Raw genomic sequence first — 57,671 nt, forward strand, 5'->3', positions numbered from 1 at the left:
CCCACCATGATCCCCAGTAGATCTTGCTACCAGAGCCGACTTCAGCGCCGATACTGGCTCCAGTAGCAAGATCCTCCTACCGCGAGACCTGGAAGAACCCTTCCGAGATGAGGGTCCGCAGCGCGTCGGGCGTACGCTCGCGGATCGTCGCGGAGTCCTCACCCATGAGTTCGGCGATCGCGTCCAGCAGCGGTCCCACGGGCATCGTCCCGTCGCACACGCTCGCCAGCGCGGCCTCGACGGTGCCCACCCGTGCGACGCGGTGCAGACCGTCGCGCTGGCGCAGCACGATCTTCTCGGGGTCGGGGGCTCCCGGACGGCTCACCCGTTCCTCGACCACACCCGGCGCCAGTGACACGTGCGCCGACAACAGCGCGGCGTCGGTGAGCCGGTGCGCGGTCATCGCACCGTTGACGACCTCGGGCAGGTAGGGGCCGACCGGCTGCTCGATCTCGTGCCGCAGTTCCTCCACGCGCACGGTCGCGTCCTGGGCGGCGTCGTTGCGCAGGCTGATCCAGCCGAAACCGATGCCCTTGATGCCCTCGCGCTCGAAGTAGTCCAGCCAGGCGTCGTAGCGGCGGGTGTACTCGGCGGTGCCGTGCTCGCAGGAGTCGCGCAACCACAGTTCCACGTACTCGGCGGGGTCCTGCACGTCGCGCTGGACCACCCAGCCCGAGCAGCCCGTCCCGGCGACCCAGCCGCCGACGCGGTCCTCCCAGTCGTCGCCGTCGGCGTGCACCCAGTTCGCGAGGATCTGGCACCAGCCGCCGTCGGTGAGGTGGGCCGGGGCGCCGCGCACCAGCTCCGCGCAGACCGCGTCACCCGGGAGATCGGACTCGCGGTAGGTGTACCGGGAGGCCTCCGGGGTGATCACGAACGGCGGGTTGGACACGATGAGGTCGAAGCGCTCGTCGGTCACCGGTTCGTAGAGGGAACCCTCCAGCAGGCGCGCGTCGGACATCCCCGACAGCGCCAGGCTGATCCCGGCCAGGCGCACGGCCCGCGGGTTGAGGTCGGTCGCGGTCACCTCGCGGGCGCGTGATCCCAGGTGCAGGGCCTGCACGCCGCAGCCTGTGCCCAGGTCGAGGGCGCGGTCGAAAGGGCCGTCGACGATGAGCCGGGACAGCGTCGCCGAGGCGTTCCCGGCACCGACGACATGGTCGGGCCGGGGCACGGCGCCGCTGCCGGGGCGCACCTTGGGGTCGGAGACCACAAAACCGGGGCGGCCCTCCTCGAGCTCCCACGGGCCCAGGTGCACGAGCGCGCGCACGACACGTCCGCGCTCGCCCTCCTCGACGGTGACCAGGCCTGCCTCGGCCAGCTCCTCCACGGGCAGGATCGTGCGGGCGGCGCGCTCGGGGATGGGCGACTGCAGCCACCACAGACGCAGCAGCAGTCCGAGCCGTTCGTCCCCGCCGGTGGCGCGCATGGCAGGCACCAGTTCTTCACGGGCCAGGGCGCGGGCGGCGGCGTCGCCGAGCCGGTCGCGGACCCCGGACACCGTGTAGTCGGCGTCGATCAGGATGCCACGCAGGCGGTCGGCGAGGCCGCGCGGGAATTCTGTCTCAGACACGTGCCCCATTATCGGCCAGGTGAGGGACCGGAACCGACTGCCGGACGGGCTCAGGGCCTCTCGGGGGCGGTGTCCGTACTGGTCGCGGCGGTGTCGGTGGTCTCCTCGCCGGTCTCGTCCCCGGCGTCGGAGCGTTTGCGGAGCAGGCGGGGGATGTACAGGAACCCGAAGACCCCCAGGGCGATCCCGGTCAGGCACACGCCGATCCACCACCGCTCGGACTCGGGGATGCCGTCGCCCATGGCGATCAGAACGACCAGCGCCACGGTCCAGGCGAGCGTGCCCATGGCGGCGGGCACGCGGTAGTCGCTCTCGTGGACTTCCGGGTCTGGTTGGCGAGGTTTGCGCACGGATCCAGGTTATCGCCCGGGTGCGAAGGCAGGGAGTGGGGCGGAGGACCCCGGGCACCCGCAAGCGGTCTGTCCGGTTGATGCCTTGGTCACACCGTTCGTAGCGTTGAGCCGACCATTCGGTGATTTCTATGAAACCTCTGTGCAACCTGTGCCTGTTGTTGTGCGAAGGTGCAACTAATCTTGCGCAGAGTCCGTGATGTCCTCTAACACGACCAGGTCAGAGTGAAGACGTGAACGCACCCACACCACCCCCGAGCGATACCTCCGCCGCACCCCGCGGAGCCATCGACCGCTACTTCCGCATCACCGAGCGCGGGTCCACCCTCGGAACGGAGATCCGCGGCGGCCTGGCGACCTTCTTCGCCATGGCCTACATCGTGGTCCTCAACCCCCTCATCATCGGGACGGCGGAGGACGTCAACGGCGAGACCCTGGGCATCCCCGGCGTCGCCGCCATGACCGCCCTGGTCGGCGCGATCTCCTGTGTGCTCATGGGTGTGGTCAGCCGCTACCCCTTCGCGATCGCCGCCGGCATGGGGCTCAACGCGATCGTCGCCTACGGGGTCGCCCCGCTCATGCCGTGGGCGGACGTGTTCCTGCTGGTGATCATCGAAGGCGTCCTGCTGCTGATCCTGGTGCTCACCGGGTTCCGCACCGCCGTGTTCGCCGCCGTGCCCCCCGGGCTCAAGATCGGCATCGCCGTCGGCGTGGGTCTGTTCCTGACCTTTGTCGGCCTCGTCAACGCCGGCTTCATCCAGTCGCCCCCGCCCGACGAGGGTGTCCCCCTCCAGCTGGGCGCTGACGGCAGCCTCAACGGGTGGCCGATCGTCGTCTTCGTGCTGGGCCTGCTCGTCGCCGTCGCCCTCTACGCCCGCCAGGTCAAGGGCGCCCTGCTCATCAGTATCGCGGTGGCGACCATGGCCGCCATCGCCATCGAGACCGTGATCGGCGACGGTGCCAACGGTCTCGGCTGGAGCCTGGGCGAGTCGCCCAGCCTGCCGACGAGCATCGGCGAGTTCGTCGCGCTGCCCGACTTCAGCCTGATCGGCCTGTTCGCCGACGGCGGCTTCAACATCGTCGAGCGCTGGTCCGACGTCGGCCTGGCCACCGTCGTCATGCTGATCTTCACCCTGCTGCTCGCCGACTTCTTCGACACCATGGGCACCATGGTCGGCGTCGCACACCAGGGCGACCTCGCCGACGAGGACGGCAACATCGAGGGCACCCGCGAGGTGCTGGTCGCCGACTCCGCCGGCACGATCCTCGGCGGTCTGGGTTCGGCCTCGGTCGCCACGCTCTACGCCGAGTCCGCAGCGGGTGTCGGTGAGGGGGCCCGGACCGGTATCGCCCCGATCGTCACCGGCGCCATGTTCATGTTCGCCACGCTGTTCACGCCGCTGGTCGAGCTGATCCCCTTCGAGGCCGCCACCCCGGTGCTGGTCATCGTCGGGTTCATGATGATGAGTCAGGTGACCAACGTCGACTTCAGCGACCCGGCCATCGGCATGGGCTCGTTCATGGCGATCATCATGATGCCGTTCACGTACTCGATCGCGAACGGCATCGGTTTCGGCCTGCTGGCCTACACCTTCGTGAGCCTGGTGATGGGCCGCGGGCGCCAGGTGCACCCGCTCATGTGGCTCATCGCGTTGGTCTTCCTCATCCACTTCGCCGAGGCGCCCATCTACGCCCTCATCGGCTGATCCGGACGAACCACCCGATCTCCCCCGGATTGCCCGTGGCGACCCGCTGCGGGAATGCCGGGGCGGGTGGACGGCGTTGTTCCGGAAGATGAGTCAACGCCGTTTACTTGATGCGGGACCGCGACCCGGGACCGCCGCACGCACGACAGTCCCTCCCCACCAGACCCGAGAGGTGGGGAGGGACTGTTGAAGCGTGTCACCATGTTCCGCTCCCTGGCCGTACGCAACTACCGCCTGTACGCCGCGGGCCAGCTGCTCTCCAACCCGGGCACCTGGATGCAGCGCATCGCCCAGGACTGGCTCGTGCTCCAGCTCAGCGGCGGCAGCGGCATCGCACTCGGTCTCACCACCGCCCTGCAGTTCCTGCCGATGCTCCTGTTCGGCCTCGTGGGCGGCGCGCTCGTGGACCGCCTCGACAAACGCCGCCTGCTCATCGCCACTCAGAGCGCCATGGCCGTGCTCGCCGTCGGCCTGGGCGTCCTCGCCACCGCCGGCGCCGCCGAGGTCTGGCACGTGTACCTGTTCGCGTTCGGGCTCGGCATGGTCACCGTCGTCGACAACCCCGGACGGCAGTCGTTCGTGCCGGAGATGGTCGGCCGCGACCACCTGACCAACGCGATCGCGCTCAACAGCGCCAGCTTCCAGCTCGGCCGCGTCACCGGCCCCGCCATCGCCGGGCTCCTCATCGCCTGGGTCGGCAGCGGGCCCGTGTTCCTCATCAACGGCGCCTCGTTCGGGTTCACGATCCTCGCGCTGGCGCTGATCCGTACCTCCGAGCTCAACCGTACCGAGCGCGCCTCCGGCGGCAAGGGCCGGATCCGCGAGGGCCTCGCCTACATCGCGTCCCGTCGCGACCTTGTCGTTCTGCTCGTGCTGGCCGCGTGTACGCAGTTCTTCGGCGCCAACGTGCAGAACCAGCTCGCGCTCATGGTCAACAACGTCTTCGAGACCGGCGCCGACGCCTTCGGGTGGGCCGCCGCGTGCCTGGCCGTCGGTTCGCTCGCCGGCGCCCTGCTCGCCGCACGCCGCGAACGCCCCCACCTGCGGCTGGTCCTCGTGGGCGCGATGGTCTTCGGGATGCTGCAGGCCCTGGCCGGTTTCATGCCGTCCTACCTGGCCTTCGTCGTGGTGCTGGTGCCCATGGGCGTGGCCTTCATGACGTTCGTGACCACGCTCAACGCCACGTTCCAGCTCAGCGTCGATCCGCAGATGCGCGGTCGTGTGATGAGCATGTTCCTGCTGGTGTTCATGGGTGTGGCCCCGCTCGGCGCCCCGGTCGTGGGGTTCCTGGCCGACGCGTTCGGTCCCGGAACGAGCATGGTCATCGGCGGGTCGGTCACCGTCGTCGTGGTCGCGGTGCTCACGCTGGCGCTGCGCTGGGCCAAGGGGATCACCCTGCGGGACCTGTTCGTGCACGCGCGCATCGACGAGGGGCGTCCGCCGGAGCGGTCCGAAGCCGTCGAGGAGGCCGAGGAGCCCTCGGGCGCGGAGGAGAAGTCCGACGGCGCGTCCGCGGAAGCGGGCCGGTCCGAACGCACCGAACCGGAGGCCCCGGTCGCGGAGGACACCGACGGAACACCCGTCCCGCGTGCGGAACCCGTGCGTGCCCCGCACGCCACGGAGCCCGCCACGGACGGCACACGCACCTCGGAGGACGCACGCCGGGGATGACGGGACGCCCGCGCCGTGCCGCACGTGTCGGCCCTGGGCGCGGGCCCGCCCCGAGGGCCCTCGGCGGCGTGTGGACGACCGTACGGGTCAGGCCGTGACCACCCGCGTCATGATCGACACCGAGCTGACCACCATCAACGCGAGCACCGCGCGGCGGAACCACTCGGCGTCCATCCGGCGGAAGACACGTTCGCCCGCGACGGTGCCCAGCACCATCGCGGGCACCCCGACCAGCACCGCCATCCCGACCTGGGCGGTGAGCTGGCCGGTCAGCCCGAAGCCGATCATCGTCGCCACGCTCGTCGCCGAGAAGGTCACGCTCAGGGTCGCGCGCTGGGTCCGGGGCGACAGGTCCCCGTACTTGGAGCCCTGGAGCCCCGCGACCAGCAGCGGCCCGTCGATCGCGGTCGCCGAGAACGAGGCGCCCGAGAGCACGCTCATCCCCGCGACCGCCGGTGTCCCGCCCGGGATCCGGGCACGGAACCAGATCAGCACCGTGCTCACCACGATCACCGCGGCGATCACGATCAACAGGGTCCGCTCGTCGACCACGTTGATCACCCACAGCCCGAACGGGACCCCGGCCACCGCCGACACCAGCAGCAGCGGGGAGAGCTTGCGGTGGGCGTGGGCCCGGTCGCGCACCGCCACCCACAGGTTGAGCGGCACCGCCGTGACCGCCGCGATCACCACGGCCGTCACCGGGTCGATCAGCAGCGCCATCAGCGGCACCGAGACCAACGAGTAGCCGAAACCGGCCGTGATCCGCACCAGGGAGGCGGCGGTCAGGGCGGCGAAGACGGCGGCGAGCTCGAGCACAGGAGGACTCCGGGTCGGGAACGGGGGAAAGAAAGTCCAGCTCAGGGCAGGTTCCACGGCCGGACCCAGGGACCTTACCGCCCGGTCGGTACTCCGACAACCCGAGGGGGAAGACCGGACCCATGCGCCTGTTCACCGCACTCGCCCTGCCGACGCACGCCGTCGACGCCCTGCGGGATGCCGTCCGACGCGGCCGCCGCCACGAACCCCGGCTCCGGTGGGTCGCCCCCGAGCACTGGCACCTGACCCTGGTCTACCTCGGCGACGTCGGCCCCGATCACCTGGCGGTGCTGGGCCCCGCGCTGCAACGGGCGGCGGCCGCGCACCCGCCGCTGGACCTCGAACTCGACGGCTGGGGCACCTTCCCGCAGCAGGGGGCGGGCGCCTCGGTGCTGTGGGCGGGGGTCGGGGGAGACACACAAGGCCTCGCCGACCTGGTCGGGGACCTGCGCCGGGCCGCCAGGGAAGCCGGGGTGGAGACGGACGCCCGCCCGTACGTGCCGCACATCACGGTCGCCCGCAGCCGTCCCCCGCGCGATCTCGGCGCCACCGTGGAGGAGCTCGGAAACCTGCCCCACCTGGGATGGAGCGCCTCCCGGGCCGACCTGGTGGAGAGCGTTCCGGGTTCGGGTACCCGTTATCGGACCGCCCTCACCTGCCCCTTACTCTGGGGTACGGACAATGGCCGGTCACCGGAGCGGGGCACGTCATGAGCATGCTGACCAACAACCGCAAGCAGCGTTGGCTGCTGCCAGTGGTGCTGGGCTCCATCATGCTGCTCGTGGTGCTCGGCGCCCTGCTCGACTGAGGCCGCCGCCTGCGGGGGACCCGCTGAGCCCGCGCCGATCCTGTTCAGGCCGCGTTCGCCGAGGCCATCTCCGCGGCACGGGCCACCAGGTCGGCGTTGTCCTGTGCCTCCTCGCCGTCGGGCAGGCGCAGGGTGTCCTCCAACCCGATGCGCACGTCCATCCCCGCCGCCAGCGCCGCCTCCAACAGCGGCCACGCCGTCGCGTCGGCGCCGTGCAGCATGCGCGGGCGCCGGTCCTCCGCCCGGTCCAGGAGCGCCACGATCGTGTCGGCGTTGCGGCGCGCGTCCCCGACCTGCACCTGCGTGGGCTCGATCAACACCGCCGACACCGGGATCCCCGTCGCCACCAGGATGCGTGCGGCGTCGACCGTCCACAGGCCCGCCTCCACGTCCACCCGGCGGTCGTGCAGCAGGTGCACCAGGTCCACCGACCCCGCCTCGTGCAGGTTCACCGTCACCGAGTCCGGCAGGACCGGCGACGCCCACCGCTGCACCAGGTCGTAGCGGCGCACCGGGTCGGACTCGGCCGAGAGCGCCGTGGTCAGCGACACCGGGACCTGTGGGCCGTCGTCGCGCAGGCGCTCCATGAGCGAACCCACCACCTGCGGGTCCAAGGACTCCGCCCCGCCCGGGCCGCGCGGGTGTACGTGCAGGTCGGTCGCGCCCGCTTCCACCGCGGAGTGGGCGTCCTGCACCATCTGGTCGAGCGAGACCGGAAGGGCGGGGTGGGAGCCGGGACGGCGGTCCCCGTTGAGACAGGCGACGATCCTCATGGGACTCTCCTCAGCGTGTCCGTAATGCCGAATGTGCCCGCTCGCACCCGCACGCAAGCCACCCCCGCCCGCACCGTCCTGGCAGGATGGCGTCCATGAGAACCACCCTCGCGCTCGCCGCAGCCGTCGCCCTCGCGCTCGGTCCCGCCCTCCCGGTGTGGGCCGACGCCGACGTGCCCGACGAGCCGGGGGAGGAAGGGCCCGATTACCCCCGCGGGGGTGAACCGCCCGAGGGTTCCGAGGTCGCGTTCGAGTTCCAGGACTCGCGGATCTCCGAGTCCAGCGGGATCGCCCCGTCCCTTCTGCACGAGGGCGTGTGGTGGACCCACAACGACAGCGGGCTGCACGAACCCCACGTGTACGCCGTCGACGAGGACGGCGAAACGCTCGCGACCCTCACCCTGAACACGGAACTGCGCGACTGGGAGGCCGTCACCGTCGCGGAGGGCCCCGACGGGCAGCCGCAGATCCACATCGGCGACATCGGCGACAACTTCGACGGCGGGTGGCCCGACATCCGCGTGTACCGGTTCCCCGAACCGGAGACCCTCGCCGACGCGACCGTCGACCCCACGACCCTCACGCTCGCCTACGAGGACGGCGGGCGCGACGCGGAGTCGATGATGATCGACCCGCGCGACGGGCGCCTCTACATCGCCTCGAAGGAGTTCTCCGGCGGGTTGTACGCAGCACCCGAGGAGCTCGAGCCCGAGGGCGAGAACACGCTGGAGCGGATCGACTCGGCGCCCCTGTTCGCGACCGACGCCGCGTTCCACCCCGACGGGACCCGGTACGTGATCCGGACCTACTGGGGCGCCACGGTCTACGACTCCACCGACGGCGTGCCCGGCGACGCGCTGGGCTCCTTCGACCTGCCGGAGATGGAGCAGGGCGAGTCGATCGCCTTCACCCCCGACGGCACCGCGCTCATGGCCGGCACCGAGGGAGAGCACTCGCCCGTGTGGCGGGTCCCGCTGGCCGAGGAGTTCCTGAGCGAGGAGGACGCCGAGCTCGCCGACGGCGACGACGACGCCTCCCCGGAGGAGGCCGAGTCCGAGCCCGAGGACGACGAGGGTTCACCCCTGCTGCCCATCGCCGGCGGCGCCGTCGTCGCCGGGGCCCTCATCGCCGCCGTGGTGTGGCTCGCCCGCCGGTCCTGACATGCCCGACGGGCGGACGGTTCGCAGAGCCGTGGGTTGGATTGCTCTTCGTCCCGAACAAATCGGCCACACACGTAGTCACAGTTCTGTGAGACGGGATCGAGGAGAGCGTGTCCGTTCTCCATATCCCGAATCCCTGCTCCACGTGGCGGGACCGGGTCGAGTACCCGGAATCGCATTTCGCTACCTCATCAGGGACGAGAGGACATGCAGACAGATCACGGCCAGGTTCCGGATTTCCCGAAGATCAGCGCGGCGATCACTGAGCCTTTTTCATCTTGCTTCTTGGAGCTGAAGTACGAGTACGGCTCGGGTGATCTCGCCTGCCCGTTGTGGGCAGCAGCGTAGGCGGCGCACCTCGGACAAGCCGACGTAGCCCTTGTCGCCCAGCCCGATCAGACCTGAGGTCTTGATGCGCTCGGCGATCTTCCACACCCGGGCCGCCTTGGTGTCGTGCACCGCCCCGGGCAGCGACCAGGAGGTCCACAGCGGTTCGCCGTCGGGTGCGGCCACCACCTGGATGTTCATCCCGTGTCTTTTGTGCTTGCCCGAGTGGAACGGGCGGTCGGCTTTGAGGCGGTCGCAGGCGATGAGGGTGCCGTCCACGATCACGAGGGCCCAGCCTTGGCGGTGTGCACGGCGCAGCCCTTGTTCGTGGGTGGGGCCCTGGCGGCCAGCAGGCGCGTGGTCTCGCGCACATAGCGCCAGGCGGTTGCGGTGCCAACGCGAAAGCCGGCAGCGACCTGGCACAACGCTTGGCCCTTGTACAGGTGGACCAGCACCAGCAAGGCCTGCTGCGCGGGGTCCAAGCGCCGCCATCGGGAGCTGGTGTTCTTGCGGTGGACGCGGATCACGCGGGCGGCCAGGTTCAACGTCCGAGATGACAAGGGCAGTGCGGCAGGGTAGAACAGCATCAGGGCCTCTGGTGTGGCAGGTTTTCTTCGTCGTTAACCCACCTACCAGGGGCTTCTTGCTGTCATGGGTGGTTTCCACACTCCGGTACGAGGCTGTGACCTCCACCCTCAAGATGAAAAAGGCTCAATATATGTCGTGGTTTGCGCGTGTGACTGAAGAGGGTGGAGTAGTGAATATCGAATTTTCAGTGTCGCCTGAGGTGTTCGGTGGAGAGCTGGCCGACTGGCTGAAGGTCGACTGGCCCAGTGTGTGGAACGGACCGCCGAATGGTGGTGCCGAGCTAGACGCGTGGCTGTCGCGGTACGGGTGGAAGCCGGTGGAGTTGCAGCGGCAGCTTGAGGTGGAGACCCGGCATGGGAGCGTGTTCGAGTTCCATTCGGACGGTACGTGGGCGCCTGTGAACGCTGTGACGCGCGGCTTGATGAGAGCCGGATCCAACAGTTCTGATGATCGTGACCGAGTGTTGGGCGAGGTGGCGGAGCGGTGGGAGGCCTACCTGGCCCACGCCGTGGCAGCAGCCGGTGAGCCGACCGGTGTGGGTGTTGCGGGGCGACCCGGGTTCCCCGTGCCACCCGGGAATGAGTGGTCAGTTCCGGACTCGGAGCGGGAGAACCCTCGGCGTCTGGCGTACTGGGAAGGCTTCGGGGGTGGCCTCGACGCTCCCGTCCTGGTTGTTCGGCAAGGCGTGGCATTGCCGACATGGAGCGACAGTCCTGTTCCGTCCTCCAACATCAGCATGGTCTTCCACCGCCCCCACGGCTGGCGCCGGCATTGAGCCCTCCGGGCGCCGTCCCCCTCGGGCCGGCGCCCGGAAGCGTCACCGCGGGTCGAGGAAGAACTCGCGTGCGAGGAAGGCGTGGCGGGAGAAGTCGGTGAAGACCCCGTCGACGCCCACCTCGAAGAAGGCCTCGTACTCGGCGGCGAAACCCCCGTACTCGGTGTTCGCCCCCTCCGAGCGCAGGTTCGCGGGCAGGAAGTGGTTCTCGCTGCGGAACGTGAACGGGTGCACCAGCAGCCCCGCCTCGTGCGCGTCCTCGACCAGATCGGTGGCCTCGCCCAGGTTCCCCTCGTCGTCGGTGCCGATGACCAGGCTCTTGTGCGGGCCGATCGCGTGCGCGAACGACGCGACCTCGGCGAGGCCGTCCGGCGTCGTGTAGTGCAGCCAGCTCTCCTCGGTGCCCATCAGGTAGACCAGCGGGAGCCCGGTGTCGGCGAGCTTGCGCAGGCTCTCGGCCTCGAAGGACTGCAGGAACACCGGGACCTCGGGCTCCTCCCCGTGCAGCCCGGCCTCCCGCAGCTCGGCGATCAGCGTCGGCTCCAGCTCCAGACCCTGCGCCACGTGGTACGCCGGGTGCTTGGTCTCCGGGTAGATCCCGATGGGCCGCCCCAGCTCCTTGGTGAGCGACTTCGCGAGCTCGATGACCTCGCGCAGCGTCGGGATCCCGTAGGTGCCGTCCATCACCGCGTTCTCCGGGCGCACCTTCGGCATGCGCTCGACGGCGCGCAGGGTCCGGATCTCCTCGAGGGTGAAGTCCTGGGCGAAGAACCCCTCCGTCTCGCGCCCGTCGACGGTGCGGGTGGTGCGGCGGTCGGCGAACTCGGGGCGCTCGGCCACGTCCGTGGTGTCGCCGATCTCCTGCTCGTGCCGGCAGATCAGCGCGCCGTCGCTGGTCGAGACGAGGTCCATCTCGATGAAGTCGCCCCCGTGGCGGGCCCCCAGCTCGTAGGAGGCGAGGGTGTGCTCGGGCCGGTGACCCGACGCGCCCCGGTGGGAGATGATCTTGATCGGGGGTTCCTTCTTGTTCCTGCGCACAGTCGACCGTCCTGGTAGCTCAGAGCCTGCGAAAAGGGGAGTGGCCGGCCCCTCGCAGGGACCGGCCACCATTGTGCAACGCCGCGGACCTCCGCGGGGCCGTTCGCCCGCGGCGGTGTGATCAGGCCAGCTTGGCCGCCACGAAGTCGATGCACTGCGTGAGGGCGTCGACGTCGCTGGGCTCCACCGCGGGGAAGGTCGCGACGCGGAGCTGGTTGCGGCCGAGCTTGCGGTAGGGCTCGGTGTCCACGACGCCGTTGGCGCGCAGGGCCTGCGCGATGGCGGCGGCGTCGACGGAGTCGTCGAAGTCGATGGTGCCCACGACCTGCGAGCGCTGCGCCGGGTCGGTGACGAACGGCGCGGTGAACTCGGTCCGGTCGGCCCAGTTGTAGAGGATCGACGAGGACTCGTGGGTGCGGTCCACGGCCCACTTCAGGCCGCCGTTGCCGTTCATCCACTCGAGCTGCTCGGCCAGGAGCAGGAGCGTGGCCACGGCCGGGGTGTTGTAGGTCTGGTCCTTGCGCGAGTTCGAGATCGCGGTCTCGAGGGAGAAGAACTCCGGGACGTAGCGGCCGGACGCGGCGATCTCCTCGGCGCGGGCGATCGCGCGCGGGGACATGACGGCGATCCACAGGCCGCCGTCGGAGGCGAAGCTCTTCTGCGGGGCGAAGTAGTAGACGTCGGTCTCGGAGATGTCGACGGGCAGGCCGCCGGCGCCGCTGGTGGCGTCGACGAGCACGAGGGAGTCCTCGTCGGCGCCGGCCGGGCGCGCGATGGGCGCGGCCACACCGGTGGAGGTCTCGTTGTGGGTGAGCGCGTAGGCGTCCACGCCGGCCTCGGCGGACAGTGCGCCGTGCGTGCCGGGGTCGGTGGCGATGACGGTGGGCTCCGACAGCCAAGGGGCGCCCTGGGCGACCTTGGCGAACTTGCTGGAGAACTCACCGAAGGACAGGTGCTGCGACTTCTGGCGGATCAGGCCGTGGGCGGCGATGTCCCAGAACGCGGTCGTGCCGCCGTTGCCGAGGACGACCTCGTAGCCCTCCGGCAGGGAGAAGAGGTCGCGCACGCCCTCGCGCACGCGGCCCACGAGGGACTTCACCGGCTTCTTCCGGTGAGAGGTGCCCATGTAGGTCGCACCGGAGGAGGCCAGCGCGTCGAGCTGGGCGGTACGGACTTTGGACGGGCCGCTGCCGAATCGGCCGTCGGCGGGCAACAGGTTCGCGGGGATCTCAATCTCGTCGGTCACGCCCACCAGAGTAGTGGCGGCGCCGGTCGCGAGGGGCCCAGGGGTCGCATTTCAGCACGTGAAACAGTGTGATGGGAGGTGAGCCGGTGTGAAGTGAACGTTGATCACACAGGACACGCTCCCTTTCTCGGGTCCCTGGCCGGTACGGGCCACCGCAATTGTGCCGAAACCCCTTAACTCGGGCGTCTTTGTGGTGTCTAATGGGGCAGCTCCTGGGACCCGAAGCCCCCCATGGAGAGGCCCAGAGATGTCACAACAGGATTCCGGAACCCCGGAGCCGACGCCGCCGGGCCGCGCCGGCGCAGAGGTCAACCGGGTCTTCGACGAGCTCCGCACGCGCCCCGAACGCAGGCTGCACCGCCTCCAACGGCGCATGGAACGCAAGGCCGCCTCGCGGCTCCCACCGCCCCGCCGCGACGGATGGCAGCGCGGGGACCTCGCCGAACCCCCGCCCGTCCTGGACGTCGAGGTCGAACGGCCCGAGGACCGCGAGCGGGTACGTCGCGCCCTGGTGCTCCGCTGCGGCACACACCCGGTCTGGGAGATCGCGCCCGACCACACCCCCGCCGACAGCGAGGCCGCAGCCGCCGACCGGGAACCCGCCCCCGATCCGCGCGGGGTGTACGGCCGCGACACGGTCCGGCGCCCGCGCCGGGGATGGTTGCGCAGGCGGACCCGCGACCGCGGCGCCCCGCAGTCCCGTCCCCGTCCCCCCGAGACCGCCCCCGGTTCCTCCGCGCCCGCCGAACCCCCGCACGCGACCACCGACGAGCTCTACCGCCTGCTGGAGGAACTGGTCGAGGAGGGGTTCGCCTGGCCCGAGGCCCCGCGGCGCAGGCGGGGACGCAAGGTCCCTCCGCCCCCGCGCTTCGCCCACCTGCGTTCCCTGCTCTGGCTCTACCGCAGCGACTACGCGGCCGTGGAGGGCGGCGCCAAACAGAACGAGAGCTCCGGCAGCCGGGACAGCGGGGGCACGGCGGTCACGACCGGCGGCGACGCCGAACAGTGGCAGGAGAGCAGGACCCACGCCGAGGTCGTCGGACGCCTGCGCGCGGTCCGTCTGAACCATGCCAGGAGGCGGCTCGAGCAGGCCGATTCCGAACTCAAGAGGGCCCGGCGCGAGGGCGGGACCGACGAGATCCGTGCGGCCGCACGGGCCCGGCGGCGGGCGGCCCGGGTCGTGGCGCGCCGGAACCTGGTCAAGCGCGCCTCACCCCTGCTCGACCTGCTCGCGTGGTTGGGCGTGCGGGCCAAGTTCGACAAGCTGGACGACGCCGTCTTCACCCCGGTCGGGTACGGCAGCTCCGTCCTGACCTCCGTGCCCGTCGGTTTCGTGGTGGCCGGCGCCGCCGCGTTCGACAACGCGGTCGTGCTGGGCGGCGCCGTGCTCCTCGCGTTCGGTTTTCTCGGCCTGCTGCTGTGCATCCGCCGCCCGTGGTTGCCCTACGCCTGGCTCAACCACCACCGGTACATGGACTGGGACCCCAGCAAGGACCAGAACGCGGCCGGCGACCACCGCAGCCGTGGCACGCACGTGTTGAGCCGGCTGAGCACGGACCGGGAGCGCACGGGCGAGATCCGGGGAGGGGCCGAACCCCCGGCGGTGCACCGGCTGGCGGTCAACGCCTTCCTGGACGACCTCCACCACGCCTACGGGGTCTCCGGCCGCCGCTACCCCCGACCGCGCAGGGGGCGCGACCGGCGTCCGGTCCTGGTCTTCGACGCCGACGGCGCGGACCGTGTGACCGCCTACTTCGTGCAGCTGATCGAGGACGAACGGCTGCGGCGCGCCTACCCCGATCCCCTCGTCCTGGTCCAGGTCAGGGGCCGCGGGACCGCCTCCGTGGTGGAAGGGGAACCCGACCCCGCCCGGTACACGACCCTCCCGGAGGCCGTCGGCCACAAGCCCGAGGTGCCCTCGCTGCGTTCCTGGACACGGGCCCGGCAATCGGCCGGAGCGCTCGGGCCCAGCCGGCTCCTGCGCAGCACGGTCGGCCCCTTCCCGGAGGAAGCCGTCGGGGACGCCTCCGCCCCCACCCGCGTCCTCACCGCCCCGGCTCTGACCGGACTGTGGGGCGCCGGGGCGGGTGCGCTCGTGCTCGTCGTCCTCTTCGCGCTGCCGCCGGTGGTGCAGCAGACCTTCGAGTGCGTCGACGACGGGCTCCTCGTCCCGGAGGGCATCACGACCGTGGCGGACGGTGACAACAGTGCCTGTGTGGGGCTGACCTACGGAGACTTCGTCTTCGACGACCGCCTCGAGGAGGTCAGCCAACGCATCGAGCGGCAGAACGCCGCGGTCGACGACAGCGGTGCCCCCTACGTCACCGTCGCCTACCTGGGCGAGCTCGACACCCCCGGCCACGACACCTACAACATGGCCGGGGTGCAGGGGGAGCTCGTCGGCATGGCGATGCGCCAGGCCCAGCACAACGAGTTCGCCGGCCGCAACGGTTCGAAGGGGCTGCGGATCAAGCTCCTCATCGGCAACGGGGGCCGCAACTGGGAACACGCCCCCGACGTCGCCGACCAGATCGTGGAGCGGGCCGAGGACGAGTCCCTGGGCATGGACCGGCCGATCGTCGCGCTCGGGTTCGGGCAGAGCGTCGCGCCCAACAGCGAGGCGATCCAGCGCATGAGCACGGCCCGGATCCCCGTGATCGGGACCACCGCCACCTTCGACGACGTGGCCGCCGGAGGCCCGGACCAACCGCGCAGCCCGTACTTCTTCCCCATCGCGCCCTCGAACAGCCGGCTCGCCGCCCAGGCCGCGAACTGGGCGCTGGAGGGCGCCTCGACCGTCCGCCACGGGCAGCAGATCACGATGGAGCCGGTCGGCAACGCCGCGGTCATCGCCAACGCCCGGGTGGCGAGAGACGGCGGGGACCTCGAACAGTACGGCCCCGACCTCGCCCACCGCTTCATGGAGGAGTACGAGGCCGGGGGCGGACAACCCTGGTCGCCGCCCGAGGGCCGGGCCCTGCCCGGTGATCAGGGCGGCGGGATCCTCTACTACGACGAGACGGGCACGGGCGAGCTCCCGACCGTCCGGGACCAGATCGAGGAGGTGTGCAAGGAGGACCCGCCCGACCTCTTCTACTACGCGGGCCGCTCGGAGGAGTTCGGCGAGTTCCTGAGCGTGGTCGAGGGCGGGGGCACCAGCGCCTGCCGGGGAGGGGAGACCACCGTCCTGGCGGCCGACGACATCAGCAAGTACGCCGCCGACGAGGAGGAGAACCTCGCCGAGCGCTCACCGCCGCAGATCTTCTACACGCCGCTCGTGCCCAGCGCCCCCTGGGAGGACACCGCGGCCGAGGCGCACGCGACGACCTTCTACGTCGACGTGCAGGAACTGATCGACGACCTCTACGACGAGGACGAGGACGAGAAGCTCCCCTCCGTCGCCCACGCCGCCACCGCCTACGACGCGATGCGGGTGATCGACCGGTCCCTGGACCAGACCCTGGTCGGAGGCGCGCCCTCCCGGTTCCTCGCCGACGAGGAGGGCTACGAGGAGACCCGGGAGATCATCTACACCGGCATCAGCGCCACGAGCGGGATCAGCGGCAACAGCGGTTACCTGGGCATGGAGGACCTGGGGCCGGGCAACTGGAACCCGCACCGCCTGGTGCAGCTCGTCTTCGTGGGGGAGGAGATCGGCGGCGAGTACCAGCACGTGGTCGAGAGCTGCGGTATGACCGCCTCCGACGAGATGCTCGAGGACGAAGGCTGCATCGACACCGGCGCCTCCGACCTCGAACGGGAGCCCTGACCCGTGGCGGGCCGGGGCCGTCGCCGCCCCGGTCCGCCCCGCCCACCGAGGCCCCGGTTCCGGCGGGCCCCGTTGACGCGGCGGGTGCCGCGCGAGAGAGGATGAGCGCGTGGAGCACCCGAACCCCGCCGGCCTGCGGAGGGCCTACCACGGTCGCCCCCTGCACCGTTCCGCGATGGCCGGCCACCCCATGACCCAGTTCCACCTCTGGTTCGAGGAGGCCTACGACATCGGCCTGCCCGAACCCAACGCGATGGTGCTGTCGTCGGTCGAACCGTCCGGCATGCCCCGCGGACGCACCGTGCTCATGAAGGGCTACGACAGCGCCGGGATCCGGTTCTTCACCAACTACACCTCCCGCAAGGGGCGCGCCCTGGAGGCCGACCCCCGCGCCTGCGTCGTCTTCCCCTGGCACCCGGTCCGCCGCCAGGTCCTCATGGCCGGCCGGGTGGAACGCCTCGACGACGAGGAGAACGACCGCTACTTCGCCTCCCGCCCGCGCGGCTCCCGCATCGGGGCCTGGGCCAGCGAGCGCCAGTCCGCACCGGTGGCCGACCGCGCGGAGCTCGAGAGCCTCTACACGCAGTTCGACAGCGTGTGGGAGCCGGGCCGCGACATCCCCCGGCCGGACTACTGGGGCGGGTTCCGGCTGGTCCCGGAGGAGGTCGAGTTCTGGCAGGGCGGGGTCGACCGGATGCACGACCGCTTCCGCTACCTGCGCGCCGGGGCCGATGCCGACGCCGACCGCGGCCCCGACGCGGAACCGGTCACCGCCCCCGCGGACGGCCCCTGGACGATCGAGCGCCTGGCACCCTGAGCCTTTGTCGCCCCCTGCACCTGCCGGGCCGCGTTCCGGAAGACCCGGGCAGGGTGATCTTGGTCGCTCCGTACGCCCGTTCGAGGTGCCGCCCAGCACGCTGCGCACGGGGGTGCGGACCCTCAGGCACCTCCGCCTTCGTCACCCCGGGGTGTGGAATCGGGACACAGGACCCTTGCGCCACAGGGGCTCACAACCCGGAACCGTGTCCGCATCGTGAGTCCACACGAAATGCACGACGCCCGGGCCGCGATATGCTGGGGGCAACGGTGGTCGCTCCCGCGGCCCAGCGGACGCCCCGGTCCCCGCCGGCCACTGGGAATCACGCCGTCCTGGCCTGTGTTGTGAGAGACCTGCCGTGTCCGCCGTCAACGCGCGCCGGGCACAAAGCCTTGGGAGGGGAGACGTGACCGCACACGGGCTGATCGACACGACGGAGATGTACCTCCGCACGGTCTTCGAGCTTGAGGAAGAGGGCATCGTCCCGCTCCGTGCGCGCATCGCCGAGCGCCTGCACCAGAGCGGACCGACGGTGAGCCAGACCGTCGCCCGCATGGAGCGCGACGGACTGCTGCGCGTCGAGAACGACCGCCACCTGGTCATGACCGACGAGGGGCGCCGTCTGGCCACGCACGTCATGCGCAAGCACCGGCTCGCCGAGCGCCTGCTCGTCGACGTCATCGGGCTGCCCTGGGAGGACGTGCACATCGAGGCCTGCCGCTGGGAGCACGTGATCTCCGAGGCGGTGGAGGAGCGCCTGGTCGGGCTCATGAACGCGCCGTCGGTGTGCCCGCACGGCAACCCCATCCCCGGGTTGGACGAGCTGGGACTGGCCGACTACGCACCGGAACCCTTCACCGACGACTCCATCGTCCCCATGGTCGACGCGGCCTCGGGCAGCGAGGCCACGGTGACGGTGCGGCGCATCAGCGAACAGATCCAATCGGACGCCGACATCATGCGCACTCTGCGCCTGGCCGGGGTACGACCGGGTCAGGACGTCGTGATGCGCGCGTCCGACGGCGGGGTCCGCGTCATCGGCGGGGACGGTGACACGGAGTTGTCCGGCGACGTGGCCGGGCACATCTTCGTCGCCAAACCTTGAGACCTCACCAGGAACGGTGACTGCTCATCAGGATTGTGACAATGCCTGCGGAAGCGTTGACGGTGTTGCTACGCTCACCCGTAGGTTCGGTCGTTCGGGGTACCCGGAGCGGGCATGATTGCAGCTCATGACGGCGAGGTGGCGGCTAGATGACACGGTGGGGTGAGCCCTCCCGGGAGAGCGACGCTCTCACCACGGCCGCCGTGGTCGAACAGGCGCAGATCGCCGTCGTCGTCATCGACCGGCACAGCAACCTGCGCTACTGGAACCCCTTCGCCCGCGAACTCTTCGGCTTCGTCGACGGGCGCGACCACGTCGGCCTCTCCCTGCTCGACATCGGCATCCACGAGTCCGACCGCGAGCACGCCGTCCAGTTGGCCCGCCGCGTCCTGCGCGGGGAGCCCTGGGAAGGCACGTTCGCGGTCCTGCGCGGCGACGGCACGTGGATCCACGTGCGCGCCCAGGCCGTCCCGGTGCGCGACGACGAGACCGGCGAGATCGACGGCATCACACTCATCGCCCGCGAGGCCCTGCGCAGCGGGCGCGTGGAGGAGCAGTACGGCCTGCTGGAGCGCATCGGAAGCCGCCTCGCCGGATCGCTGGAGTTCGACTCCACGGTCAAGGGCGTGGCCGGGATCCTCGTCCCGCAGTTCGCCGACCACTGCTTCATCGACCTCTACGACGACGACCGCCTCATCAGACAGGTGTCGGTGCACGCCGAGGGGTGGACGCCCCCGCCGCGCAGCTGGGTCGAGCCCGGTGAAGAGGTGCGCTACCCCGAACGCCACTTCGTCACGCAGGCGCTCCGCCGCCTCGAGACGGTCGTGAGCAGCGAGCACCTCTTCTCGAACTCGCCCAACGACCGCTCCGACCGGGTCTCGCGCCAGGTCGGTGTCACCTCCGCGATCGCCGCCCCGCTGCGGGCGCGCGGCGAGGTGCTGGGTGTGCTCACCCTGGCCCTGTCGGGGCTGTCCCCGCGCCAGAAGAGGACCTACGGCGGCTTCGACCGCGACCTCGTGGGCGCCATCGCCTCCCGTGTCGCGCTGGCCATCGACAACGCGCGCCTGTTCGAGGAGGAGCGCAGCACCGCGCTGGCGTTCCAGCACAGCCTCCTCCCGCGCGGCTTCCCGCAGCTCGACGGGCTCACGGTCGCACACCGCTACCTGCCTGCCGGGCCGTTCCAGGCGGACGGGTACGGGGTGCAGACCCAGGTCGGCGGCGACTTCTACGACGCGATCCCGCTCTCCGCCGGACGTGTGGGCCTGGTCATCGGCGACGTCGAGGGGCACGGCCCCCACGCCGCCGCAGTCATGGGTCAGCTGCGCGCGGCCCTGCGCGCCTTCGCCCAGGCCGACCGCGAGCCCGCCGACATCCTCCGCGAGCTCGACGAATGGGTGCGCCAGCTCGGCCAGCCCGACGGCGACGGCGGTACCTGGATCCCCAGCGTCAGCTGCCTGTACATGGTCTACGACGCCTGGTCGCGGGAGCTCTCCTACGCCAACGCCGGGCACGCACCGCCGCTGCTGGTCACCTCCGACTCGGTCGAACCCCTGGAGCTCGCGCTGCCCGACCGCATGCTGGGCGTGCGAGCCAAGAGCGGCTCGGGCGAGGACATCGTCTACCACCAGGCCGACCTGCGCCTGCCCACCGGCGCGACCCTGGTCATGTACACCGACGGACTCGTCGACCGCCACCCCGCGGGCGGGCGCCCCGACCCCGAGCGTGCGCTGGCGCGCATGACCGATCGGGTCGCCGAGGTCGCCGACAAGGACGTCGAGCAGATCGCCGAGGCCGCGGTCAACAGCGTCCCGGGCCGGCTCGACGACGACACCGCGCTGTTGGTCGTGCGCACCAACTCCGACCAGCTCGCCCTGACCGAGGGCTGGTTCCGCTCCGACGCCTCCACGGTGGGCGAGGCCCGCCACCTGGCCGCCCAGACCTTCAAGGCGTGGGGCATGGACCGCGACCAGGCGGAGCTCGCCTGTCTTCTCGTGTCGGAGATCGTCACGAACGTCGTCATCCACGCCACCCCGCGTCCGGTGCACCGCGAGTTCACGGGCGGCGGGGTGTTCGACTCCGAGAGCCCGCTCGACGGCGGTGACGACGAGTTCGACGAGGACTGGACCGACCTGCTGGAGGCGGCCGCCGAGGAGGACGAGGCGTCCGAGGACCCGGCGGAGAAGGAGTTCCTGCTGCGGTTGCGCAGCGGCGCCGAGACCGTGTGGGTGGAGGTCTTCGACCACGACCTGCGCCTGCCCCGCATCCGCAGCGCCGCCGCGGACGACGAGGGCGGCCGGGGCCTGTACCTCGTGGAGCAGCTGGCGACCCGGTGGGGTTCGCGGCCCACACCGGACGGCAAGGCCGTGTGGTTCGAGATGCCGATGTTCGGCGAAGAGGGCCCCGACGAGGGCTGAGGCCCCGCGTGGGAGCAACCCCGGGCCGGGGATCTTGCTACCAGAGCCGACTTCAGCGCTGAACCCTGCTCTGGTAGCAAGATCCCCGCAGACGGGTCAGGCCCAGGACCACGCCCACAGCAGCAGGCACAGGAACACGAAGACGACCACGATCCCCTTGGTGCTCCAGGGGATGTGGACCTTGGGCCGGAGCCGGCGCAGGCCGATCACGAGCAGGACCACCAGCAGGCCCATCACGATGAGGCCGTCCCACGAACCGGTCATGACCGCTCCGACCCTTCTTGCTGCGCGCTCGGTGGCTACAGGCCCAGGCCGCGTCCGACGATCTCCTTCATGATCTCGGTCGTGCCGCCGTAGATCGTCTGGATGCGTGCGTCCTGCCAGGCCCGCGCCACGGGGTATTCCATCATGTAGCCGTACCCGCCGTGAAGCTGGAGGCAGCGGTCCATGACCCTGTTGCACATCTCGGTGGTCCACCACTTGGCCTTCGCGGCGTCCTCGACGGTGAGCTCTCCCCTGTTCAGGAGCTCGACGCCCCGGTCCACGTAGGTGCGGCCCAGGTCCACCTCGGTCGCCATTTCAGCCAGGGCGAAACGGCTGTTCTGGAACCGACCGATAGGCCGTCCGAAGGCGGTGCGCTCGCGGCAGTACTCGATGGTGTGCTGGAGCATGAAGTCGGCGGAGGCGACCGCGCAGGTGGCGATGGACAGCCGCTCCTGGGGCAGGTTCTCCATCAGGTGGATGAAGCCGAGGCCCTCGGTGCCGATGATGTTCTTGGCGGGCACACGCACGTTGTCGAAGAACAGTTCGGCGGTGTCCTGGGCCTTCATCCCGATCTTGTCGAGGTTGCGGCCGCGCTCGAAGCCGGGCATGCCGCGCTCGACGGCCAGGAGCGAGAACCCCTGCGCCCCGGCCTCGGGGTCGGTCTGGCAGACCACCACGACCAGATCGGCGTTGATGCCGTTGGTGATGAAGGTCTTCTGTCCGTTGAGCACGAACTCGTCGCCGTCGCGGACCGCGCTGGTCCGGATGCTCTGCAGGTCGCTGCCGGTGCCGGGCTCGGTCATGCCGATCGCGGTGATGAGCTCGCCGCTCGCGAAGCCGGGGAGCCAGCGCTCCTTCTGCTCGTCATTGGTGAGCCCGACCAGGTAGGGCGCCATGATGTCGTTCTGGAGGGTGACGCCGAAACCGCTCGCGTGGGCCTTGCAGACCTCCTCGTTGACGACGGTGTTGTACCGGAAGTCGTTCATCCCGGTGCCGCCGTACTCCTCCGGGACCCCGTGGCCGAGCAGGCCGACCCGGCCGGCCTTGGCCCAGACCTCGCGGGGGACGATCCCCTCCTTCTCCCACTCCGCGTGGAAGGGGGAGACCTCGCGCTTGAGGAACTCCGCGACCGTCTCGCGGAAGAGGTCGTGGTCGGAGTCGAACAGTTCCCGCTTCATGTAGTGCTCCGGGTGTCGGGGATCACGGTGGATGTGACTTCACAGTAACCGAACGAGATTCGGTTTAGAAGGGGTCCGGCCAAGGCGGAGCAAAGATCCCGGGCGTGCGGGCGGTTCCCGGTCCTCGCCCCTCACCCGCGTTCCTAGGGTGCGGGACAGAGACGCGGACGGCCGTAAGGGGAACGCATGGCGCAGGAGCGGGCCGGTCACCGGGACCGGCGGGAACACGACGGCGGGCGCATCGCCCTCATCATGTCGGCGCTCATGCTGACCGTGCTGCTCGCCGCGCTGGACCAGACGATCGTCTCCACCGCGCTGCCCACGATCGTGTCGGACCTCGGCGGCCTCAACCACCTGTCCTGGGTCATCACCGCCTACCTGCTCGCCGTCACCGCCGTGACCCCGCTGTGGGGCAAGCTCGGGGACCAGTTCGGGCGCAAGTCCCTGTTCCTGACCTGCATCGTCATCTTCCTGGTGGGATCGATGCTGTGCGGCCTGGCCCAGGACATGCTCCAGCTCATCCTCTTCCGCGCCGTGCAGGGCCTGGGCGGCGGCGGGCTCATGGTGCTGGCCTCCGCGATCATCGGCGACGTCGTCTCGCCCCGCGAACGCGGCAAGTACCAGGGGCTCTTCGGCGCGGTCTTCGGCGTCTCCAGCGTCGCCGGCCCCGTGCTGGGCGGGCTCTTCGTCGACCACCTGTCCTGGCGCTGGGTCTTCTACATCAACCTTCCGCTCGGGATCGTGGCCTTCCTGACCGTCCTGGCGGTGCTGCCCCGCAACGTGCCCACCGGGCGCGGACGCGTCGACTACGCCGGGATCGTGCTCATCGCCGCCACCGCCGTGTGTGTGACGCTGGTGGCCTCGTGGGGCGGGAGCGTCTACCCGTGGACCTCGGCGCCGGTCCTGGGGCTGGCGGCGGCCGCGGTGGTGTTCGGGTTCCTGTGGTGGCTGACCGCGCGGCGGGCCGAGGAGCCGGTGCTGCCGCTGAGCCTGTTCGGAAACCGGATCATCGTCGTCGGCATGGCGATCAGCTTCTGCGTCGGTTTCGCGATGATGGGGTCGATGGCGTTCCTGCCGCTGTTCCTGCAGATCGTGCACGGGATGTCGCCGACCGCCTCGGGGCTGCACCTGCTTCCCATGGTGGTGGGCCTGTTCACGACCTCGCTGGGCAGCGGACGCCTGGTCACCCACACCGGCCGCTACAAACCGTTCCCCATCGCCGGGATGGCGATCACCTCGCTCGGGCTGTTCCTGCTCTCGCTCATGGGCCCGGACACTCCCGTGCCGCTCATGAGCCTGTACTTCTTCACGCTGGGCGTGGGGATCGGCCTGGTCATGCAGGTCGTGGTCGTGGTCATCCAGAACGCCGCCCCCTACCGCGACCTCGGCGTGGCCACCTCGTCCGGCACGTTCTTCCGGTCGGTGGGCGGGTCGGTCGGCACCGCGGTGTTCGGGGCGATCTTCGCCGCGCAGTTGGCCGGGAACATGGCCGCGCGGGCCGGGGAGATCGACCTCCCGGCCGGTGTCGACGTGGGAACCCTGGAGAGCGACCCGCGCGCGCTCGACCAGCTGTCCGCGCAGGCCCAGGCGTCGTTCCTGGAGGCCTACGCCGAAGCGGTCGACGTGGTGTTCCTGTCGGCGGTGCCGCTGGCGCTGGCCGGGTTCGTGCTCGCGCTCTTCCTCAAGGAGATCCCGTTGCGCACGACCGTGGGCACCCCCGACCTCGACGAGTCGGTGTCCCCGGTCCCGGCGGGCAGCCGGGCCCCGATGGCGCACGTGGAGTACGAGGTCATGCGCGCGTGCGGGCGCGAGGGCGCGGGGCACATGTACGAACGCCTGCGCGAGGCGGCCGGCCTGGAGCTCTCACCCCGGGCGTGCTGGTCGTTGAGCCACCTGGGGGTGACGGGGCCGCTGCGGCGGGAGGAGCTCGTGCGTATGTCGGGGCTGGGCGAGGGCGGCTGGGAGGAGGCCCACCGCGAACTCCTCGACGCGGGGTACCTCGTCTCGGCCGACGAACCCTGGGAGCTCAACTGGCGCGGCTCCGACGCCGCCCGCCGACTCTTCGAGGCCCAGCGCACCGCCCTGATGTCGCTGCTGTCGGACTACTCCCCGGACGAACACCCCGAGATCGTGGCCGCGCTCAACCGGATGACCGCCGACACCCTCGGCGACGAGGGCGACGCCGGTGCGTTCGGTCGGGAGGAACGCAGCCCCTGAGGGTGGGGCGGGCCACATTCACGGGGGGCGGCCTCTTGCACCGCGGGGCAAACCGAATAAAGTTCGGTTCAGAACCGTCACCATTCCACGCCCCTTGGAGGACCCCGTGGCCGAGGCCTACATCGTCGGCGCAGTCCGCACCCCCGTCGGTACGAAGAAGGGCGCCCTCGCCGGCGTGCACCCGTCCGACCTGGGCGCTCACGTGCTCAAGGAGCTCGTCGAGCGCACCAGTGTCGACGCCGAAGCCGTCGAGGACGTCATCATGGGCTGTGTGAGCCAGGTCGGCCCGCAGGCCCTGGACCTGGCCCGCACCTCGTGGCTGTCGGCCGGGCTGCCCGAGAGCGTCCCCGGCGTCACCATCGACCGCCAGTGCGGCTCCTCCCAGCAGGCACTGCACTTCGCCGCCCAGGGCGTCATGTCCGGCACGCAGGACCTCGTCGTGGCCTCCGGCGTGGAGAACATGGGCATGGTCCCGATGGGTTCCAACGTCCAGTTCGCCATCGACAACGGCCTCGGCCTGTACGGCGACGGCTGGCTCGAGCGGTACGGGATGCAGGAGATCTCCCAGTTCCGCGGCGCCCAGCTCATGTGCGAGAAGTGGGGCTACAAGCGCGAGCAGCTCGAGGAGTTCTCCCTCGAGAGCCACCAGCGCGCCGCCAAGGCGCTCGAGGGCGGCTACTTCGACGACCAGATCGCCCCCATCGCCGGTGTGTCCCAGGACGAGGGCGTGCGCCCCGACACCACCATGGAGAAGATGGCCGGCCTCAACGCCCTGCGCGAGGGCTGGGAGCTCACCCCGGCCGTGGCCAGCCAGGTCTCCGTCGGCGCCGGCGCCGTGCTCATCGCCTCCGAGGCCGCGGTCAAGAAGCACAACCTGACGCCGCTGGCCCGCGTCGTGCAGCTCTCCCTCGTGGGCGACGACCCGGTCTACATGCTCACCGCCCCGATCCCCGCGACCCGTATCGCGCTGGAGAAGGCCGGCCTGAGCATCGACGACATCGACGTCACCGAGATCAACGAGGCCTTCGCGCCCGTGCCGATGGCCTGGACCGAGGAGCTGGGCGCCGACCCGGCCAAGGTCAACCCCAACGGCGGCGCCATCGCCCTGGGCCACCCGCTGGGCGCCACCGGCGCGATCCTCATGACCAAGCTCGTGGGCGAGCTGGAGCGCTCCGGCGGCCGCTACGGCCTGCAGACCATGTGCGAGGGCGGCGGCCAGGCCAACGTCACCATCATCGAGCGCGCCTGACCCTTCCGTGCTCCGAGGGCCGTGTCCGCCCACCCGGCGGCACGGCCCTTCCCGTGTTCAGGCGGGGGTGACGGGGGAGTGCAGGCCCGCGCCGGAGACGCCGTTCTCCAGTCCGAGCCAGGCCGCCATGTCGGCGAGCTGCGCGTGCAACTGGGGCAGGGCCTCCTCGCCCGCGTCGGGCTCGAGGGTGATGCGGTGGGCCAGCAGCATCCCCGCGCGGCGGTCGGCCTTGAGGTCGACGCGGGCCACGAGGTCCTCGCCGAGCAGGAACGGCAGCACGTAGTACCCGTGCACACGTTCGGGCGCGGGCACGTAGATCTCCAGCCGGTACCGGAACCCGAAGAGCTCCTCGGCCCGGCCGCGGCTCCACACCAGCGGGTCGAAGGGGCTCAGCAGCGCGCGGGCGTCGACCGAGCGCGGCACCCGGGCGTCGCGGTGCAGGTACGCAGGGCGGTCCCACCTCTGCACCGAGACCGGCACGAGCTCGCCGGAGTCCACGAGGTCGGCCACGGCCGGGCGGGACAGGCCCGGGCGCAGCCGGAAGTAGTCGCGCAGGCACGGCTCGGTCGCGACCCCGTGGGCACGCGCGGCGATCGCGACGAGCTCGCGCGCGGAGTCCTCCGGCCCCAGCTGCGGGGCGTTCAGGTGCTCGGCCGGCAGCACCCGTTCGGTGAGGTCGTAGCGGCGCTCGAACTGCGCGTTGCGGCCGTCGGTCATCACGTCGCCCACCAGGAACGCGCGCTCCAGGGCCTTCTTGACCTCGGACCAGTTCCACCCCCAGTGCTCCTTGGAACGGGGTGCGTCGTGGGCCAGCGCCGCCTCGACCTCGCGCGCGGTGGCCGGGCCGATCCGCTCGAGTTCGGACATCACCGTGCCGACCAGCTCCGGGTCCTGCGGTCCCATGCTGGGCGCGCGGTCCCGGTGGGCGTCCATGCCGTAGCGCAGCAGCTGTCGGGTGGCGGGCGGCACCAGGCTGGCCTCGTGCGCCCACGTCTCGACCAGGCGGGCCCGGCCGGAGCCCGCGGCGGTGGTCGAGGCCCGGTCCAGCAACGCCGGGTCGTAGGAACCCATACGCGCGAACACCGGCAGGTACTGGCTACGGGTCAGGACGTTCACGCTGTCGATCTGCAGGAGCCCGGTGCGGCGCACCACCCGGCCCAGATGGGCGAGGGTCGGTGTCCCCTTCGGGCGCGGGTCGGTGAGCCCTTGCGCGGCGATGGAGACCCGGCGGGCCTGGGACAGGGAGAGCACGGAGTCGCGGCGGGGGTGTCGGTCGGCCATGCCGCAACGGTAACGGTGGCCGCCGACAGTCCCCGCCGGGCGCGGTCGGCGCGGGTCAGGCGCTGCCCATCCGCCGGTGCAGGTTCTCCTCCAACGAGGGCCCCGGCTCGGAACCGCCGATGAGCGGGCCCGGCAGCGACGGGTCGGCCACACCCTCCTCCAACCACGTGTAGGAGTCGCCGAGCACCCTCCGGGAGAGCTTGCCGTCGACGTCGTCGGTGTTGGACCACAGCCCTTCGAAGAGCGTGGCGATCCGCAGGCGCGCCTGGCGGCAGAAGACGTCGGCGAGTTCGAAGGGACCGGAGCCGCGCTCGGGGTGGTGGTCGACGTCGTGTCGGGCGCGCACCACGACCGCGCTCATCGCGAAGAGCTCCGCGCCGATGTCGACGAGCCGGGCGAGGAAGGCCTGCTTGGTCTCCATCTTCCCCTGCCAGACCGACATCCCGTAGAACGTCGACCGGGCCAGCTTGCGGCTGGTGCGCTCCACGTACCGCAGGTGTTGGGCCAGGGGACCGAACTCCACGAACGCCGACGGCACCTGCCCCTGACCGACCGCGAGCGTGGGCAGCCACTTCGCGTAGAAGCCGGTCGCCCGGGCCACCGCGCGTGCCTTGTCGGAGTTCTCGGCGTCGGGGTCGATGATGTCGCCGGCCACCGACAGGTGCGCGTCCACGGCCTCGCGTGCGATGAGCAGGTGCATGATCTCCGTGGCGCCCTCGAAGATCCGGTTGATGCGCAGGTCCCGCAGCATCTGTTCGGCCGGGACGCCCCGCTCGCCGCGTGCGGACAGGGACTCGGCGGTCTCGTACCCGCGCCCGCCCCGGATCTGCACGAGTTCGTCGGCGATGGTCCACGCGTGCTCGGAGGCCCACAGTTTGGCGATGGCCGCCTCGATGCGGATGTCGTTGCGGCCCTCGTCGGCCATCTGTCCGGCCAGCTCGAGCATCGCCTCCATCGCGTAGGTCGTCGCGGCGATGTAGGAGATCTTCTTGGCGACCTCCTCGTGTTTCCCGACGGGCCGGCCCCACTGCACCCGCTCGCGCGACCACTCGCGTGCGACCTTGGTCGCCCACTTCCCCGCGCCCACACACATGGCGGGCAGGGACAGGCGGCCGGTGTTGAGCGTGGACAGGGCGATGCGCAGGCCGTGCCCCTCCTTGCCGAGCCGGTTCTCGGCCGGGACCCGCACCTGGTGCATCCGGGTGAGGCCGTTCTCGATCCCGCGCAGGCCCATGAAGCGGTTGCGGCGTTCCACGGTGATGCCGGGGCTGTCACCCTCCACCACGAACGCGCTCACCCCGCCGCGGTGCCCGGGGCCCTCGGGCACCCGCGCCATCACCACGAGCAGGTCGGCGACCACACCGTTGGTCGTCCACAGCTTCACACCGTCCAGGAGGTAGGCGGAGCCGTCCTCGGTGGGCGTGGCGGTCGCGTGCAGGCGGGCCGGGTCGCTGCCGACGTCCGGTTCGGTGAGCAGGAACGCGGTGATGTCGCCCCCGGCGCAGCGCGGCAGGAACGCCCGCTTCTGCTCCTCGGTGCCGAACATCTTCACCGGCTGCGGAACCCCGATGGACTGGTGCGCCGACAGCAGCGCCCCGATCGCCGGGCACACCGACCCGATGAGCGTCAGGGCCCGGTTGTAGTACACCTGGCTCAGCCCGAGGCCGCCGTACTCGGTCGGGATCTTCAGCCCGAAGGCCCCGATGCGGCGAAGGCCGTCGATGACCTCGTCGGGGATGCGTTCCTCGCGTTCGATGCGGGCGGCGTCGATGCTGCCGCAGAAGGACCGCAGCTCCTCCATGAACGCCTCGCCGCGCTGCCGGCCCTCCTCCTCGGGCTGTGGGAAGGGGTGGACCAGGTCGAGCCGGAGACGGCCCAGGTACAGCTCCTTGCCGAAGCTCGGCAGTTCCCACGTGCTCTCGCGGGCCTGCTCGGCGACGGCCCGCGCCTGTTTCTCGTCGACCTCGGGTCCGTGGGCGGTGGTGCTGTGCTCGGCCATGGCGCTCACCTCGTCGGGAGAAGGGGTGTGTGCTGCGTCACATTCCCTACCCTCCGGTGTCCCGCCCGACGCTCGCCACCGCCCACGCCTCGGGAATCGGTGCCCGAACGGCCTCCGGGACCTGCGGGTTTCACGCTCGGTGTCCGCACGCCCGGATTCTCCGGAAAAAACCTTTGACCCGATGCGAACCCCACCGGGCACCGGGCCGTCCAACCACATGCGACACACACCCCGAGCGCATGCCGGCGTCGCGACGCCCCGGTGCGGAGGACGGCCGCACCGGGGCGCATGCACTTCCCCACGTGTCCCCACGTGCCAGGACGAACCACGGTGGCGACCGCGTGCTCTAGCCTTTTCCCTGTGCGTATCGCGACATGGAATGTGAACAGTGCCAGGGCCCGGGCCGACCGCATCGGCGCCTGGCTCGACCGGAGCGACGTCGACGTCCTCGCCGTCCAGGAGACCAAGGCCCGGGACCACCAGTTCCCCGAGTCCGTCTTCACCGACCGCGGCTACGAGGTGGCCCACCACGGCCTCTCCCAGTGGAACGGGGTCGCGATCGCCTCCCGCGTCGGGCTCGAGGACGTGCAGATCGGCTTCCCGGGTCAGCCCGGCTACGGCGACCCCGAGGAGGCCGAGGCCCGCGCCATCGGTGCCACCTGCAACGGCGTGCAGGTGTGGAGCCTCTACGTGCCCAACGGCCGCGAGATCGACCACCCCCACTACTCCTACAAACTGCGGTGGCTGCAGGCCCTGCGCGAGGCCGGCACCGCGCGCCTGGCCGAGGACCCCGACGCCCAGGTCGCCTACGTCGGCGACTTCAACATCGCCCCGCAGGACGACGACGTGTGGGACATGGAGGCCTTCGAGGGGCTCACCCACGTCACCCCGCCCGAGCGCGCCGCCTTCGCAGAACTGGTCGAGGCCGGCTTCTCCGACGTCGTGCGCCCCCACACCCCCGGGCCCGGTGTCTACACCTACTGGGACTACAAGGGCCTGTCCTTCCCCAAGCGCAAGGGCATGCGCATCGACTTCGTCCTGGCCTCACCCGCGCTCCGCGCCCGGGTCAGCGGCGCCGGCATCGACCGGGAGGAACGCAAGGGCAAGGGCGCCTCCGACCACGCCCCCGTCATCGTCGGGCTGGACGGCGCGAGCGGCGAGCCCGCCGAGAAGCCGAAGGAGGCCGGCAAGTGAGCACCCCGCGCATCGCTGTCCTGGGCAGCATCAACATGGACCTGGTCGCCTACACCGAGCAGGTGCCCGCCTCCGGTGAGACCGTCACCGGGACCGACTTCCGCCAGGTGCCCGGCGGCAAGGGCGCCAACCAGGCCGTCGCCGCGGCGCGCGCCGGGGCGGACACGTCGTTCCTGGGCGCGGTCGGCGACGACACCTTCGGCACGCTCCTGCGCCGGGGCCTGGACGAGTCCGGGATCGACGTGCGCGGGCTGCGCACCGTCCCCGGCGTCTCGGGCGTCGCGCACATCGTCGTCGACGGCTCGGGCGCCAACTCCATCATCGTCGTGCCGGGCGCCAACGGCACCGTGGAGGGCGCGAGCGGGGCCGACGCGGATCTGATCCGGGGTGCCGACGCGCTCCTGCTGCAGTTGGAGCTGCCGATGCCTGCGGTCGTCTCCGCCGCGCGTACCGGCCGTGAGCTGGGCGTTCCGGTGCATCTGACACCCGCGCCCGCGCGCGAGCTGCCGACGGAGCTGCTGGAGAACGTGGACGTGCTGGTGCCCAACGAGCACGAGGCCGCCGCGATCACCGGGGAGAGCGACCCGGACAAGGCGCTCGCGGCGCTGCTGGAGCTGGTGCCGGAGGTGCTCATCACCCTCGGGTCGGAGGGTTCGCTGTACGGGGCGCGCGGGGCCGAGCCCGTGCGGGTTCCGGCGCGCCCGGTCACGGCGGTGGACACCACGGCCGCCGGCGACACGTTCTGCGGTTCCTTCGCGGTCGCCCGCGCGGAGGGTCGTTCCCCCGGGGAGGCGATGCGGTTCGCCGCCGCCGCGGCATCGCTGTCGGTGCAGCGCCACGGGGCGAGCTCGTCGATGGCCGGGCGGGACGAGGTCGAGGCCCTGCTGCAGGGCTGACCAGCGTGATCGAGGGCCGGCCCCCGCGGCCGGCCCTCTGCCGCGCCCGAGGTCCTAATCGATGTGGCCGACCTCGCGCAGGAAGTCCGTGGGGTCGGTGTCCTGCAGGCGCACCTCGAGGACCACGTCGACGGTGTCGCCGACCAGGCGCCCGCCCCAGGACAGCGGTCCGCCGTCGTCGACACCGAAGTCCGACAGCGAGATCTGGGTGTTGGCCGAGAAGAAGTGCCCGTAGATGTCGTCCGGGCTGGACAGGTCGGGTGCCTCGCCGACCCACTGCGCGGGCATCGACACCGGCCTGGTGGTGCCGTGCACGGTCAGCTCGCCGTGCAGGGTGAAGGCGTTCTCCTTGCGGCGGTTGGGCACGAGCGCGGTGGAGCGGAAGTGCAGCTCCGGGTAGGTGTCGCTGTCCAGGAAGTCCGACGAGCGCAGGTGCGCGTCGCGGGCGGCCACGCCGGTGTTGACGCTGGAGGTCTCCACGGTCACCTCGACGGTGGACCCCGCCGGGTCCTCGGCGACCTCCACGGTGCCGCGGGCCTGGCCGAAGGTGCCCTGAACCCGGCCGAAGCTGAGGTAGCGGGCCACGAAGATCAGGCTGGAGTGCAGCGGGTCGAGGTGCCAGGTACCCGGTGTGGGCCCGACGCGTTCGGTCGTGGGCGACATGGACAAGACTCCCGTATGTCTGGATTGCGGGGTTTGTCCACACGATAGGTCGCCATCGCAAGCTGCGGGAGGCCTCCGGCGCTGAGCAGGGCGAGAGATTCGACTCGCTCTCGCAGGCCAGGGGCGTGCCAGGAACCGGGTTCCAGAAAAGCGGAAGGCCCCCGGACCGCGGTCCGAGGGCCTTCGCGCACGGGGCTCACATGTGCTCGGGCGACTCCACACCGAGCAGGTCCAGGCCCTGCACCAGCACCTGCAGCGCCACCGCGACCAGCGTCAGGCGCGACTCGCGCTCGGCCTCGCTGTCGGCGGTCAGTACCGGGCAGTGCTCGTAGAACGCCGTCAGGGACTGCGCCAGCTCGAACAGGTAGGTGGAGAGCCGGTGCGGCTGCAGCAGGTCGCCGACCTGGGCCACCACCGGGCCGAAGCCCAGCAGCTTCAGCGCCAGGGCCCGCTCGGCGTCCGCGGCGACGGTGATCTGCCCGCGGGCCTGCTCCGGGTCCACCCCGCCCTTGCGGAAGATGGAACGGATCCGGGCCTGCGCGTACTGCAGGTAGGGGCCGGTGTTGCCGGTCAGCGCCAGCATCCGGTCGAAGTCGAAGGTGTACTCGGTGTCGTGCGCCACCGACAGGTCGGCGTACTTGACCGCGCCGATGCCGACCTTGCGGGCGATCTCCGCGCGGTCCTCCTCGCCCAGGTCGGGGCGGGTCTCGGCGACGACCGCGGCCGCACGCTCGACCGCCTCGTCCAGCAGCTGCACCAGGCGCACCGGCGCACCGCTGCGGGTGCGCAGGATCTTGCCGTCGCTGCCGAGCACGTTGCCGATCTGCACGTGTGTCGTCTCGACGTCCTCCGGCAGCCACCCGGCCTCGCGGGCGGTCGCCCAGACCATCTTGAAGTGCATGGCCTGCGGGGCGCCGACCACGTACAGGATGCGGTCGGCCTTGAGGGTGTCCACCCGGTACCGGACGGTCGCCAGGTCGGTGGTGGCGTAGCCGTAACCGCCGTCGCTCTTGCGCACGATCAGCGGCACCGGCTTGTCCTCGCGGCCGGTGAAGCCCTCCAGGAACACACACAGGGCGCCGTCGCTCATCGTGGCGATGCCCTGGGACTCGAGGTCGTCGCACACCGCGTCGAGCATGTCGTTGTAGGTGCTCTCGCCGGCCAGGTCGTCGTCGGTGAGGGTGACGCCGAGCTTGCCGTAGACCTTGTTGAAGTAGTCCTTGGAGAACCCGACGAGCTTGCGCCACAGGCGCAGGGTCTCCTCGTCGCCGCTCTGCAGCTGCACCACACGCCCGCGCGCCCGGGCGGCGAAGTCGTCGGCCTCGGGGCCCGACTCGTCGAACTTGGTGCGGGCCGCCTGGTAGAAGGCGTTGGGGTCGGTGGTCAGCAGCTTGGCCTGGTCGGAGTCCTCGCCCACCTCGAGCAGGTGCTCGATGAGCATGCCGAAGGGGGTGCCCCAGTCGCCGATGTGGTTCTGGCGGATGACGTTGTGGCCCAGGAACTCCAGGGTGCGGGCCAGGGAGTCGCCGACCACGGTCGTTCGCAGGTGCCCGACGTGCATCTCCTTGGCCACGTTGGGCGCGGAGTAGTCGAGCGGGATGTTCTTGGGGGCCTGCTCGGGCACGCCCAAGCGGGCGTCGTCGAGCAGGGCCTGCGCCTGCGCGGCGATCCAGTCCTCGCGCAGGGTCAGGTTGATGAAGCCGGGCCCGCTGACCTCGACCTCGCGGCACACGTCGGAGACGTCGAGGTGCTCCATGATCGCCGCGGACACCTCACGCGGCTTTCGGCCCAGACGCTTGGCGAGCGCGAGCGCGGCGTTCGCCTGGTAGTCGGCGAACTGGGACGGACGGATGACGGGGTCGGTGTCGGCGAACTCGGGGCCGAAGGCGGCGCCGAGCGCGGACTGGACCCGTCGCGAGAGTACTTCCTGCGGGTCGGCCATGCCTTCCAGAGTACCGACCGGACGGTGCCTTCCCGACGGGTGTGGGGCGGACCACAGCGCAGGTCGGGGGGCCCGGGGGAGCGGCCGTCAGGGGTCAGCGCTCCTCGTGCTGTCCGAACCGGTTGAACCAGTGCCCCTGCCGGTGGGGCACCCGCCGCCGCACCTGTTCGTCCATGCGCCCGGACGCCAGGTCGTGGGCGAGGCGGCAGGCGTGCGCGACGCCGGTGTCCCCGCTGGCCCCGTGTGCGATGACCACGGTCCCGTTGAGGCCGAGCAGGGCGGCGCCGCCGTAGGTCTCGCTGTCCAGGCGGCCGCGCAGTTCGCGCAGGGACCGGCGTTGGAGGAGCGCTGCGGCCTTGGCGAGCCGGGTCGAGGTGAGGGCCTCCTGCACCGCCGACATCGCGAAGGACGCCGTGCCCTCGACCGTCTTCAGCGCGACGTTGCCGGTGTGGCCGTCGGCGACCACGACGTCGACCGCGCGGGTGAGCAGGTCGTGGCCCTCGATGTTGCCGTGGAAGTCGAGGGTCCCGGCCTCACCGGCGGCGGTGAGCAGCTCCCCGGCCTTGCGGGTGAGCTTGTTGCCCTTGCCGGGTTCGCTCCCGATGCTCAGCAGCCCGGTGGTCGGCCGCTGCACCCCGAACGCCGTGCGGGCGTAGGCGCTGCCCAGGTGCGCGAACTGCACGAGCATCTCGGGTTTGGCGTCGGCGTTGGCCCCCGCGTCGACGAGGATCGTGGGCTGTTCCCCGGTGGGCAGGGGCACGGCGAGCGCTGGGCGCATGACACCCGTCAGGGTCCGCAGGCGCACGGTCGAGGTGGCCACGACCCCGCCGGTGGACCCGGCCGAGACCAGGGCGTGGGCGTCGCCGCGGCGGATCAGGTGGCAGGCGACGGCGACGCTGGAACGCGGGCGGCGCCAGCTGGCCAGGGCGCCCTCGTGCATCTCCAGCTCGTCCTCGGCGTGCACGACGGGGATCTCGCGGAGGGCGTCGTGTTCGGCGAGCAGGGACGCGACCACGGTGCGGCGGCCCACGAGCAGGACCCGCAACCCGAGCTCGCGCACCGCCCTGACGGCGCCGTGCACGATCGCCTCGGGTCCGTGGTCGCCGCCCATGGCGTCCACGGCGATGACCGGCGGGGCGCCGCCCCGGCCGGTGGGCTCTGGTTCGGGTGTGCCGCTCGTCGTGCCGCTCAACGGGGTCTGTCCTCCACGGGTCGGTGTGCGTCTCCGGCGCCGCGCAGAAACGGTATCGGGCGTGGGAGAGCAGTGGCGCGAGTGGCTCCGGGGCACCGGCGTGCCCCCTGTGTTGGGCCTTCTGCGAGGATACTTCCGGTATGTCCAGTTAGAAGCTCCGTTTACGTGCGAATGGGTACAAAGCCTCTAGCTCGGGTATGCCCGCCCGTTGGTTGCCGGGAGATGAAGAACCCCGGGGCCACGTGACAACGGAATGAACCGCCACCGGTGGTCCGCGCGGCCCGTACCTCGCAGGACCACCGGATCTGGGCTGCCCGGGTGACCTTCGCCGGGTGGCCCGGCCTACGCGATCAGGAGAGGAGAGGCGTGAGCGTTACGCCTGACGCGGCACAGTCCCCGTCCGCCGGACGTCGGTTTCGTGCCTACACGACGAAACACCTCGACGAGCTCACGGCGCGAGCCGGCCTCGCAGCAGACGAGCGGCTCGCGGTGCGGGCGGTGGCCACAGTGCTGCCGTTCCGGGTCAACAGCTACGTCGTCGACGAGCTGATCGACTGGGATGCCGCGCCCGACGATCCGATCTACAAGCTCGTCTTCCCGCAGGCCGACATGCTGCCGCAGGAGGACGTGTCCCGGATCGCCGATCTGCTGAGCGCCGGGGCCGACCGCAAGGAGCTCAACCAGGCCGCCAACCAGGTCCGTGCGACGCTGAACCCGCACCCGGCGGGGCAGATGGACCTCAACGTGCCGACCACGGGGAACGAGGAGCCGATCCCCGGGATCCAGCACAAGTACAACGAGACGGTGCTCTTCTTCCCGAAGCAGGGGCAGACGTGCCACGCGTACTGCACCTACTGCTTCCGCTGGGCACAGTTCGTGGGCGACGCGGACCTGAAGTTCGCCTCCAGCGAGATCGACCAGATGGTCGAGTACGTGCGCTCGCACCCCGAGGTCACCAGTGTGCTCTTCACCGGTGGCGACCCGATGATCATGGGTGAGGGTGTGATCTCCAAGTACATCGAACCGCTGCTGGAGATCGAGCACCTGGAGGCCATCCGCATCGGGACCAAGGCGCTGGGGTACTGGCCGCAGCGCTTCGTCACCGACCCCGACGCCGACGACACCCTGCGCCTGTTCGAGAAGGTCGTGGAGTCCGGCAAGAACCTCGCGTTCATGGCCCACTTCTCGCACCCGAACGAGATGGCCCCGGCGCTGGTGCAGGAGGCGGTGCGCCGCGTCCGCAACACCGGCGCGGTCATCCGCACGCAGGCGCCGATGATCCGCACGATCAACGACGACGCAGCCACGTGGGAGAGCATGTGGCGCACGCACCTGCGCCACGGCATGGTGCCGTACTACATGTTCGTCGAGCGCGACACCGGACCGCAGGACTACTTCGCGGTACCGCTCGCCGAGGCCTACGACATCTTCCGTACCGCCTACCAGAACGTCTCGGGCCTGGCCCGGACGGTGCGCGGTCCCTCGATGTCGGCCACGCCCGGCAAGGTGTGCATCGACGGGGTCACCGAGATCGCCGGCGAGAAGGTGTTCGTGCTGCACTTCATCCAGGCGCGCGACCCCGAGCTGGTGGGCCGGCCCTTCTTCGCCAAGTACGACGAGAAGGCCGCCTGGCTGTTCGACCTCAAGCCCGCCCTGGGCGCCACCCACTTCCCGTGGGAGGTGCCGCCGGAGGGCGGGGGATCCAACGGGCTGATCGACCCGACCCGCCTCTAGGCGCGGTGGCGTCCCCGGGGAGACCCGGGGCGCCGTGGAGACAGCGGAGCCCGGCACCCTTCGGGGCGCCGGGCTCCGTCGTGTGTCCGGCCGAGGACGGATCTGGCCCGCTCCGCGGCCGTGGGCGGGCCGCGGGGGCCATCGGCGGACACCTTCTTCCGGTGGTGGTTCGGGGGTCGCGGGGCGGCCGGGGGTCAGGTCAGCAGCGCGTCGAAGTCGCCGGTCTTGGCGCCGCGCACGAAGGCCTTGATCTCGTCGGGTGTGTAGACCAGCGCCGGTCCTTGGGGATCACGGGAGTTGCGGACGGCGATGTCACCGCCTGGAAGGGTCGCGACCTCAACGCAGTTCCCGTCGGGGTTGCTCCAACTGCTCTTGGTCCAGACGACCATCGGCAGACTGTCCGCGGGAACGCCGTTGTTGATCTGCATCTCAACCTCCTGGAACATCGGTGGACTGGTGAGCGGGGTGTCCACACGCGGCAGGGATCCCGCCGCGCCCGTCGTTCGGTCACCGGGATCGACCCGGGAGGCCACCGGAGCCCTGGGGGCACGGGGCACACCCGGTCGGGGACCACGGCGTTCGGCACAGCGTAGTCGATGCACGTGCATCCGTGATTACGTCTGTAAGCACACACACGTGGACCCCGGGTGATGCGGTTGCGGATCCCCATGTCACAGCCGACGCACACGGGGCGTGGCCGGTGCCCGGTTCCAGGATTGTTTCCCACCCGTGGCCGAAGGCGGACATTCCGGAGACTTCGCGTCGGCCGAGGGTGTTCGTGGTCGTACCGAGGGTGACGGCCTTCGGCGCGACGTCACCCTGAGTGATGGTCGCGGGCGCGGGCGGGGGGGAGATGCACAGAGCCCCGGGAGCGGGCCGGGCCGTGCGGGGGAGCGGGGCCGGAGGCGGGCGCCTCAGTCGGAGTAGCGCTCCAGGAACGGCCGGAGGATCTCCTCGGTGCGGTCGGGCGTCGGAGCCTGCGTGGCCAGGTGGTCCATCGTCTGCGCGTACCGGTGGGTGTCCTCGTACTTGTCGAAGTAGAGCGCGCTGCTCAGCTGCTCGAGGTAGACCACGTCCGGCAGTTGCGGCGTGGGGAAACGCAGGATGCTGAACGGGCCGCCGGCCGCCGGGTGCCCGCCGATGTCGAAGGTGGCGATCTGCACCGTGACGTTGGGGCGGCGGTTCATCTCGACCAGGTGCTCGATCTGCCCGCGCATCGTCTCCCGGTCGCCGTAGGGGCGGTGCAGCACACCCTCGTCGATCACCGCCCACAGGCGTGGCGCCTCTGGCTCGTGCAGGCGCATCTGCCTGTGCATGCGCATGTCCACGCGGCTGGTGACGTCCTCCTCCGAGCGGGTGGTGCTCGACAGGTTGATCACCGCACGCGCGTAGTCCTGGGTCTGCAGCAGGCCCGGGACGAACTGCACCTCGAAGGTGCGGATCATCGACGCGGCCTCCTCCAGGCCCACGTACACACCGAACCACTGGGGGAGCACGTCGCCGTACTTGTGCCACCAGCCCTGCGCGTTCGCGCTGGAGATGAGCCCGAGGAGCGCCTCGCGCTGCTCGGGGTCGTCGACCCCGTACAGCTGCAGCAGGTCGTCGACGTCACGACGCTTGAAACTCACCTGGCCGAGCTCCATCCTGCTGATCTTGGCGTGCGAGGCGCGGATCGCGTAGCCGGCGTCGTGGCGGGAAATTCCCTTGTCCTGGCGCAAACGTCGCAGCTGCGTGCCCAGAAGAATGCGCAGCACGGTCGGGCCGCCGCTGGAATTGGCGAGAAAATCCTCGGTGACCTGCAAATCCTGTGCTTGGTCGGTGATCACGACGCCCTCCTGTGGCGGCTTCTGAGCGAGCGATCGCCCAGTATAACGATGAGTTTCCATTGTGGACAGAGCTTCCGGGATGCCGCTTAGGCGGGCTGTGCCCTGTTCTGTTGCGGGTGTCATTGCCGGTGCGGTGCGCGAATTCTCGGTCCCGGGCCTACCAATAGGTGTAGTTCGTCCTATAGTCTTGCCCGGACATCATGCTGCACGTGCAGACGTGTCTTACAGATGTAAGGCACGCACCCCCGTCAGAGCAGGCCGAGCGACCCGACATCACATCGTGAGGAACGTGATGAACGCAGAGCTGATGCCTTCGGAGACCGGTCCCGAGGCATCCCCGAGCCGCCCCTCCCCGGTGAGGGACCCCGACAGCCGCCTGTCCGGCTGGTGGGACCCGCCCTCCGGCCGACTCGGTATCGGCGGCACCTCGCGCACACCCGAACTCGCCGCGCGCTCCCTCGACTCCACCGCCCGCTCGGTCGGCCACGCACGTGAGTTCGCCGCCGACGCCGCCCGCGGATGGGGCTTGGCCGGCCTGGAGGAGGACCTGCGCCTGGTCGTCTCCGAACTCGTCGGCAACGCCTGCCGCCACGCCGTCCCCGAAGGCGCGGACCCCGCGCGTTCCCCCGTCCTGGTGCAGCTGCGCCGGGTCGGGGCGGACTCCGTGGTGTGCATGGTCGCCGACGACGCGGACACCGCCCCCCAACAGGTCGACGCCCACCAGTTCGCCGAATGCGGCCGGGGCCTCGGCCTCGTCGCGGCCTTCGGTGCCGAGTGGGGCTGGAGTCCGATCAACGGCGGCGGCAAGGTCGTCTGGGTGCTCTGCACGGACGCCCGCGAGGCCTGAGAACCGCTCCCCGTCTCCGATCCCGCCGCGTACAGGGCCGATCGTCCTCCACAGGTGTGCCCGGTGGACCGGGATGTGTCGGCCGGGCCGAGTAGGCTGGCCAATCATGTCGGCATTTGACCGATCGCGTCCCGACAGTGGATTCCTGTGCTCGACCCGGGAGTGAGGCGTGACCGTGCTGGACACGGAGCAGGAGCAGTTCGCCTGCGACGGCATCTCCGTCGTGGGCCTCGAAGGCGAGATCGACATCGCCACCGCGCGCGACGTGCACGCGCGCCTGGCCGAACGGGCCGCCCACGGTTGTGTGGTGGCCGACCTGGCCGGCGTGGCCTTCATCGACGCCTCCGGGATCAACGCGCTGGTCGGAGCCATGCGTGACGCCGCCCGCGAGGGCAGACACCTGCTCCTGGCCGCCCCGCCCCGGCAGCTCTCCCGCATCCTCGACGTGCTGACCCTGCACTCCGTGCTGCCCACGTACCCCACCGCAGGGGCCGCTCTCGCCGCGCACACCCGTGCGGCGCACGCGTCCGGGCGCGTGCCCCCGCAGGCGGTCTGACCCGCGGCCACCGGGGCCCGGGCTCCGTGCACGGTCCCGCACACGACGAACGGGGTGCGCCCGCAGGCACACCCCGTCGGTGTCGGTCGTCGGCGCCGTCCTACTCCACGGTCACACTCTTGGCGAGGTTGCGGGGCTGGTCGACGTCGTTGCCCTTGGCCAGGGCCAGCTCGCACGCGAACACCTGCATCGGGATCGTCGAGACGATCGGCTGCAGCAGCGTGGGAACCGCCGGGATCTCGATGAGCACGTCCGAGTACGGGCGCACCGCCTCGTCGCCCTTCTCGGCGATCACGATGGTGCGGGCACCACGGGCGCGCACCTCCTGGATGTTGGAGACGATCTTGTCGTGCAGCACGCTGCGGCCCTCGGGGGAGGGGACCACCACGACGACGGGCAGGCCCTCCTCGATCAGCGCGATCGGGCCGTGCTTGAGCTCGCCGGCCGCGAACGCCTCCGCGTGCATGTACGCCAGCTCCTTGAGCTTGAGCGCACCCTCCAGCGCCACCGGGTACCCCACGTGGCGGCCCAGGAACAGCACGGTGCTCGCGTCGGCCAGCGAGTGCGCCAGCTGCTTCACCGGCTCGACGGTCTCCAGCACCTGCTCGACCTGGTCGGGCATGGTGGCCAGCTGGGCGATGACCGCGTTGATCTCGTCGCCGTACTTCAGGCCCCGCACCTGCGCCAGGTACAGGCCGATGAGGTAGCAGGCCGCCAGCTGCGTCAGGAAGGTCTTCGTGGCGGCCACGCCCACCTCGGGCCCGGCGTGGGTGTACAGCACACCATCGGACTCGCGCGGGATCGTGGAGCCGTTGACGTTGCAGATCGCCAGGACCTTGGCGCGCTGCTCACGGGCGTAGCGCACCGCCATCAGGGTGTCCATGCTCTCGCCGGACTGCGAGATGGCGATGACCAGGGTCTGCTGGTCCAGGATCGGGTCCCGGTACCGGAACTCGCTGGCGACCTCGACCTCGCAGGGCACGCGGCACCAGTGCTCGATCGCGTACTTGGCGATCAGGCCCGCGTGGTACGACGTGCCGCACGCGATGATGACGATCTTCTCGACCGTGCGCAGCTCCGCCGGGGTCAGCCGCATCTCGTCGAGGTGGAGTTCCCCGTCGGTGGTGACGCGGCCCAGGAGGGTGTCGGCGACCGCACGCGGCTGCTCGACGATCTCCTTGAGCATGAAGTACTCGTAGCCGCCCTTCTCGGCGGCGGAGGCGTCCCAGTCGACGTGGTACTCGTTGACCTCGGCCGGGTTGCCGTCGTAGTCGGTGACCGTGACGGAGTCGGCGCGCAGCTCCACGACCTGGTCCTGGCCCAGCTCGACGGCGTCACGGGTGTGCGCGATGAAGGCGGCGACGTCGCTGGCGAGGAAGTTCTCGCCCTGCCCGCGGCCCACGACCAGCGGGGAGTTTCGGCGGGCGGCCACGACGAGCTCCGGGTCGTCCACGGAGACCGCGACCAGGGTGAAGGCGCCCTCCAGGCGCTTGCAGGCCTGGCGCATGGCACCGGCGAGGTCGCCGTCACCGCGCTCCTCGAGCACCTTGTTCAGCAGGTGCGAGGCGATCTCGGTGTCGGTCTCGGACAGGAACTTGCAGCCCTGCTCCTCCAGCTCGCTGCGGAGGGCGGAGAAGTTCTCGATGATGCCGTTGTGGACCACCGCGACACGCCGGTCGTTGTCGACGTGGGGGTGGGCGTTCACGTCGTTGGGGGCACCATGGGTGGCCCAACGCGTGTGGCCGATACCGGCTCCCTCGCCCCCGATGGGGTGGTCCTCCAGGGCCTGGCGCAGGTTGGCGAGCTTTCCGGCCCGCTTCTCGGTGCGCAGTGTGCCGTTGTCCAGCACAGCCACACCCGCGGAGTCGTATCCGCGGTACTCCAACCTTGCGAGGCCGTCCACGACGACCTCGAGCGCCGGTTGCGGCCCGACGTAGCCAACGATTCCGCACATGGGCGCCAGCGTAGGCGAGAACGGACGCTGAATCGACCAACCAGTGCTGCATACCACTCGCCATTTTCCCTGGTGGCGGTATAGACCATTTGGTGCATGGAGAATAGGCCGCGCAGGTGGGAAGCGTGGGGAGGTGCAGAGTGCGGTTGTTCCGGGCCTTCTGCGCCGTGAAGAAAAAACTTTCTCCGACCACCGAATGACCCTGTGGTTTCGGACACGTTACCCCGAAGTTGTGGCGCTTGACGGGGGCCGGGCTCCGAGGGTGGTGGGGGTGCTCGTCTAGGGTTGGCGACCGTGTCTCAAGCGACGAAGAACGGCGTCTCCTCGCCGTACGTGGAACTGGACCGGGAGGCCTGGGCGGCCCTCCGAGCCTCCACGCCGCTGTCCCTGACCGAGACCGACCTCGCCGAGCTGCGGGGGACGTCCGACCCCACATCACTGGAGGACGTGCGCGACATCTACCTGCCGCTGTCGCGCCTGCTCAATCTCTACGTCGGTGCCACCCAGCAACGGCACGCCGCCGTGCGTGCGTTCCTGGGCGAGGCCGACCGTCCGGCGCCGTTCGTCATCGGTGTGGCCGGCAGCGTCGCGGTCGGCAAGTCCACGACCGCCCGGCTGCTGCGCTCACTGCTGGCCCAGTGGCCCAACCATCCCCACGTCGAACTCGTCAGTACCGACAACTTCCTCCACCCCAACGCCGTGCTCGAGGCGCGCGGGCTCATGCGCCGCAAGGGGTTCCCCGAGAGTTACGACCGGCGTTCCCTCGTCCGGTTCGTCTCGGAGATGAAGGCCGGGGCCGAACAGCTCGAGATCCCGGTCTACTCGCACCTGCACTACGACATCGTGCAGGGGGAGCGGCAGACCGTCCGCCGCCCCGACATCCTCATCGTCGAGGGCATCAACGTGCTGCAGCCCGCCACCGCCGGGCGCCTCGCGGTGGCCGACTTCTTCGACTTCTCCATCTACGTCGACGCCAAGGTCGGCAACATCCGGAACTGGTACCTCGACCGGTTCCGGGAACTGCGCCGCACGGCCTTCTCCGACCCGCGTTCGTACTTCCACCACATGGCCACGACCACACGCGAGGAGGAGGCGCTGGAGTTCGCCGCGAACACCTGGCGCACCATCAACGAGGTCAACCTGGTCGAGAACATCCAACCCACCCGGGGGCGGGCGACCCTCGTGCTCTACAAGGGCGACGACCACCGGGTGCGCAGGGTGCGGTTGCGCAAGACCTGAGTTCCCGGGAAAGGGGCTGCCGGAGGTGACCGCCCGCGGGTAAGGTGGGTGGCTCTTCCGGCCACCCCTGACCCGGGTGCTGTGCGCTCTGACGATCGGAACGAACCGGGCCCCTGCGGCGACCGGGGCGGGACCCGCGCGCGCGAGCCGGCGCGTCCACGTCCCGCCTACCCTTCGAGGCCGCCATGAGCACGACCGATCCCGCCCGCACGCCCGTTCCCGGTGAAGCACCGGAAACCGGGGAGGGCCCGTCGGCCGACCCCGAGATCCTCGCCGAACGCGCCCACCTGGTTGCCGCGCGCGACGCCCTGCGTGCGATGTACGAGGGCGTGGCCGCCACGACGCTCGTGATGAGCGGCGACGCCAAGGACGAGTTCAACGACGAGGCGGTGTTCCGGAACCGGCTGCGCCGTCTCGCCGAACTGGCCGACATCCCCGACGCGCCCCTGTTCTTCGGCCGGATGGACTTCGACCCCGGCACCGTCTTCCTGGACGACGAGGAGGGCGGCGAAGGTGCCGCACGGGCCGCCGAGGGGCCCGACCGGGTGCACATCGGCCGCCGACACGTGCACGACCCGGCCGGGCGCCCCATGGTCCTGGACTGGCGCGCGCCCATCAGCGTCGCCTACTACCGGGCCACCCCGAGCGACCGGATGCGTGTGCTGTCGCGCCGGCGGTACGGGTTCACGACCGTTCCGACCGGTCCCGACACGTCGGAGGCCGTGCTCACCGCGTACGAGGACGAACCCCTCACGGTCAGCGAGGAGGAGGCGGAGGAGCGCACCAGCGAACTCCTCGCCAGCGAGATCGAACGGCCCAGGTCCGGGCCGATGCGCGACATCGTGGCCACCATCCAGCCCGAGCAGGACGACCTCGTGCGCGCTCCGCTGTCCACGACCCTGTGCGTGCAGGGGGCGCCCGGGACCGGGAAGACCGCGGTGGGGCTGCACCGCGTCGCGTTCCTGCTGTACACCGAACGCGAACGCCTGTCGCGCAGCGGGGTGTCGATCGTGGGGCCGAACCGGTCGTTCCTGTCCTACATCCGCAACGTGCTGCCCGCGCTCGGCGAGGTCGACGTCGGGCAGACCACCGTCGAGGAGATGGTGGAGGCCGGGCTCCCGGAGCGTTCCCGCCCGAACACCGGATGGGTGCGGCGCACGGAGACCTCGGAGGCCGCCCGGCTCAAGGGCGACGCCCGGATGGCGGAGGTGCTTCGCCGGGACCTGTGGTCGCACCTGCGCCCGCCGGAGGAGGCCCTCGTGGTGCAGGAGGGGTCGCGGCGGTGGCGCCTGTACCCGGAGGACCTGCGGCCGCTGCTGGACGAGCTCGCCGGGCGCGGGGTCTCCTACGGCGCCGGGCGCGACCTGTTGGCGCACCGCATCGCACACGCGGTCCTGTCGCTGATGGAGTCCGAGGGGCACGCCTGCGACGACCGCACGCACGAGCGGGTGCGGCGCGACCCGGCCGTGCGCCGCGCCGTGACCGCGATGTGGCCCAAGGTGGACCCGCTCAAGCTGGTCCTGGGCCTGCTCACCGACCCCGAGCGGCTGGCGCGGGCCGGGGAGGGCCTCCTCGACCCGGAGGAACAGGAGCTGCTGCCGCTGCCCGGGAAGCCGCGCGGGCCCAAGTCCGCCCGGTGGTCGCGCGAGGACCTGGTGCTGGTCGACGAGGCGGCGTCGCTGGTCGAACGCACGGGCGGGCTGGGGCACATCGTGGTGGACGAGGCCCAGGACCTCAGCCCGATGCAGTGCCGCGCCGTCGGGCGCAGGGGAGCCGGCGGGTCGTTCACGGTGCTCGGCGACGTGGCGCAGGGGACCTCTCCGGGTGCGACGCGGAACTGGTCCACGCTGTTGGAGCACCTGGGCAGGCCGACCGGCCACCTGAGCGTGCTCGACCGGGGGTACCGCGTTCCCGCGCAGATCATCGACTTCGCCGCGCGCCTGCTGCCCACGATCGCGCCGGGGTTGGGCGCCCCGGTGGCGGTGCGCCGCGCGCCGGGTGCGCTGCGGGTGACGCCGGTCCCCGAGGGCCCCGGCGGCCCCGACGTGCTGGCCGGGCCCGTCGCCGATGCCTGCCGCACCGCGCTGGGAGGTCAGGGTTCCGTGGGCCTGATCGCGGCCGACGCGGACCTGCCGGGGCTGTGCGCCGCCCTCGCCGACCGGGGGCTGGAGGTGCCCGTGCTCGGCGAGGGTGACACGGATCTGGACTCCGCGCGCCTGATCGCGGTCCCCGCGAGCCTGGCCAAGGGTCTGGAGTTCGACGCGGTCGTGGTCGCCGAACCCGCCGCGATCGTCGACTCCGAGGCGCGGGGGCGCAACCGCCTGTACGTGGTGCTGACGCGCGCGGTGAGCACCCTGCACGTGGTGCACGCGCGCCCGCTGCCCGACGAACTCACCTGACCCCGGGGCGCTCAGGGCCCGAGGACCGCCCCGTGCGCGGACCAAGTCCGTTCCGCGCCCAGGACCTGAGGGACGCCCCGTGCGGTGCGCGAGCGCCGGCGAGTGCACCGCACGGAGCGGGGCCCGGGGCCTCGGCCCACCTGGAACGGGCACGGTTCCGGTTCTGCCGGGCGTGTGTTCTCGCCCTGCCTCGGGTATTCGTCGGTGCTCTCACCCGAGCGGAGCGGTAGTGGTGGCGGCGTGCGGTCAACTGGCCGGGGCGTAGCGGGCACGATGCGTGAGCTGCGTGGAGGACGCAGAAAGAAGCCCCCGCGGGGCGGGGGCTTCCGGGCCGTCCCGGGTCAGCGGGCGGTGGCGCGGGTGCGCACCGCGGTGCGCTTCCACGGGCCGGGGAGCACACCCGCGGTGACCAGCCACAGGGCGACCGTGATCAGGTGGAAGCGCTCCAGCAGGCCCAGGGCCACACCGGGTGCGCCGTCGCCGGAGGAGGCGAGCAGCACCGACGCCGTCACCAGGACGATCTTGGCCGCGGCCAACTGCAGGACCGCGACGGCCACCACGAAACCGCGCGCGTGGTCGTCGGCGAACCAGCGGTCCACGGCCAGCGCCACCACCGCGACCAGCGCCGCGAGCACCGCCACGACCGCCATCAGCGCCTGCGCCACGCTCGCACCGGCCACACCCTCGGCCAGCGCCTCGCTCACGCACGACACGTCCGTGGAGACCACGCACGGGCCGGCGAACAGCGTCGTGGCCAGCGAGGCCAGCCCGAACACCGCCATCGCCACCCACGAGACGGTCAGCGCGCGCCCGTGCCCGCGTGCGCCCAGAGTCAGGCCCAGCACGGACGCGACCAGCACCAGGATCGCCGCGGTCCGGTGTGCGCTCTCCAGCACGATCTCGAGGGTGGAACCGGGGAGGGCGAGTGCACCCTGCGTGGCGGCCCCGCCCGGGACCACGACCTCGAGCACCCAGAAGCTGTAGGCGATGGCCGCGGCCACGGCGGCGACGCGCCCGTCTCGGTAGTCCCAGTGAAGCCGGCCGGTGTTCGGCATCCGTGCCCCCCGTGTCCACGGTTCGCTTGCGGGGATGAGACGGCGTCCAGGGCCGTCCGGTTCCCACATCGACGTCCTTCCCGCCCTCGTAGACCTCCAGTCCGTCCTACACCAGCGCGGACCTCACCCCCCGGACGGACTCGATTCCGGGGCCCGGCCGGCCGGGAGGGAACCCCTGTGCACCGACTCGCGTCACCACTGTTATCCACGGGTGTGTGTTCGCGCGGCATGATCGTGAGGCGGCCCGCGGACGCCCGGGCACGTGAGGAACCGACCAGAAAGGCACACGATGGACGGCGCAACCCCGACGCGCTGGGTGATCGTGGGGGTGGACGGCAGCGACTCCAGCCGTCACGCCCTGGAGTGGTCGGCCCACCAGGCCTCCCTGCGCGGGCTGGGCATCCGCATCGTCGCCGCGTCCGGACCCCTGGCGTCGGTCGGGGTCTTCGGACGCAACACCCGCGCCGAACCCTGGTCCGACGAGCAGGAGGAGATCGGCGGCGCCGACCGCCTCCTGGACTACGCCGCCGACTGGGTCGGCCGCCTCTTCCCGGAGCTCGAGGTCCGCACGACCCTGTCGCACGAGCGCCCCGTCGAGGCGCTGCTCGCCGAGACCGGCGTCGAGGGCGCTGCGGTGGTCGTCATCGGTTCCCGCGGACTGAGCGCGGTCGTGGCGGCGTTCGTGGGCTCGGTGGGCATCGAGCTCGCGGCGCGTTCGCCCATCCCGGTGGTGGTCCTGCCGCACCAGCACGCCGCCGCGCACGGGGTGCGCAGCCGGATCATCGTCGGCGTGGACGGTTCCGAGCCCAGCCGGCGCGCGCTCTCCTTCGCCTTCGACCAGGCCGACTTCGCCGGGGCGGAGCTCGTCGCGGTGAGTGCCTGGCAGCCCCTGGTGGCGTTCGCGGCCGCCACCGGTCCGATCCCGCCGGAGCTCTTCGACGACGCCACCGCGGCCGAGGCGGCGCGCCAGGCCCTGGAGGAGGAGCTCCACGAACCCTCCCTGGCCCACCCCGGTGTGCCCGTGTCACGACGTGTGGTGCGTTCACACCCGGTCGTCGCACTGTTGGAGGAGGCCACCCCGGCCGACCTCGTGGTGGTCGGATCCCGGGGGCGCGGGGGCTTCCGCGGCCTGTTGCTGGGATCGGTGAGCCACTCGGTCCTGCACGGCGCCCGCGGCCCGGTGGCGATCCTGCGCTGACCGGAGGGCCTGCCACACCGTCGTTCCAGGCCGCCCCGGGGGTCGGTGCGCAGAGGTCTAGTCCGCCCCGGCGCCCCGCCCGTGACTGTCGTGTGACCAACAGCACGGGCCTCCGTTGCTGGTGGGGCTCCTGCCCGCAGTGCAGGGAAAACCCGTGCTCAGCAGTGCCGCGGCGACCCCTGTGAAAACGTGTTCCGCCGTCCCACTCGACACCCGGATCCCCTTGCTGTGCAGCGGTTTCCGGCGCGTCGACTGGACTGCTTTAGACCACTGGCCTATACCAATTGGTCACTGTGCCCGATCGTCGTTCATGATGCGAGAGATCTCGTCATTCAAAGAGGAGCCGCTGTGACTGCTGACGTGGGGACCGACGTGGGCGCCGCCCCGACCAAACACGAGGAACTCGTTTCGTGGGTTCGTGAGATCGCCGAACTCACCCAGCCCGACGAGGTCGTGTGGTGCGACGGCTCCGAGGAGGAGTGGACCCGGCTCACCGACCTCCTGGTCGAGCAGGGCACCTTCAAGCGCCTGAACCCCGAGAAGCGCCCCAACAGCTTCTACGCCACCTCGGACCCGACCGACGTCGCCCGGGTGGAGGACCGCACCTTCATCTGCTCCGAGCGCGAGCAGGACGCCGGCCCGACCAACAACTGGGTCGCCCCGGACGAGATGCGCGCCACCTTCGGCGAGGTCTTCAAGGGCGCCATGCGCGGCCGGACGATGTACGTCGTCCCGTTCTGCATGGGTCCCCTGGGCGGCGACATCTCGCAGCTCGGTGTCGAGATCACCGACTCGCCCTACGTCGTGGTCTCCATGCGGATCATGGCGCGCATGGGTTCGGAGGCGCTGCGCCTGATCGAGGAGCGCGGCGACTTCGTCAAGGCCGTGCACTCCGTCGGCGCCCCGCTCGGGCCCGGCCAGCAGGACGTGCCGTGGCCCTGCAACCCCACCAAGTACATCTCGCACTTCCCCGAGAGCCGCGAGATCTGGTCCTACGGCTCCGGCTACGGCGGCAACGCCCTGCTCGGCAAGAAGTGCTACGCGCTGCGCATCGCCTCGGTGATGGCCCGTGACGAGGGCTGGCTCGCCGAGCACATGCTGATCCTCAAGGTCACCTCGCCCGAGGGCAAGTCGCACTACATCGCCGCCGCCTTCCCGAGCGCCTGCGGCAAGACCAACCTCGCGATGCTCCAGCCCACCATCCCGGGTTGGAAGGTCGAGACCGTCGGTGACGACATCGCGTGGATGCGTTTCGACGACGAGGGCCAGCTGCGCGCGATCAACCCCGAGGCCGGCTTCTTCGGTGTCGCGCCCGGCACCGGCGCCAAGACCAACGCCAACGCGGTCGAGACCCTCTGGGGCAACAGCATCTTCACCAACGTCGCCCTCACCGAGGACGGCGACGTGTGGTGGGAGGGCCTCACCGAGGAGCCCCCGGCCGGTCTGACCGACTGGAAGGGCCGCCCCTGGACCCCCGGGTCCGGCGAGCCCGCCGCCCACCCGAACTCCCGCTTCACCACCCCGGCCGGGCAGGCGCCGACCATCGCCCCCGAGTGGGAGGACCCCGCGGGCGTCCCGATCTCCGCGATCCTCTTCGGCGGCCGCCGCGCCACCGCAGTGCCGCTGGTCACCGAGTCCTTCGACTGGCAGCAGGGTGTCTACCTGGGCGCCAACGTCTCCTCCGAGAAGACCGCCGCCCAGGAGGGTTCGGTCGGCGAGCTGCGCCGGGACCCGTTCGCGATGCTGCCCTTCTGCGGCTACAACATGGGCGACTACTTCGCCCACTGGGTGAGCCTCGGCCAGAAGGCCGACGCCGCCAAGCTGCCGACGATCTACTACGTCAACTGGTTCAAGAAGGACGACAACGGCCGCATCGTCTGGCCCGGGTTCGGCGAGAACAGCCGCGTCATCAAGTGGATCGTCGAGCGCCTCGAGGGCCAGGCCGAGGCCGTCGAGACCCCGATCGGCCGCGTCCCCACCGCCGACGGCATCGACACCGAGGGCCTGGACTTCTCCGCTGACGACATGGAGTTCGTCCTCGACGTGGACCGTGAGATCTGGAAGCAGGAGGCCGCCCTGGTCCCCGAGTTCTTCAAGACCTTCGGCGACCACCTGCCCAGCGAGCTCTGGGACGAGTACCACGCCCTGCTCGACCGCCTCGGCAAGTAGCGGTCGGTAGAGGTTTCCCGGGCCGGTCCACCTTCCGCGCAACGGACCGGCCCAGTGAGAGGGGGCGCGGGCACCACGGTGCCCGCGCCCCCTCCGTCGTGTCCGGGCAACGCAGTGTGTACCTATGGGACCGTGTGTACCATCGGTACATGAGTGAGATGCAGGTGGAGTCCATCCGCCAGGTCAGAGACCACATCGCTGACGTCGTCGACCGTGCCGACCGGGACGACGAGCCCACGGTCATCACCCGCCGTGGCAAGGAGATCGCCGCCGTGGTGCCGATCGAGATGCTCCGCCATTACCAGCGCCTCGAGGAGCAGGAGATCATCGGCCTGGTGAAGGAACGAATGGCCAGTGACGAGCCCGGTATCCCCATGGAGGACGTCATGGCCGAGGTGTTGGCGGAGGACGGTTGAGTTACCGGACGGTCTTTCGGCCCGAGGCCCGGGCGGAGCTTCGCAAGCTGCCCAAGAACGTGGCCATGAAGGTGTTCCGCAAACTCACCGAACTCGAGAGCGACCCCTGGGCGTTCGGTACCACTGCTCTCGTGGGTGCCCCCGAGGTACGGCGGGTGCGTGTGGCCGATTATCGAGTGATCTACACCGTGGAACAGGGACGCCTGATCATCTGGGTACTGCACGTGGGGCACCGCTCCGACATCTACGACTGATCTTGGTCAGGGTGCGTGCAGGCGGAGGACGGCGTGCTCGGCCCACTCCGGCGGGCGCGTCAGGCGGGAGACGGCGATCATCGTCGTGAACGCCAACGGGATGGTCCACGCCGCGGGCTGGGCGAGTAGCACGTCGAACCACCCGCCGGGCGTGGGCAGCAGCACCGACCACCCGACGGCCCCGGTCGCCGTCACGGCCCCCACGATCAGCCCGGTCGCCGCTCCGGGCAGGGTGAGGCGCCGCCACCAGATCCCGAGCACCAGCAGAGGGCAGAACGTCGAGGCCGCCACCGTGAACGCCCACACCACGAGCACGTTGATGTCGGTCATCTGCGCGGGCAGCGCCAACAGCACCGCCACACACGCACCCACCACCACACCTAGCCGCAACCGGGGCACACTGCTCCGGAACAGGTCGTGCGACAGGCCCCCGGCCAGGGCCAGCAGCAGCCCCGACGACGTCGACAGGAACGCCCCGAACGCACCCGTCGCCACCAGCGCCGTCAGGAACGTCCCCACCGACCCCGACACCGCGTGGTCGGGCAGCACCACGGCGACGGTGTCGGTGCCCTGCAACAGCACCAGCTCCGGGGTCAGCACCCGCCCGAGCAGCCCGTACACCGTCGGGAACAGGTAGAACAGCCCCAGGAGCGCGATCACCCCCACCGCGACCCGGCGCGCCACCCGCGCCGTCGGGCTCGTGTGGAACCGCATGATGACGTGCGGCAGCCCCATACAGCCGAACGTGATGGCCAGCAGCGTCGACCACGTCTCGAACAGCGGGTACCCGCCCTGGTTGAGCAGGGGCGTGCTCCACCGTTCCCCGCCCAGCTCGGGCAGGCCCTCCGGCCGCGGTACCTGCGCGCCTTCGGGGAAGACGTACTCGGTCCCCTCGGCGACGGTGTGCGAGCCCTCGTCGAGGACGACCTCCTCCCCGGAGGTGTCGGTGACGGTGACCGGCTCGTCCAGGGTGAACCGGGTGTCGACGGCGAACTCCACCGGGATCGTGTCGGGGAAGTGGGTGCCCCACTCCGGGTGCAGCACCTCCGAGCGGGTGTCGGGACCGGCGTGTGCGACCAGATAGATCGCGGGCACGGCGATGAAGATCAGCTTGACCACGTAGTGGAACGCCTGCACGTAGGTGGCCGAGCGCATCCCCCCTGCCGCGATCGAGCCGCTGACCACCAGCCCGGCGAGCACGACACCGACCCAGTACGGGGTTCCGCTGACCAGGCTCAGGACCACCCCGGCGCCCTTGAACTGCGGCACCAGGTACAACAGCATGATCACCAGCACCACGCAGCCGCACAGTTTGCGCAGGCGGGGCGCGCCCAACCGGTACTCGGCGAAGTCGGGGACCGTGTAGGCACCGGAACGCCGCATCGGGCCGGCCACCAGCGCCACGACCGCGACGTACCCGGCGGTGAACCCGACCGCGTACCAGATGGTCCCCAGGCCGTTCTTGAGCAGCAGCCCGGCCAGCCCCAGCACGGAGGCGGCCGACAGGTACTCGCCCGCTATGGCCAGCGCGTTCCAGTTGGGGGAGACCCGGCGGGAGGCGACCAGGAAGTCCGAGGCCGACCGGGCCGCGCGCACGCCGTAGATGCCGACGACCAGGCTGATGATCAGCAGCAGCCCTATCGCCACCACCGAGGTCATGGCCGCTCGCCCCGGTCCGGTGCCGTGGGGACGGCCCCGTTCCGTTCGCGTTCGGCGCGCTCCTCGACCCGCTCGGCCGAGCGCATGTGCCAGAGCGCGAGCCCGAACAGCAGCGGGTACAGGCCGGCCGTCAGCAGCAGCCAGGACAGCGGGACCTGCGCCACCCGCACGTCACTCAGCTGCGGGAAGGCTGCGAACGCACCGCTCACCCCGAACAGCAGCACCGACAGCAGGACGACCGTGCGCACCGCCCTGCGCCGCTGGGCCCGGAACAGCCGCCGCGCCGCCTCGGTGTCCACCGGCTCCGGGATCGGCAGCAGGTGCTGGGCCGGCCGGTTACCGCGGGCCAGCGCGACCCGGGTCTGCGGGCTGGTGAGCTTCTCGCGGCGCGGGCTCATGAGGCCTGCCGCGGGTCGTGCTCACCGTCCCTGGGCCTGGCCGCGCGCCCCAGCTGGTCCCGCTTGGCCGCCTCCAGGAGCTGTTGGCGCAGGTGGCGTCCGTGGCGGCGGCTCACGGGGACGTCACCGGCCGGGGTTCCGGCGACCAGCCCGGAGGACGAGGTCACCCGCAGGTCCCGCACCCAGGGGATGGCGATGAGGTATCCCCGGTGCACCCGCACGAACCCGGCCGAGGACCACACCTCCTCCAGGTACGACAGCGGGAGCCGGATCAGGTGGCCGCCCTCCGCGGTGTGCAGTCGCACGTAGTCGCCCTGGGCCTCCACGAACTGCACCTCGTCGCGCTTGACGAAGACCGTGCGCCGGCCGGTGTCGATCTGCACCACGTGCAGGTCCTCGGCGGGGGAGCCCCCGTTCTCCGGACGCCGCAGCTGGGCGATGCGTCCCACCGACTCGGCCAGGCGCTCGGGGCGGATGGGTTTGAGCAGGTAGTCGACGGCGCCGATCCCGAAGGCCTCCACGGCGTGTGCCTCGGAGGCGGTCACGAACACGATCGAGGGCGGCTCGGACAGCACGCTCAGCACACGCGCCACGTCCATGCCGTCCAGACCGGGCATGAGGATGTCGAGGAAGGCCGCGTCGATGGTGGTCGTGCCGAGCAGCCGCACCGCCTCAGCCCCGTTGCCGACCGAGTGCACCTCGGCGACCTCGGGCATGTCCGCCAGCAGCGCGGCCATCTCCGCGCGGGTCGACGACTCGTCCTCCACGACCAGAACTCGGAGCTCACCGCTCACTGGGCCACCACCCCCCGCATGAATCTGGGAATCCGCACGGTCACCTTGGTCCCTTCACCGAGGCCCGTCTCGATCACCAGACCGTACTCCGGCCCGTACACGGCCCGGAGACGCTGGTCCACGTTGGCCAGCCCCACGCCCTGCGCCTCGGGGCCGGTGCCGGCGAGCAGCGACCGTGCGAGGTCCGGGTGCATGCCGACCCCGTCGTCCTCGATCTCGATGACACACAGCGGGCCCTCACCGTATCCGGAGACCCCGATGTGGCCCTGCCCCTCCTTGCGTTCCAACCCGTGCCGGACCGCGTTCTCCACTATGGGCTGCACGACCAGGAACGGGATCGCGACCGGCAGGACCTCCGGCGCCATGCGCACGGTGATGTCGAGGCGGTCGTGGAACCGGGCGCGCTGGAGTTCCAGGTAGGTCTGCACGGCCTCGAGCTCGTCGGCGACGGTGGCGTAGTCGCCCTTCTCCGAGAACCCGTAGCGCAGGTAGTCGGCGAAGTCCGACAGCAGGTGGCGGGCCCGATCGGGGTCGGTACGCACCAGGGCGGAGATGACCGCGAGCGCGTTGTGCACGAAATGGGGGGAGATCTGTGCGCGCAGGGTCCGCAGGTTGGCGGAGGCGATGCGGGCGCGCGCACGGCGCAGGGCCGCGTGGTCGAGGCAGTCCGAGACCAGGGACGCGGCGGCCTCCACGTCGGCCTCGGCGGGCTCTCCGGTGGCCAGGAGCGCGCCGGAGAGGTCGTCGGCCACGGTGAGGGGGCACGCGTAGAGCTCGGTACCGTCCGACAGCCGGGTCCGGGCGCAGCCGCCGTACTCGAAGACCTGGGAGAGCACCGCCTGCACATCGTCCGCGGTGAGCCTGCGCCCGTGGGAGGAGACGGTTCCGTCGAGGTCGGCGAGCACGATGCCGTCCACGCCCAGCATCCTGCGCAGGCGCTTGGCGGCGGTCCCCACGCCCCGGCCGTGCAGTCCGTCGCGCAGGTCGAGCCCGAGCGCGTGCACCTGGCGCATCAACTCGGCGCTCGCCCGCAGGTCGGAAGAGGCCGGGCGCCGGGCGGGGATGATCCGCGACAGCCACCGATTCGACACGAAACGACCCTATCCCAGCGGTGTGTGTCGCCGATCACGCGTGGATCACCTTTCGGTTCGGACCGGGAACAGGGGCGGGCCGCATCCGATCGGGGGTGCGGCCGGGCCCGCACGCCCCCGGAGGGGAGGGGACGGCGGGCCCGGGGCGGGCACGGGCACCGGCGGCGGCCGGACGGTAGCCGGCACCGGGCCCGTGCAGGGAGCGGGCCCTAGTGGTCGGGGGCCTTCTCCGCGCCCGCACCGGTGAGGGCGCGGACCTGGAGCATCGCGAACTTCTCGAAGTCGCGTTCCTTGGACATGTAGGTGCCGACCACCGCGCACAGAAGGCTGATCGGGACCGACACCAGGGCCGGGTTCGGCAGCGGGAACCAGGCGAAATCGGCCTCCGGGAACAGGGCGGTCTCGGACCCGGACACGACGGGCGAGAAGAACACCAGGCCGACCGCGCTGATGAGGCCGCCGTAGATCCCCGCGAGTGCACCGGCCGTGTTGAATCGCTTCCAGAACAGGCTCAACAACAGCGTCGGCAGGTTGGCCGAGGCCGCCATGGCGAAGGCCAGGGAGACCAGGAACGCCACGTTGAGGTTCTGGGCGAAGACCGCGAGCACGATCGCGCTGATGCCGACACCGAACGCGGCGATCTTGGCGAACCGCACCTCCTGAGCACCGGTGGCCTTCCCCCGGCGCAGGACCGAGTTGTAGAAGTCGTGCGCCAGGGAGGAGGACGACGCGATGACCAGACCGGCCACCGTGGAGAGGATCGCTGCGAACGCCGCAGAGGCGATGACGGCCAGGAGTACGGCGCCGGCCATCTCGCCGCCGAGGCTCTGGCCGACGGTCTGTGCCAGCTGGGGCGCCGCCGTGTTGCCCGCGGCGTCCTGGTTGCTGATCGCCTCGTGTCCCACCAGGGCGGCGGCGCCGAAGCCCAGGACCAGGGTGAGCAGGTAGAAGACGCCGATGAGCCCGATGCCCCAGTTGACCGACTTCCGCGCACTCTGTGAGTCGGGGACGGTGTAGAAGCGGATGAGGATGTGGGGCAGGCCCGCTGTCCCCAGCACCAGCGCCATGCCGAGGCTGATGAGGTCCAGCTTGTTCCACAGGGTCTGCAGGGGATCGCCGGCGACCTCGACGCCGTACATGAGACCGGGCTCGAGGAAGGCTCTGCCCTCACCGCTGGCCCGTGCGGCGTCCTCCATGAGAGCGCCGAAGTTGAAACCGTACAGCGCCAGGGTCAGCAGCGTGAGCAGAGCGGCGCCGCCCAGCAGAATGACGGCCTTGACGATCTGGACCCAGGTGGTGCCCTTCATGCCGCCGAAGGCGACGTAGATCGTCATGAGGAGGCCGATGACCACGATGCCGACGATCTTCGCGGTGTCGGCATCCATGCCCAAGAAGGTCTCCCCGGGCTGGATCCCCAGGAGCAGGGCGATCAGGGCTCCGGCGCCGACCATCTGCGCCAGGAGGTAGAAGATGGAGACCACCACGGTGGAGAGCGCGGCGGCTGTCCGTACCGGTCGCTGGTTCATCCGGTAGGAGAGCACGTCGCCCATGGTGTAGCGGCCCGAGTTCCTCAGGAGCTCGGCCACGAGCAGGAGCGCGACGAGCCAAGCCACGAGGAAGCCGATGGAGTAGAGGAAACCGTCGTAGCCGAAGAGGGCGATGGTTCCCGCGATCCCCAGGAACGACGCGGCGGACATGTAGTCACTGCCGATGGCAAGGCCGTTCTGCATCGGTGAGAACGAGCGTCCGCCCGAGTGGAAGTCCGTCGCCGAACGTGTGTTGCGGCTCGCCCAGACCGTGATTCCCAGGGTCGCGGCGACCATGAGGACGAAGAGGGCGATGGTGACGAAGCGGCTGCCCTCGCTGACAGCCTCCTGTGCCAGGATCATCGGCCACCTCCGCCGTTTCCGTTCTGGAGCTCGTCACGGAGCTCGATCGCGTCCCCGTCGAGTTTCTTGCGCGCATAACGCGTGTAGAGGATCGCGATGCCGAACGTCGAGACGAACTGGAGGAGCCCGAACACCAGGGCGACGTTCACGTTGCCGAACAGCACCGTGCCCATGATGTCGCGGCCGAACCCGGACATGAAGACGTACAGCAGGTACCACGCCAAGAAGGCCACACTCATCGGGAAGATGAAGGTGTACAGCTTTCTCTTGAGCGAGACGAAGCGTGGATCGCCGTGCATGGCCACGTAGGCCGAGTCGGGGATCGGTTCGTCGCCTTGCGGTACCGGGTCCGGTGGGGATTCGGGCCCGTTCGGGGGGCTGCCCTCCGACATGGTGATGCCTCCGGGGATCGGTTGGGTGGGATCTGCCAGGAACTGGCTCTGTGATCTGGATTACTCGGCACTGTAAGGAGCAACACCAAGGCGGAGCAGGGGTGACGTGAGGACACGCGCCGAACGCTGGAGGGAAGCGGCGAGCGCACGCCGGGCGTGCGGTGAACGGTCGCCTGCTGCGACGAACGGTCGCCCGGTGGTCGAGGTCTCCACGAGCCCCGGAAGTCCCGTGTTCCGGGGACCGTTGTAGGTTGCGAACGGAGACAACAGAACCCCCGGACGAGGTGCGCCGTACCCGGTCACGACAAGACGGCGCGGACCGTGGATCCGCACATCGTCTTGGAGGTCGTCTTGGCCTGGATCGTTCTTGTCATCTCGGGGCTGCTGGAGGTCGCGTGGGCCGCCGCGCTCAACGCCTCGCAGGGTTTCAGCCGCCTGTGGCCGTCCGTCACCTTCTTCGTCACCCTGGCGCTGAGCATGGGCGGCCTCGCCTACGCGCTGCGCACCATCCCGCTCGGCACGGGGTACGCGATCTGGGTCTCGATCGGCGTCATCGGCACCGCGCTCATCGGCATGTTCATCCTCGGTGAGGGTTTCAGCCTGCCCAAGATGCTGTGCGTGGTCCTGATCGTCTCCGGCGTGGCCGGGCTCAAGCTCCTGAGCTGAGCTCGGCGGGGACCTGCACCCGGTGCGTGGCCGCGTACACGTTCATCGACGACCCGCGCAGGAAGCCCACCAGCGTGATGCCGGCCTCCCGCGCCAGTTCCACCGCGAGGGACGAGGGCGC

47 protein-coding genes, 1 pseudogene and 1 riboswitch (1 of these 49 running past the window's edge) are annotated in these 57,671 nt (G+C 70.8%); of the genes and pseudogenes, 23 read left to right on the forward strand and 25 right to left on the reverse strand.

Going from position 1 to position 57,671, the window contains the following annotated elements:
* Positions 1-76: 76 nt before the first annotated feature.
* Positions 77-1,573: a DUF7059 domain-containing protein gene (locus IDM40_RS20800; RefSeq protein ID WP_193123715.1), complete on the reverse strand. Its 1,497-nt coding sequence runs from the start codon at positions 1,571-1,573 to the stop codon at positions 77-79.
* Between the two features lie 50 nt (positions 1,574-1,623).
* Positions 1,624-1,923, reverse strand: coding sequence for a DUF2530 domain-containing protein (locus IDM40_RS20805; RefSeq protein ID WP_193123716.1), 300 nt, complete (start codon positions 1,921-1,923; stop codon positions 1,624-1,626).
* A 233-nt stretch (positions 1,924-2,156) separates the two neighbouring features.
* On the opposite strand from IDM40_RS20805, the gene IDM40_RS20810 reads away from it, so the two are divergent.
* Positions 2,157-3,629 carry an NCS2 family permease gene (locus IDM40_RS20810; RefSeq protein ID WP_193123717.1) on the forward strand — a complete coding sequence of 491 codons (1,473 nt, stop codon included), beginning with the start codon at positions 2,157-2,159 and terminating at the stop codon, positions 3,627-3,629.
* A gap of 186 nt (positions 3,630-3,815) precedes the next feature.
* The gene (locus IDM40_RS20815) at positions 3,816-5,300 is read left to right on the forward strand and encodes an MFS transporter (RefSeq protein WP_235997799.1); all 1,485 of its coding nucleotides are present in this window, start codon (positions 3,816-3,818) and stop codon (positions 5,298-5,300) included.
* An 87-nt stretch (positions 5,301-5,387) separates the two neighbouring features.
* On the opposite strand, the gene IDM40_RS20820 is transcribed toward IDM40_RS20815, so the two are convergent.
* Positions 5,388-6,119 (reverse strand): sulfite exporter TauE/SafE family protein, encoded by a 732-nt coding sequence (locus tag IDM40_RS20820; protein ID WP_193123718.1) that lies wholly within the window; start codon positions 6,117-6,119, stop codon positions 5,388-5,390.
* Positions 6,120-6,241: 122 nt separating this feature from the next.
* Between IDM40_RS20820 and thpR the strand changes: the two genes are divergently transcribed.
* On the forward strand, positions 6,242-6,832 hold the full coding sequence (gene thpR / locus IDM40_RS20825) for an RNA 2',3'-cyclic phosphodiesterase (protein WP_193123719.1): 591 nt from the start codon (positions 6,242-6,244) through the stop codon (positions 6,830-6,832).
* Between the two features lie 139 nt (positions 6,833-6,971).
* Here thpR and IDM40_RS20830 read toward each other — a convergent pair whose 3' ends face one another.
* Positions 6,972-7,700, reverse strand: a complete 729-nt coding sequence (locus IDM40_RS20830; protein WP_193123720.1) for a 3-keto-5-aminohexanoate cleavage protein — start codon at positions 7,698-7,700, stop codon at positions 6,972-6,974.
* 95 nt (positions 7,701-7,795) lie between these two features.
* Between IDM40_RS20830 and IDM40_RS20835 the strand changes: the two genes are divergently transcribed.
* Positions 7,796-8,860: a hypothetical protein gene (locus IDM40_RS20835; protein ID WP_193123721.1), complete on the forward strand. Its 1,065-nt coding sequence runs from the start codon at positions 7,796-7,798 to the stop codon at positions 8,858-8,860.
* Between the two features lie 273 nt (positions 8,861-9,133).
* Here IDM40_RS20835 and IDM40_RS20840 read toward each other — a convergent pair.
* Positions 9,134-9,774 (reverse strand): annotated as a pseudogene (locus IDM40_RS20840) (transposase family protein).
* Between the two features lie 95 nt (positions 9,775-9,869).
* Between IDM40_RS20840 and IDM40_RS20845 the strand changes: the two are divergent.
* Positions 9,870-10,550: a hypothetical protein gene (locus tag IDM40_RS20845; RefSeq protein WP_193123722.1), complete on the forward strand. Its 681-nt coding sequence runs from the start codon at positions 9,870-9,872 to the stop codon at positions 10,548-10,550.
* Positions 10,551-10,592: 42 nt separating this feature from the next.
* Here IDM40_RS20845 and IDM40_RS20850 read toward each other — a convergent pair whose 3' ends face one another.
* On the reverse strand, positions 10,593-11,588 hold the full coding sequence (locus tag IDM40_RS20850; RefSeq protein ID WP_193123723.1) for a glycerophosphodiester phosphodiesterase family protein: 996 nt from the start codon (positions 11,586-11,588) through the stop codon (positions 10,593-10,595).
* A gap of 121 nt (positions 11,589-11,709) precedes the next feature.
* On the reverse strand, positions 11,710-12,840 hold the full coding sequence (gene serC / locus IDM40_RS20855; RefSeq protein ID WP_193123724.1) for a phosphoserine transaminase: 1,131 nt from the start codon (positions 12,838-12,840) through the stop codon (positions 11,710-11,712).
* 241 nt (positions 12,841-13,081) lie between these two features.
* On the opposite strand from serC, the gene IDM40_RS20860 reads away from it, so the two are divergent.
* The 4 genes from IDM40_RS20860 (at position 13,082) to IDM40_RS20875 (ending at position 20,939) form a co-directional block, all read left to right on the forward strand.
* Entirely contained in the window at positions 13,082-16,603 is a 3,522-nt protein-coding gene (locus IDM40_RS20860) for an ABC transporter substrate-binding protein (RefSeq protein WP_193123725.1), read from the forward strand.
* 109 nt (positions 16,604-16,712) lie between these two features.
* Positions 16,713-17,420 (forward strand): pyridoxamine 5'-phosphate oxidase, encoded by a 708-nt coding sequence (gene pdxH / locus IDM40_RS20865; protein WP_193123726.1) that lies wholly within the window; start codon positions 16,713-16,715, stop codon positions 17,418-17,420.
* A gap of 406 nt (positions 17,421-17,826) precedes the next feature.
* Positions 17,827-18,525, forward strand: a complete 699-nt coding sequence (locus tag IDM40_RS20870; protein ID WP_193123727.1) for a metal-dependent transcriptional regulator — start codon at positions 17,827-17,829, stop codon at positions 18,523-18,525.
* 149 nt (positions 18,526-18,674) lie between these two features.
* Positions 18,675-20,939 (forward strand): SpoIIE family protein phosphatase, encoded by a 2,265-nt coding sequence (locus IDM40_RS20875; RefSeq protein ID WP_193123728.1) that lies wholly within the window; start codon positions 18,675-18,677, stop codon positions 20,937-20,939.
* Positions 20,940-21,035: 96 nt separating this feature from the next.
* Here the strand turns inward: IDM40_RS20875 and IDM40_RS20880 are convergent, their stop codons facing one another.
* Entirely contained in the window at positions 21,036-21,203 is a 168-nt protein-coding gene (locus IDM40_RS20880) for a hypothetical protein (RefSeq protein WP_193123729.1), read from the reverse strand.
* A 35-nt stretch (positions 21,204-21,238) separates the two neighbouring features.
* A complete protein-coding gene (locus IDM40_RS20885; RefSeq protein ID WP_193123730.1) occupies positions 21,239-22,381 on the reverse strand; it encodes an acyl-CoA dehydrogenase family protein in 1,143 nt (380 codons plus the stop codon).
* A 186-nt stretch (positions 22,382-22,567) separates the two neighbouring features.
* Between IDM40_RS20885 and IDM40_RS20890 the strand changes: the two genes are divergently transcribed.
* On the forward strand, positions 22,568-24,598 hold the full coding sequence (locus IDM40_RS20890; protein ID WP_193123731.1) for an MDR family MFS transporter: 2,031 nt from the start codon (positions 22,568-22,570) through the stop codon (positions 24,596-24,598).
* Between the two features lie 106 nt (positions 24,599-24,704).
* The gene (locus IDM40_RS20895; protein ID WP_193123798.1) at positions 24,705-25,847 is read left to right on the forward strand and encodes an acetyl-CoA C-acetyltransferase; all 1,143 of its coding nucleotides are present in this window, start codon (positions 24,705-24,707) and stop codon (positions 25,845-25,847) included.
* A 57-nt stretch (positions 25,848-25,904) separates the two neighbouring features.
* On the opposite strand, the gene IDM40_RS20900 is transcribed toward IDM40_RS20895, so the two are convergent.
* Positions 25,905-27,128, reverse strand: a complete 1,224-nt coding sequence (locus IDM40_RS20900) for a winged helix-turn-helix domain-containing protein (protein WP_193123732.1) — start codon at positions 27,126-27,128, stop codon at positions 25,905-25,907.
* 55 nt (positions 27,129-27,183) lie between these two features.
* Positions 27,184-29,127, reverse strand: coding sequence for an acyl-CoA dehydrogenase family protein (locus IDM40_RS20905; protein ID WP_193123733.1), 1,944 nt, complete (start codon positions 29,125-29,127; stop codon positions 27,184-27,186).
* A 360-nt stretch (positions 29,128-29,487) separates the two neighbouring features.
* On the opposite strand from IDM40_RS20905, the gene IDM40_RS20910 reads away from it, so the two are divergent.
* Positions 29,488-30,321 carry an exodeoxyribonuclease III gene (locus IDM40_RS20910; RefSeq protein ID WP_193123734.1) on the forward strand — a complete coding sequence of 278 codons (834 nt, stop codon included), beginning with the start codon at positions 29,488-29,490 and terminating at the stop codon, positions 30,319-30,321.
* Positions 30,318-31,217, forward strand: coding sequence for a ribokinase (rbsK, locus tag IDM40_RS20915; protein WP_193123735.1), 900 nt, complete (start codon positions 30,318-30,320; stop codon positions 31,215-31,217). Before IDM40_RS20910 ends, rbsK begins: the two co-directional genes overlap by 4 nt.
* Before the next feature lie 54 nt (positions 31,218-31,271).
* Here rbsK and IDM40_RS20920 read toward each other — a convergent pair whose 3' ends face one another.
* The 3 genes from IDM40_RS20920 to plsX all read right to left on the reverse strand — a co-directional run bounded on the left by IDM40_RS20920 (position 31,272) and on the right by plsX (position 35,014).
* A complete protein-coding gene (locus IDM40_RS20920; protein ID WP_193123736.1) occupies positions 31,272-31,880 on the reverse strand; it encodes a YceI family protein in 609 nt (202 codons plus the stop codon).
* A 196-nt stretch (positions 31,881-32,076) separates the two neighbouring features.
* The gene (gene argS, locus IDM40_RS20925; RefSeq protein ID WP_193123737.1) at positions 32,077-33,822 is read right to left on the reverse strand and encodes an arginine--tRNA ligase; all 1,746 of its coding nucleotides are present in this window, start codon (positions 33,820-33,822) and stop codon (positions 32,077-32,079) included.
* A gap of 94 nt (positions 33,823-33,916) precedes the next feature.
* The gene (plsX, locus tag IDM40_RS20930; RefSeq protein WP_193123738.1) at positions 33,917-35,014 is read right to left on the reverse strand and encodes a phosphate acyltransferase PlsX; all 1,098 of its coding nucleotides are present in this window, start codon (positions 35,012-35,014) and stop codon (positions 33,917-33,919) included.
* A 489-nt stretch (positions 35,015-35,503) separates the two neighbouring features.
* Between plsX and IDM40_RS20935 the strand changes: the two genes are divergently transcribed.
* A complete protein-coding gene (locus IDM40_RS20935; protein WP_328807085.1) occupies positions 35,504-36,748 on the forward strand; it encodes a KamA family radical SAM protein in 1,245 nt (414 codons plus the stop codon).
* Between the two features lie 194 nt (positions 36,749-36,942).
* Here the strand turns inward: IDM40_RS20935 and IDM40_RS20940 are convergent, their stop codons facing one another.
* Both IDM40_RS20940 and IDM40_RS20945 read right to left on the reverse strand, forming a co-directional pair.
* Positions 36,943-37,194, reverse strand: a complete 252-nt coding sequence (locus IDM40_RS20940; RefSeq protein ID WP_235997800.1) for a DUF397 domain-containing protein — start codon at positions 37,192-37,194, stop codon at positions 36,943-36,945.
* Between the two features lie 468 nt (positions 37,195-37,662).
* Positions 37,663-38,550 carry a helix-turn-helix domain-containing protein gene (locus IDM40_RS20945; protein WP_216631111.1) on the reverse strand — a complete coding sequence of 296 codons (888 nt, stop codon included), beginning with the start codon at positions 38,548-38,550 and terminating at the stop codon, positions 37,663-37,665.
* 316 nt (positions 38,551-38,866) lie between these two features.
* On the opposite strand from IDM40_RS20945, the gene IDM40_RS20950 reads away from it, so the two are divergent.
* Both IDM40_RS20950 and IDM40_RS20955 read left to right on the forward strand, forming a co-directional pair.
* On the forward strand, positions 38,867-39,421 hold the full coding sequence (locus IDM40_RS20950) for an ATP-binding protein (RefSeq protein WP_193123741.1): 555 nt from the start codon (positions 38,867-38,869) through the stop codon (positions 39,419-39,421).
* A 169-nt stretch (positions 39,422-39,590) separates the two neighbouring features.
* Positions 39,591-39,977, forward strand: a complete 387-nt coding sequence (locus IDM40_RS20955) for an STAS domain-containing protein (RefSeq protein ID WP_193123742.1) — start codon at positions 39,591-39,593, stop codon at positions 39,975-39,977.
* A 100-nt stretch (positions 39,978-40,077) separates the two neighbouring features.
* Here IDM40_RS20955 and glmS read toward each other — a convergent pair whose 3' ends face one another.
* Positions 40,078-41,931 (reverse strand): glutamine--fructose-6-phosphate transaminase (isomerizing), encoded by a 1,854-nt coding sequence (gene glmS / locus IDM40_RS20960; protein WP_193123743.1) that lies wholly within the window; start codon positions 41,929-41,931, stop codon positions 40,078-40,080.
* Between the two features lie 333 nt (positions 41,932-42,264).
* On the opposite strand from glmS, the gene coaA reads away from it, so the two are divergent.
* Together coaA and IDM40_RS20970 are read left to right on the forward strand one after the other, a co-directional pair.
* On the forward strand, positions 42,265-43,170 hold the full coding sequence (gene coaA, locus IDM40_RS20965) for a type I pantothenate kinase (RefSeq protein WP_328807086.1): 906 nt from the start codon (positions 42,265-42,267) through the stop codon (positions 43,168-43,170).
* Positions 43,171-43,355: 185 nt separating this feature from the next.
* Entirely contained in the window at positions 43,356-45,569 is a 2,214-nt protein-coding gene (locus tag IDM40_RS20970; protein WP_193123745.1) for a HelD family protein, read from the forward strand.
* A 341-nt stretch (positions 45,570-45,910) separates the two neighbouring features.
* On the opposite strand, the gene IDM40_RS20975 is transcribed toward IDM40_RS20970, so the two are convergent.
* On the reverse strand, positions 45,911-46,624 hold the full coding sequence (locus IDM40_RS20975) for a DUF998 domain-containing protein (protein WP_193123746.1): 714 nt from the start codon (positions 46,622-46,624) through the stop codon (positions 45,911-45,913).
* A gap of 289 nt (positions 46,625-46,913) precedes the next feature.
* Between IDM40_RS20975 and IDM40_RS20980 the strand changes: the two genes are divergently transcribed.
* The 4 genes from IDM40_RS20980 (at position 46,914) to IDM40_RS20995 (ending at position 50,661) form a co-directional block, all read left to right on the forward strand.
* Positions 46,914-47,822, forward strand: a complete 909-nt coding sequence (locus tag IDM40_RS20980; RefSeq protein WP_193123747.1) for a universal stress protein — start codon at positions 46,914-46,916, stop codon at positions 47,820-47,822.
* A 360-nt stretch (positions 47,823-48,182) separates the two neighbouring features.
* Positions 48,183-49,991: a phosphoenolpyruvate carboxykinase (GTP) gene (locus IDM40_RS20985; protein WP_193123800.1), complete on the forward strand. Its 1,809-nt coding sequence runs from the start codon at positions 48,183-48,185 to the stop codon at positions 49,989-49,991.
* Between the two features lie 149 nt (positions 49,992-50,140).
* A complete protein-coding gene (locus tag IDM40_RS20990; protein ID WP_193123748.1) occupies positions 50,141-50,407 on the forward strand; it encodes a type II toxin-antitoxin system prevent-host-death family antitoxin in 267 nt (88 codons plus the stop codon).
* Complete coding sequence (locus IDM40_RS20995; protein ID WP_193123749.1) at positions 50,404-50,661, forward strand: type II toxin-antitoxin system RelE family toxin; 258 nt, start codon at positions 50,404-50,406, stop codon at positions 50,659-50,661. Before IDM40_RS20990 ends, IDM40_RS20995 begins: the two co-directional genes overlap by 4 nt.
* A gap of 6 nt (positions 50,662-50,667) precedes the next feature.
* Here IDM40_RS20995 and IDM40_RS21000 read toward each other — a convergent pair whose 3' ends face one another.
* The 6 genes from IDM40_RS21000 to IDM40_RS21025 form a co-directional block, all read right to left on the reverse strand.
* Positions 50,668-52,320: a sodium/solute symporter gene (locus IDM40_RS21000; protein ID WP_193123750.1), complete on the reverse strand. Its 1,653-nt coding sequence runs from the start codon at positions 52,318-52,320 to the stop codon at positions 50,668-50,670.
* Positions 52,317-52,718: a hypothetical protein gene (locus IDM40_RS21005; RefSeq protein ID WP_193123751.1), complete on the reverse strand. Its 402-nt coding sequence runs from the start codon at positions 52,716-52,718 to the stop codon at positions 52,317-52,319. Before IDM40_RS21005 ends, IDM40_RS21000 begins: the two co-directional genes overlap by 4 nt.
* Positions 52,715-53,512, reverse strand: coding sequence for a LytR/AlgR family response regulator transcription factor (locus tag IDM40_RS21010; protein WP_193123752.1), 798 nt, complete (start codon positions 53,510-53,512; stop codon positions 52,715-52,717). Before IDM40_RS21010 ends, IDM40_RS21005 begins: the two co-directional genes overlap by 4 nt.
* A complete protein-coding gene (locus IDM40_RS21015; protein WP_193123801.1) occupies positions 53,509-54,525 on the reverse strand; it encodes a sensor histidine kinase in 1,017 nt (338 codons plus the stop codon). Before IDM40_RS21015 ends, IDM40_RS21010 begins: the two co-directional genes overlap by 4 nt.
* Positions 54,526-54,812: 287 nt before the next feature.
* Positions 54,813-56,492 carry a solute symporter family protein gene (locus IDM40_RS21020; protein WP_193123753.1) on the reverse strand — a complete coding sequence of 560 codons (1,680 nt, stop codon included), beginning with the start codon at positions 56,490-56,492 and terminating at the stop codon, positions 54,813-54,815.
* A complete protein-coding gene (locus IDM40_RS21025) occupies positions 56,489-56,884 on the reverse strand; it encodes a DUF485 domain-containing protein (protein ID WP_193123754.1) in 396 nt (131 codons plus the stop codon). Before IDM40_RS21025 ends, IDM40_RS21020 begins: the two co-directional genes overlap by 4 nt.
* A gap of 257 nt (positions 56,885-57,141) precedes the next feature.
* Positions 57,142-57,203: riboswitch (guanidine-III (ykkC-III) riboswitch) on the forward strand.
* Positions 57,204-57,235: 32 nt separating this feature from the next.
* On the opposite strand from IDM40_RS21025, the gene IDM40_RS21030 reads away from it, so the two are divergent.
* On the forward strand, positions 57,236-57,550 hold the full coding sequence (locus tag IDM40_RS21030; protein ID WP_193123755.1) for a DMT family transporter: 315 nt from the start codon (positions 57,236-57,238) through the stop codon (positions 57,548-57,550).
* Here the strand turns inward: IDM40_RS21030 and fdhD are convergent.
* Positions 57,534-57,671: the end of a formate dehydrogenase accessory sulfurtransferase FdhD gene (gene fdhD / locus IDM40_RS21035; protein ID WP_193123756.1), read on the reverse strand. The gene runs 711 nt beyond the window's last position; 138 of the gene's 849 nt are visible here — the last part of the coding sequence; its start codon lies beyond the right edge, outside the window; its stop codon occupies positions 57,534-57,536. The two genes, IDM40_RS21030 and fdhD, sit on opposite strands and share 17 nt — an antisense overlap.

Source organism: Nocardiopsis coralli, assembly GCF_014892575.1.
GTDB lineage: Bacteria > Actinomycetota > Actinomycetes > Streptosporangiales > Streptosporangiaceae > Nocardiopsis > Nocardiopsis coralli.

Bases quoted from the DNA above. Each gene is read 5' to 3' on its own strand.
- IDM40_RS21005 (WP_193123751.1), bottom strand. From the start codon at position 52,718: ATGAGCCCGCGCCGCGAGAAGCTCACCAGCCCGCAGACCCGGGTCGCG.
- thpR (WP_193123719.1), top strand. From the start codon at position 6,242: ATGCGCCTGTTCACCGCACTCGCCCTGCCGACGCACGCCGTCGACGCC.
- IDM40_RS21000 (WP_193123750.1), bottom strand. From the start codon at position 52,320: ATGACCTCGGTGGTGGCGATAGGGCTGCTGCTGATCATCAGCCTGGTC.
- IDM40_RS20970 (WP_193123745.1), top strand. From the start codon at position 43,356: ATGAGCACGACCGATCCCGCCCGCACGCCCGTTCCCGGTGAAGCACCG.
- IDM40_RS20875 (WP_193123728.1), top strand. From the start codon at position 18,675: ATGACACGGTGGGGTGAGCCCTCCCGGGAGAGCGACGCTCTCACCACG.
- IDM40_RS20940 (WP_235997800.1), bottom strand. From the start codon at position 37,194: ATGTTCCAGGAGGTTGAGATGCAGATCAACAACGGCGTTCCCGCGGAC.
- IDM40_RS20975 (WP_193123746.1), bottom strand. From the start codon at position 46,624: ATGCCGAACACCGGCCGGCTTCACTGGGACTACCGAGACGGGCGCGTC.
- IDM40_RS20830 (WP_193123720.1), bottom strand. From the start codon at position 7,700: ATGAGGATCGTCGCCTGTCTCAACGGGGACCGCCGTCCCGGCTCCCAC.
- IDM40_RS20950 (WP_193123741.1), top strand. From the start codon at position 38,867: ATGAACGCAGAGCTGATGCCTTCGGAGACCGGTCCCGAGGCATCCCCG.
- glmS (WP_193123743.1), bottom strand. From the start codon at position 41,931: ATGTGCGGAATCGTTGGCTACGTCGGGCCGCAACCGGCGCTCGAGGTC.
- IDM40_RS20860 (WP_193123725.1), top strand. From the start codon at position 13,082: ATGTCACAACAGGATTCCGGAACCCCGGAGCCGACGCCGCCGGGCCGC.
- IDM40_RS20990 (WP_193123748.1), top strand. From the start codon at position 50,141: ATGAGTGAGATGCAGGTGGAGTCCATCCGCCAGGTCAGAGACCACATC.
- IDM40_RS21015 (WP_193123801.1), bottom strand. From the start codon at position 54,525: ATGCGCCAGGTGCACGCGCTCGGGCTCGACCTGCGCGACGGACTGCAC.
- IDM40_RS20900 (WP_193123732.1), bottom strand. From the start codon at position 27,128: ATGGCCGACCGACACCCCCGCCGCGACTCCGTGCTCTCCCTGTCCCAG.
- IDM40_RS21025 (WP_193123754.1), bottom strand. From the start codon at position 56,884: ATGTCGGAGGGCAGCCCCCCGAACGGGCCCGAATCCCCACCGGACCCG.
- IDM40_RS20890 (WP_193123731.1), top strand. From the start codon at position 22,568: ATGGCGCAGGAGCGGGCCGGTCACCGGGACCGGCGGGAACACGACGGC.
- argS (WP_193123737.1), bottom strand. From the start codon at position 33,822: ATGGCCGACCCGCAGGAAGTACTCTCGCGACGGGTCCAGTCCGCGCTC.
- IDM40_RS20885 (WP_193123730.1), bottom strand. From the start codon at position 22,381: ATGAAGCGGGAACTGTTCGACTCCGACCACGACCTCTTCCGCGAGACG.
- IDM40_RS20920 (WP_193123736.1), bottom strand. From the start codon at position 31,880: ATGTCGCCCACGACCGAACGCGTCGGGCCCACACCGGGTACCTGGCAC.
- IDM40_RS20905 (WP_193123733.1), bottom strand. From the start codon at position 29,127: ATGGCCGAGCACAGCACCACCGCCCACGGACCCGAGGTCGACGAGAAA.
- IDM40_RS20835 (WP_193123721.1), top strand. From the start codon at position 7,796: ATGAGAACCACCCTCGCGCTCGCCGCAGCCGTCGCCCTCGCGCTCGGT.
- IDM40_RS21020 (WP_193123753.1), bottom strand. From the start codon at position 56,492: ATGATCCTGGCACAGGAGGCTGTCAGCGAGGGCAGCCGCTTCGTCACC.
- IDM40_RS20980 (WP_193123747.1), top strand. From the start codon at position 46,914: ATGGACGGCGCAACCCCGACGCGCTGGGTGATCGTGGGGGTGGACGGC.
- IDM40_RS20880 (WP_193123729.1), bottom strand. From the start codon at position 21,203: ATGACCGGTTCGTGGGACGGCCTCATCGTGATGGGCCTGCTGGTGGTC.